The organism is Candidatus Pantoea gossypiicola, from assembly GCF_008632075.1.
Lineage (GTDB): Bacteria > Pseudomonadota > Gammaproteobacteria > Enterobacterales > Enterobacteriaceae > Pantoea > Pantoea gossypiicola.
Genome location: NZ_VWVM01000014.1, coordinates 57,672 through 114,339 on the forward strand (window position 1 = coordinate 57,672; position 56,668 = coordinate 114,339).

The following is a 56,668-nucleotide window of genomic DNA, read 5'->3' on the forward strand; positions in this document are numbered from 1 at the left end:
CTCTGGCAGTTCCAGCGGAAAGAACAGACCCTGCTGCGATCCCAGACCCTGTTTCACCGCCTGGGCGAAGCTGACCTGCTCGTTGTGATCCTTAAGATTGTAGAGTTTCATGCGTTATCCCAATTGTCGTGCGCCAGCCGTGTCGAGACGGCAGATATGGACGAAGCCTTCATCATTCTGCAGATAGTGCTGGCTCAGCCAGTCAGCCATCCGCTGTGCCGTTTCCATTTGATTGCAAACGGCGAAAAGTGTCGGACCAGAGCCGGAGATACCGCACGCCAGTGCGCCAATCTCTTTCGCGGCCTGCCGCGCCTCGGCGAAGCCTGGCAGCAGCCGGGTCCGGTAAGGTTCGGCAATCACATCCTGCATAAGTTTAGCGGCCAGCTGCGGCTGACGCGTATGACAGGCGTGAATGAAGCCGGCCAGCAGCCGGCCATGTTTGATACAGTCTTCTTTGCGGTATTGCGCCGGTAAAATGGCGCGCGCTTCGGCAGTCGACACTTTAATGCCTGGGTAGGCCATCACCCACAGCCAGTCGTCAAAGCCTGGCACCGCCTGGCTGATGATGTCATTCTCCTGAAGCATCAGCTGAATGCCGCCGAGGAAGCAGGGCGCGACATTATCATAATGTACGCTGCCGGAGATTCGCCCTTCCAGCTCACCCATCAGCGTCAGTAGCGTGCTGTCACTGAGTGGCTTGCCGCAGAATTCGTTCATTGCCATCAGACCTGCCACCACCGAGCAGGCGCTGGAGCCCAGACCGGAGCCGATAGGCATATTCTTCTCCAGGGTCATCGCCACCGGGATCTCTTTGCCAATCGCCTCGCAGAAACGCTGCCAGCACTGATAAACGATATTCTCTTTAGGATCGGCGGGCAGCTTACTGACAAAACGTCCGGCGTTGGTCAGTGAAAATTGTTCTGCCGCTTCAACGGAGACGCAGTCACCCAGCAGGGAGCCATCTACCGGCGAAACCGCCGCGCCCAGCACATCGAAGCCGACGCTGACGTTACCAATCGAGGCCGGTGCGTAAATTTTTACCATGATTAAACTCCCAACTTCCATGACAGCGTGCGCAGCAGGTCGGCAAAAACACCGGCCGCTGTGACATCATTTCCTGCACCGTATCCACGCAGCACCAGCGGAATTGGCTGATAGTAGCGGCTGTAAAACGCCAGCGCATTTTCGCCGTTTTTTACTTTATAGAGCGGATCGTTGCCGTCAACGGCGTCGATCTTCACTTTGCAGACACCGCCCTCTTCAATCACGCCCACGTAGCGCAGCACTTTGCCCTCATTCTGTGCCTGTGCGACGCGGTCGGCAAAGGCGTTATCCAGCTCAGGCAGACGCTGCATAAACTGCTCCACGTCCTGAATGTCGACCAGGCTGGCGGGCAACAGCGGCTCAATCTCAATATCACTCAGCTCCAGCTGATGGCCTGCTTCGCGTGCCAGGATCAGCAACTTACGCGCCACATCAGTGCCAGCGAGATCGTCACGCGGATCGGGCTCGGTGAAGCCCATCTCACGCGCCATGTTAGTGGCTTGCGACAGCGAGATCCCTTCGTCCAGCTTGCCGAAGATGAACGACAGCGATCCCGAAAGGATACCGGAGAAGCGCAGCAGTTCATCACCCGCGTTCATCAGGTTCTGCAGGTTTTCGATGACCGGCAGTCCGGCACCGACGTTGGTATCATAAAGAAATTTACGTCGTGATTTGGCGGCGGCGGCGCGCATCTGCTGATAGTAATTCCAGGAGGAGGTATTCGCCTTTTTGTTCGGCGTTACCACGTGGAAGCCTTCGCTGAGGAAATCCGCGTACTGATCGGCAACGGCCTGGCTGGAGGTACAATCCACAATCACCGGGTTAAGCAGGTGATACTCTTTCACCAGACGGGTCAGGCGTCCGAGATTGAACGGCTCTTTCGCTTCGGCGAGTGCCGCCTGCCAGTTGCTTAAATCGATGCCGTGGACATTCGTTAACAGCGCATGCGAGTTGGCGATGCCGCAGACCCGCAGGTCGATATGCTTCTGCTTCAGCCACGCCTGCTGGCGATGTAACTGATCCAGCAGCGCACCGCCGACGCCGCCGACGCCCACCACAAAAACTTCGATAACCTGATCGGTGGCGAACAGCATCTGATGCACCACGCGCACCCCGGTGATCACTTCGTCATTATTCACCACCACCGAAATGGAGCGCTCAGAGGAGCCCTGCGCAATCGCCACGATATTGATATTCGCACGTGCCAGCGCCGAGAAGAATTTTGCTGAGATGCCACGCAGGGTACGCATGCCATCCCCCACCACCGAAATCACCGCGAGGTTTTCAATGATACCCAGCGGATCCAGCAGGCCATCTTTCAGCTCAAGATAGAACTCTTCTTCCAGCACGTGACGCGCCCGCGCCAGCTCGCTCTGCGGCACGCAGAAGCTGATGCTGTATTCAGACGAGGATTGGGTGATCAGCACCACGGAAATGCCAGTGCGCGACATCGCCGCAAAGACTCTGGCCGCCATTCCGACCATCCCTTTCATGCCGGGACCGGAGACGTTAACCATCGCCATGTTATTCAGGTTGGTGATGCCTTTCACCGGATTTTCATCCTGCTCGCCTTCTGCCCCAATCAGGGTGCCGGGCGCCTGCGGATTGGCGGTGTTTTTGATCAGGCACGGGATCTGGAACTGCGCGATGGGCGCAATGGTGCGGGGATGCAGCACCTTGGCCCCGAAATAGGAGAGCTCCATCGCCTCCTGATAGGACATCGATTTCAGCAGGCGCGCATCCGGCACCTGACGCGGATCGCAGGTATAGACGCCATCCACATCGGTCCAGATTTCGCAGCAGTCGGCGCGCAGACAGGCGGCCAGCACAGCCGCTGAATAATCAGAGCCATTGCGGCCCAGCACCACCAGCTCACCGCGCTCGTTGCCGGCGGTAAAGCCCGCCATCAGGATCATGTTCTGCGGCGGGATTTGGCTCGCTTCAATACGGCGGGTTGATTCAGGGATATCGACAGTGGATTCGAGGTAGTGGCCGACCGCCAGCAATTTCTCAACCGGATCAATCACGCTGACCTCATGACCGCGCGCCTGTAGCAGCGCTTCCATGATTGCAATCGAGAGTTTTTCACCACGACAGATAATCGCTGCGTTGACGCTGTCCGGGCACTGCCCCAGCAGGCTGATGCCGTGCAGTACCTGCTTCAGCTGCGCAAACTCCAGGTCCACGCGGGTTTTCAGTCGATCAAACTCAAAGCCCGGCTGCGCGGCTGCCAGCCCCTGCAGCAGCTCGCTGAAGATGCGTTCGGCGTCGCTGATATTCGGCAAAGCGTCCTGACCACTGATAGTTTTTTCAATCATCGCCACCAGATGGTTAGTGATCTTCGCAGGTGCAGAGAGCACGGTTGCAACCTGTCCTTGTTGCGCATTGCTTTCCAGAATGTCAGCGACGCGAAGAAAACGCTCCGCATTCGCTACCGAGGTCCCGCCGAATTTCAGCACTCGCATAATATTAACTCTCCTGAATTTAAGCCGAAAAAAAAGCCCGCACTGTTTAGGTGCGGGCTTTTTTTCTGTTTTTCCTGTATGCGTCAGCCCGCACCGTTACCTGAGGTAATGGTGGTGGTAATAATTGTGGTGTTCAGGCTGATTTTACGCATTTAGATTTATTTTCTGTCTGTTTTTGTCTGTCCGTCTTGCTTCCAGAAGTAAAGCAAAGCGCACATTAAGTCAACCCGATTTGTCTGGCGGATAGATTTCCACCACTGCGCACAGCCTCCGGTCAAACCGCAAAACACTGTTCGATCGTTTGCAATGCAGAAATTTCCTGCGATCTGTTGCTGTAAAATCAGCTTTTTGCCGAGGATTTATCTGTGAGTTTTTTTTCAATATCGTGCAGCAGACGATGCAGCATCGCGCTGTCACGCTGTTCCAGCAGACCCACTCGCTGATCGATCCAGTCTGAGAGCTTCTCATCATCACTGACGTCGAGTTGCGCCAGCAGCTGATGGAAACGCTGACGCAGCGCCTGCAGCTGCTGCCCGTCGGCAACGGACGCTACCGGCGCTTCGACCTGATTCAGCTTCGATAGCTGATAGCAGTAAACCATCACTGCCTGACCGAGATTCAGTGAGGGATAATCATTTGCCATCGGGATGCCGGTCAGCAGATCGACCTGCTCCAGCTCCTCGTTGGTCAGCCCGCTATCTTCGCGGCCAAACACCAGCGCCATACTGTTGACCCACTGACGCTTTTCCAGCAGTTGCGTTTCAACCTGCTCTGGTGTGGCGTAATAACGGAACTTTGCCCGGCTGCGTGCCGTCGTCGCGACCGAAAAATCGATATCCGCTAATGCCTCGGTCAGGGTAGCAAAGGTCTGAACATTATCGAGGATCTCACCTGCGCCATGGGCTACCCGCCGCGCTGCCGGATCCTGCCAGGCGTCGCTGGCAACGATGCGCAGCTGGCTGAACCCCATGGTTTTCATGGCACGCGCCGCAGCGCCGATATTTTCTGGCCGCGCGGGCGAGACGAGAATCAGGGGAAAAAGCATATTTATTCCATTGGTCCATTTACATAACGCCATATTAACATGGCTGTTAATGATTCAGTTGTCAGAAGGTAATAAGAAAATCGGGTGTTAACAATGTTAAAACCAGTAAAAAGTGATGTCCTGAATATTTTTATCGCCGAAACCCGCCTTATTAAAGAAATCGTTATTAATATATTTAACTTCAAAGAGATAGAATGTGATTACCAACTGGTTTCATTTTGGGTCACAAGCGTAATAAATGTAACGTAAATGATGCTTTTTGTGAGCTAAACAGGCAATCTGCGAGAAGTTTTTCACAAAAGTGTTAACGTGCTACAATTGCATTTGATATAAGTCAACGAAGCGTTGTTTTTATGCTTATCGGTTGTAGTTGGTGCTGTTAGGTTGCTGTTAATACAGTTAGGATATGCGCCATTATCATTAACGCCCGGGGCATGCAATTTTCATCCTGACTGGCTGAGCTAAACCTGTTGTTGACGTTGATAGATGGCTTATCAAAATATGATTTCGTACAACGGTTCAGCGCGGCCCGCCGCTCTCGATGATGGAGAACGCCATACCGCTGTACGCCCTGTTTTCAATTTGTTGGCAAATTTTAGGTAGCTAAACATGCAGACCCCGCACATTCTTATCGTTGAAGACGAACTGGTCACGCGTAATACCCTCAAAAGCATTTTTGAGGCGGAAGGTTATGTGGTGTACGAGGCGACTGATGGTGCTGAAATGCATCAGGTGCTGACCGACAATGACGTTAACCTGGTCATCATGGACATCAACCTGCCCGGCAAAAACGGCCTGTTGCTGGCCCGTGAACTGCGTGAGCAGGCCAATGTCGCCCTGATGTTCCTGACCGGACGTGACAACGAAGTCGATAAAATTCTCGGTCTGGAAATTGGCGCTGACGACTACATCACCAAACCGTTTAACCCGCGTGAGCTGACGATTCGTGCCCGCAACCTGCTGTCGCGCACCATGAACCTGGCGATGCCAGGTGAAGAGCGCCGTCAGGTTGAGAGTTATAAATTTAACGGTTGGGAGCTGGATATCAACAGCCGCTCACTGATCAACCCGAACGGCGAGCACTACAAATTGCCACGCAGTGAGTTCCGCGCCATGCTGCACTTCTGCGAAAACCCAGGCAAAATTCAGACCCGTGCCGACCTGCTGAAAAAAATGACCGGTCGCGACCTTAAGCCGCACGATCGCACCGTTGATGTCACCATCCGTCGTATCCGCAAGCATTTCGAATCTACGCCGGACACGCCTGAGATCATCGCCACCATCCATGGTGAAGGTTATCGCTTCTGTGGTGATCTGCAGGATTAATCAGCTTTAAGATGCAATAAATAAAAAACGCCCCTGCGGGCGTTTTTTTTGCCCTCAATACAGCAGTTTAATCAGTGCCACGGCATAATCGGCACGGCGCTGAGCGCATTTTTCGGTGAGCCGTCGACCACTTTATCGGAGTAGGTCAGATAGACCAGAGCATTGCGCTTTTTGTCGAAGAAGCGTACAACCTGCAACTTCTTAAAGATTAGAGAGGTACGCTGGCGGAAGACCACTTCGCCCTCCGCTTTGCCCTGCGCAATTTTATCACTCAGTTCGACCGGACCGACCTGCTGACAGGAAATCGCGGCATCAGAGGTATCTTCTGCCAGCCCCAGTCCGCCTTTAATACCGCCGGTCTTCGCCCGGCTGATATAACAGGTTACATTTTTAACGTCCGGGTCATCGAATGCTTCAACAATGATTTTGTGGTCAGGCCCGAATATCTTGAACACCGTATCAACAGAGCCAATCTGTTCGGCAAGCAGCGGGCCGGAAAAGGTCAGCGTGGTCAGCGCAGCGATCATAAGACGCGTTATTGTCATGGAGTTACCATTGCAAATGGAATAGATGAGAATGTAATGTACTGTCAATCGAATTAATGACCAAACTAAAACGGGTTAAAGCCCGTACTGATTTAGCACAACCTTCCCCGGAAAACGGCCCACGTCTTTTGAGCAATGAGTGCTAATATTCTTCGAATGCGTTTAGCTGCACCACCAGAGTATGAGGATGTTTTATGGACCAAGCCGGTATCATTCGCGATTTGCTTGTCTGGCTGGAGAGCCATCTGGATCAACCCCTTTCACTGGACAATGTTGCCCAGAAAGCCGGTTACTCTAAATGGCATTTACAAAGGATGTTCAAGGACGTAACCGGTCACGCAATAGGTGCCTATATCCGTGCGCGTCGTCTGTCGAAAGCGGCTGTCGCGTTGCGCCTGACCAGTCGCCCGATTCTGGACATCGCACTGCAGTATCGTTTTGATTCACAGCAAACTTTTACTCGCGCATTCAAAAAGCAGTTTGCTCAGACACCGGCCTGGTATCGTCGCGCTTCCGACTGGAACTCATTCGGTATTCGTCCCCCGATTCGGCTGGACGATGAGACGCAGCCAGAACCCACTTTCGTTACCCTGCCGGAAACGGTATTGGTAGGACAAACCCAGAACTACACCTGTATTCTGGAGCAGATTTCCAGCTATCGCGACGAGATGCGAATTCACTTCTGGAAGCAGTTCCTGCTGGAAACGGACACGGTTCCGCCGGTGCTGTATGGCCTTCATCAGGTGCGTGCCAGCCAGGAGAAAGATGATGAGCAGGAGATTCTCTACACTACGGCGGTGCCTGCTGACAGCGCGGTAAACCTGCACTCCGGCCAGAGTGTTATTCTGGAAGCGGGCGATTACGTGCAGTTCACCTACACCGGCCCGCGCGTCAATCTGCAGGAGTTTATCCTGCTGCTCTACGGCACCTGCATGCCAACGCTGGGACTGACCCGTCGTCAGGGACAGGACATCGAACGCTTTTATACTCATGGTGGTAAAAAGCGTAGCGAGCCACCGACTGAGATCCGGTGCGAATATCTGATCCCTATTCGCCGCCAGCCCGTCGCCAGCTAAGGTGAACGCTGCCGTCATCAGACGGCAGCGTTCACGACATCAGCGTTGCAGCTCGTCGAGCGCAGGCGCATCAAGATGGGAAATATCCCCCGCCGTCTCCACAATCCACCCTTCTGCCAGCCAGGCACTCTGCTGATAATCGACACGAGAGATTGAGCAGTTACGCAGTCGCAGGCGACGTTCCGCATACGCGGGCAGACCGAGAATCGTACTGACCAGCGATCCCAGCGCCATACCGTGACTCACCAGCAGCGGACGGCTTCCGGCAGGCAGTTCGAGGCAGGCATTCAGCGCAGCGTGCATGCGGGTCGCCATCTCCGTCATCGACTCGCCTTCTGGAATACGACCACCTTCGGTGCCGTTGACCAGCGTGGCGCGCCACTGCTCTTCCTCCGCCGTTAAGCCATCCAGCGGACGCTTCTCCAGCACGCCCATATTCAGTTCACGCAGCCGCGGATCCAGCGTCACTGCGCATCCGCACGCGTCCGCAATAATCTCCGCGGTACGGCGCGTACGCCCCAGATCGCTGGCAATCACGTGCGTGATGCCCAGATGTTTGACGCGCTCACCCACCTGATAAGCCTGTTGCTCACCTTTTTCCGTCAGCGGACTGTCGGATTGCCCCTGAATGCGGCGTTCCGCATTCCATACCGTTTCACCGTGACGAACAAGATAGACCTGTAGCATGTTAGTTTCCGTTATACTGCGACAAAAATCGTCTCAGAGCCTGCCCCATCAGGCGTCATTGTTGCAGGCAGTCTGGACACGGAGCGCGCGGAATAACCCGGCGTACACGGAGTACGCGAGGATCGTGGCACTGCTCAGGTTCAGACCAGCCCGTAAAATCGCCTGATGGCCAGGCTCTTAATCACCTGAGGGTTCAATCAATTATGTACCATGTTGTCGCAGCCACAACCAACCCAGCGAAGATTCACGCGATTGCTCAGGCTTTCAGCGACGTTTTCGGCGAGGGATCCTGCCATATTGAAGGGGTCGAGGTCGATAGCGGCGTAGCAGCACAACCGTTAACCCATCTGGAAACGCGAACAGGCGCACGTCAGCGTGTGATGAATGCCCGCCAGGTCCGGCCTGAAGCGGCGTTCTGGGTGGCGATTGAGGCAGGCATCGAAGATGACACCGCATTTGCCTGGATGGTGGTGGAGAACCAGAAGCAGCGCGGTGAATCGCGCTCGGCCAGTTTTACCCTGCCGCCAGTCGTGCTGGCAGGCCTGCGCGAAGGCCGTGAGCTGGGCGAAGAGATGGCGCGCTTAACCGGCATCGATAATATCAAACACCAGGGGGGTGCTATCGGTGCGTTCACCAACGGCCTGCTCAGCCGCTCCAGTGTCTATCATCAGGCACTGATTCTGGCGCTCTGCCCGTTCGTCCATCCGCTCTATCAGCAGTAATCAGACACGTCCCAGATGCGCTTCCAGCCAGCGTTTCAGCTCTGGCGGCGCCTCTTTCAGGCTGTTAGAGCCGCGGGTAATCGTCGCGATGCCGACGCCGAGTTCATTTTTCAGCTCACGCTGGCTCATTTCGCCGTTCATCAACTCTTCGATAATCCGCAGTCGGGTGCCGAATGCTTCCCGCTCATCAGACGTCATCATCAGTTGCATCAGTGGCAAGGCATGACCATCGGCAAAGGCCTGCTGCATCAGCACGACAAAGCGTTGCCAGCTATCTTCTGGGGGATGCGCATCGGTAGAAGGGGAATCAGAATGGGTCATGAAGAGGCTTCCGTACTCACTAAAGAGTACGGAAGCTTAGCACAGCTAGTAACGGCGATTCCACTCAGCATCTGACAGGATCTTGTCAGGCTTACCCATGAAGTGACGATAGTAGGCGTCATACGCCAGCACATTCTTCACGTAGCCGCGCGTTTCAGAGAACGGAATGGTCTCAATAAACGCGACGGCGTCGAGATTACCTGCACTGGTTTTCTGCCAGCTTCGCACCCGGCCCGGACCGGCGTTATAGGCCGCGGAGGCGAAAATCCGGTTCTGGTTAAACTGCTGATAGACATACTCCAGATACTGGGTGCCGATCTGGATATTGGTTTCCGGATCCAGCAGCTGGCTGGTGTTGCTGTAGCCTGGAATGTTGTACATCTTCACGGTATGCGCCGCCGTGGCCGGCATAATCTGCATCAGACCGCTGGCACCGACCGGGGATCGCGCTTTCGGGTTCCAGGCGCTTTCCTGACGCGAAATCGCCATCGCATAGCTCGGCGGGATCTGTTTAACCTCGGTGTTACGCTCATAGACGCTCTGCCACGCCAGCGGGAAACGCTCTTTCAGGCTGTCCCACATTTTGGCGGTGATGGTCGCCTGTACGCTGAGATCCCACCAGTCCTGCTCATTGGCGTAACGCGCCAGCATCTGCTGCTGCGAGTGGCTGCGGCTGGCAATCAGATTGCTCCATTCGCTGCGTGCCAGATTATCCAGCCCCCAGTACATCAGTTCGCGCACGCGGGCCAGCTCTGGTCCCTGCACCGTGGCACTGTCAGGCTTCGGCGCGTCATCGACCTGCAATGGGTAGTCAACGCCGAGCCGCTGGGCGGCCACCATCGGATAGAAGCCACGCGCCTGCATCAGCTTGCGCAGGATCTCTTCCGCTTCCTCTTTGCGATCTTTCTCAAACAGCAGATCAGCCTGCCAGTACTGCCACTCATCTTTCTCTTTGGCTTCCAGCGGCAGACGGGCGATCCAGGTGTTCAGACCGCGTCTGTCGTGCTGAGAAAGCGCCAGACGCACCCGGCGTTCCACCAGCGCGGTCGACTCACTGTTCATCACCACCGCATCGCGCCAGCGCGCCTGCTCAGAGGTGAGATCGCTGCCCATCATGCGCCAGACCACAATCTCTTTCAGCGCCTGCTCATCTTCCGGTCCCATCTTCTGCGCCCGGACCAGTATCGGAATCAGGCTGCGGGCATTTTCCATATCCTGCCGCGCCACGCGCGTAAAGGCGTAAATCGTGGCCTGACGGGTGAAGTCGGTTGGCCCGACGGCGCTGGCAAAGGTGCTGACCGTTAACGGATCCTGTTGCAGGGACTGTATCGCGTCAGACATGGTCTGATAGTCAGCAGGTAACGTCTTCGCCAGATAATTCACCAGGCTGTCGTTGCCCGCTTTCATGGCCAGCCGGATACGTTCCAGGATGGTAATAGGCGAAACCTGACCGGAAGCCTGCCAGACCGAGAAGAGCTTATCGCAGTCGGCGGGCAGCGCCGTGCCGCGTAGCCAGATCTGCTTCGCGCCATCAAACGCGGCCTGCTGCTGACCCGTGGCCCATTTAGCGTAATACCAGTTACAGCGTGCCTGTACCGGCTTGGGTTCGGTTGGGCTGAAGTTCAGCACGCCCTGCCAGTCCTGACGCCAGGCCAGCACGTTGATAAAGCGGGTACTGAGCGAGCGTGCGGGTGGCAACGTCGGATACTGGCGGATAAAGTTCTGCACGGCCAGGGTAGTTTCCTGATCGAGATCCTGTGCCAGCAGGCGATATTGCAGATAAGGATAGAGCGGATAATCCTGGAGCGTCGGCAACAGCTGATCCACGGTCGCCATCTGGTTACTGTCCCAGGCCTGTTTAATTTGTTGATAACGTTGCCGTTGTTGATCCAGCGAATCGGCCCATGCGCTGCTGGCCGAACCGACCAGACAGATCCCTATCATCCAGTTACGCCACTTCACCACGTAAATCTCCTCTGTTGCTGGGCGCTGGCGAGTTGCCAGACAGTCTTTTATGCTAACCGGGCCACCGGACTCTTGCCATGTTCTTCACAAAATTTACGCACCCGGACATTAAACGCACCGTCATCGCACAGCATACGCGCCGTCATTGTGCAAATTATCATCAGAAAATCTTATCACTGAACGCATTAAACTGTTAAATCATCGTCTTAAAAAGTGGCACATCCTTTGCTCTGTTGAATCCCATCTTGTATACCAGCTGGAATTCTTCATATGACTTCAACCCTCGGCCTGACCCTTCCCGCCTGGCAGCAGCGCTATCAACATGCTCCGCAACAGATAACCTCACTGCTGACTGCACACCTGGCAGCACTCGACACCAACGATAATGCCTGGATCTATCTCGCGACACCGGATCAGTTAGCGGATCAGTTAGCGGCACAGATTGCGCCACTGCTGGCGGCCTATGAGCGCGATCCCGGCTCGCTGCCGCTGTTTGGTGTGCCCTTTGCGGTCAAAGACAACGTTGATGTGGCGGGCTGGCCCACCAGCGCCGCCTGCCCTGCCTTTACCTATACCGCCAGCGAAGACGCGGTCGCCGTCGCCCGACTGAAAGCCGCTGGCGCAGTCGTCATCGGCAAAACCAACCTCGATCAGTTCGCGACCGGTCTGGTGGGCACCCGCTCGCCTTATGGTGCGGTCAGTAACACCTTTGATGCTGATTATGTCAGTGGCGGCTCCAGCTCCGGCTCGGCATCCGTGCTGGCGCGCGGGCTGGTCGCCTTTTCACTGGGCACCGATACCGCCGGTTCAGGCCGCGTGCCAGCAGGCTTTAACAATATAGTCGGACTCAAGCCGACCAAAGGCTGGTTCTCTGCGCGCGGCGTGGTGCCCGCCTGTCGCCTCAACGACACCCTTTCGGTGTTTGCGCTGACGGCAGAAGATGCGTTTAGCGTCGCCAGCGTCATGGGAGGTTATGATGCCGGTGACGCCTATTCGCGCGTAAATCCGCGCACCGCCCCGGCCAGCCTGCCGGTTCATCCCCATTTTGCTGTACCTTTGAACCCGGAATTTTTTGATGATGCTGCAGCCAAAGCAGCCTGGGATCAGGCGCTGGAGGCATTGCAGACGGGCGGCGCAACGCTGCACCCCATCGACTTCACCCCGTTCAGCAAGCTGGCTGAACAGCTCTATTACGGTGCCTGGGTCGCCGAACGCACGGCGGCGGTGGGCGGGATGCTCGATCGTCCGGCGGAGATGGACCCGGTGGTGCATGAGATCGTCGCCAGCGGCCTGAAATACAGCGCGGTTGATGCTTATAAGGCGGAGTATCTGCGGGCGGAGCTGACGCGCCAGATACACCAGACGCTGGCACAGTTTGATGCGCTGGTGGTGCCCACCTCGCCCACCATCCATACCCTTGAGGAGATGAAGCAGGAGCCGATTCTCTACAACTCGCATTTCGGCACCTATACCAACTTCACCAATCTTGCCGACCTCTCTGCGCTGGCGCTGCCCGGCCCGTTCCGCAACGACGATCTCCCGGCGGGTATCACGCTGATTGCACCTGCCTGGCACGATCGGGCGCTGGCGGAATTTGGTCTTCGCTGGCAGCAGCAGCTCGCTCTGCCGCTGGGCGCGACCGGCCAGCCCTTCCCGGCCCGGCGCACTTCTCTACCCGTTTCGCCCGACCACGTCCGGCTGGCGGTCGTGGGCGCGCATCTGACCGGCATGCCGCTTAATTTCCAGCTCACTGAACGCAAGGCCGTCTGGGTCGAAGAAACGCAGACCGCGCCACACTATCGCCTCTTCGCCCTGCTGGAAGGCGCGATCAAAAAGCCCGGCCTGATGCGTGACGAACAGGGCGCTGCGATCACCGTTGAACTGTGGGATATCCCGGTCGCGCGTTTTGGCGAGTTTGTGGCGGAGATCCCCGCCCCACTGGGTATCGGCAACCTGACGCTGACCGATGGCCGGGTGGTAAAAGGCTTTATCTGCGAAGGCTCGGCGCTGAAGAGCGCGCTGGAGATTACTGAAACGGGCGGCTGGCGCAACTGGCTGGCATCACAGGGGAGTCACTGATCATGTTCACCACCGTACTGATTGCCAACCGCGGCGAAATTGCCTGTCGCGCCATCCGAACCCTGAAACGCCTCGGCGTGAAAAGCGTCGCGATCTACTCCGACGCTGACCGCAACGCGCAGCACGTTAAGCAGGCCGATATCGCTATCGCGCTGGGTGGCGACAAAGCCAGCGACAGCTATCTGCGTATCGACAAAATTCTGGCAGCGGCGCGGCAAAGTGGCGCGCAGGCGATCTGGCCGGGCTACGGTTTTCTATCTGAAAGCCAGTCGTTTGCTGACGCCTGCGACGCGGCGGGCATCGCCTTTGTTGGCCCTACCGCGCAGCAGATTGGTGAGTTCGGCCTGAAACACCGCGCCCGTGAGCTGGCAGCCAGTGCAGGTGTCCCAATGACACCTGGTACACCGCTGCTCGCCTCGCTGGAAGAGGCGTTACAGGCCGCCGATAACATTGGCTATCCGGTAATGCTGAAAAGCACGGCGGGCGGCGGCGGTATTGGCCTGACGCGCTGCGCCGACGCCGGTGCGCTCGCCAGCGCCTGGGAGAGCGTGCGCCGTCTGGGCGAGCAGTTCTTCAGTGATGCAGGCGTGTTTCTGGAGCGCTGTATCGATCGCGCCCGCCACGTTGAAGTGCAGATTTTTGGTGACGGCACCGGTACCGTGGTGGCGCTGGGCGAACGCGACTGCTCCCTGCAGCGCCGCAATCAGAAGGTGGTGGAAGAGACGCCTGCACCCGGGCTGTCGCAGGCGACGCGTGACGCCCTGCTCGCCTCAGCGGTACGGCTCGGTGAGCTGGTCAACTACCGCAGCGCAGGCACCGTGGAGTATATCTACGACGTTGACCAGCAGGCCTTTTACTTTCTTGAAGTGAACACCCGTCTGCAGGTGGAGCATCCGGTTACCGAATGTGTCACCGGACTCGATCTGGTGGAGTGCATGCTGCAGGTGGCGGCGGGCGATGCGGTGGACTGGTCACGTCTGCAGGAGTCGCCACAGGGATCGGCCATTGAGGTGCGGCTCTACGCAGAAGATCCGCTGAAGAACTTTCAGCCCAGCCCCGGCCTGCTCACTGGCGTCACCTTTCCTGACGGCGTTCGGGTCGACAGCGGCATCGAAACCGGCAGTGAGGTCTCCAGCTTCTACGATCCGATTATCGCCAAGCTGATTGTCCATGCCGACACCCGCGATGCGGCGCTGGAAAAGCTGCATCAGGCGCTGGATGCCACGCAGTTGCATGGCATTGCAACCAACCTCGACTATCTGCGCCAGATTACCAGCAGCGACGCGTTTCGCAGTGGCAACGTCTGGACGCGCTATCTCGACAGCGTCGTCCCTGCCGCCTCCGTGGTGGAAGTGCTGCAACCCGGCACCTTCAGTTCGGTTCAGGACTATCCGGGCCGCCTCGGCTACTGGGATATCGGCGTGCCGCCTTCCGGCCCGATGGATGATTTCGCGTTCCGGCTCGCGAACCGCATCGTTGGTAACCATGAATCAGCCGCAGGCCTGGAATTTACTCTGCAGGGACCGACGCTGCGCTTCCACTGTGATGCTATTCTGGCGCTGACCGGCGCAGACTGCGACGCGCAGCTTGATGGTGAACCGGTCAGCTACTGGCAGCCGCTGGCCGTGAAAGCGGGACAGACGCTGACGATGGGACGCGCGCGGCAGGGCTGCCGCAGCTATCTGGCGGTACGCAACGGCTTCGACGTGCCGGAGTATCTGGGCAGCCGCAGCACCTTTTCACTGGGACAGTTTGGCGGTCACGCCGGACGTACCCTGCGCGTGGCCGATATGCTGGCGATCTCACGGCCTGAACGGGCAGCCTGCACCACGCCTGCTCCGGTCAGCGACCCGCAGCCGCTCGATGCGGCGCTGATTCCCCACTACGGCACCGAATGGTGCATCGGCGTGCTCTACGGCCCGCACGGCGCACCAGACTTCTTCACCCAGGCCGCCATCGATGAGTTCTTTGCCAGTGACTGGCAGGTGCACTACAACTCCAATCGCCTCGGCGTGCGGCTGGTTGGTCCGAAACCGACCTGGACCCGCGCCAACGGCGGCGAAGCGGGCCTGCACCCCTCCAACGTTCATGACTGTGAATATGCGATCGGCGCGGTCAATTTCACCGGCGACTTCCCGGTGATCCTGACGCACGACGGCCCGAGCCTGGGCGGCTTTGTCTGTCCGGTGACCATCGCTAAAGCCGAGCTGTGGAAAGTGGGCCAGGTTAAACCTGGCGACACCATCCGTTTCCACCCGATTACGGCAGACGATGCGCTGGCGCGGGAAAAAGCGCAGATGCATCTGATTGAAACCCTGCGGCCTGAACATCCACCGACCTTTGCCGTGCCGTCGCTGGCCGAAACCGCCTACGGCTCCGCCACGATTCTGGCCGCCATCGAAGCCACCGGCAGTACGCCAAAGGTGGTCTATCGCCAGGCGGGCGACAAATATGTGCTGATTGAGTATGGCGACAACGTGCTGGATCTGGCGCTGCGCCTGCGCGTACACCTGCTGATGAATGCACTGACGGCGCAGGCGGAGCCAGGCGTCGAGGAGCTGTCGCCAGGTGTGCGCTCACTGCAGGTGCGCTACGACAGCCGCATCATTCATCAGTCCGCCCTGATGTCGCTGCTGCTGAGGCTTGAAGCGACGCTGGGCGATGTCAGCACGCTGAAAGTCCCGTCGCGCGTGGTGTGGATGCCGATGGCATTTGAAGACAGCGCCACGCTGGGAGCCGTCAGCCGCTATCAGGAGACGGTGCGCGCCAGCGCCCCCTGGCTGCCTAACAACGTGGACTTTATCCAGCGCATTAACGGCCTGAGCAGCCGCGATGAGGTGCGTGACACTCTGTTCGACGCCAGCTATCTGGTACTGGGCCTGGGCGATGTCTACCTCGGCGCGCCCTGCGCCGTGCCGATCGATCCTCGCCATCGCCTGCTGAGTTCTAAATACAGTCCGGCACGCACCTTTACCGCCGAAGGCACCGTCGGCATCGGCGGCATGTACATGTGCATCTACGGCATGGATTCACCCGGCGGCTATCAGCTGGTGGGCCGCACGCTGCCCATCTGGAACACCTTCCTGAAAAACCCGCAGTTTGCGCCCGATGCGCCGTGGCTGCTGCGCTTCTTCGATCAGGTGCGCTTCTATCCTGTGAGTGAAACCGAACTGAACCAGTTGCGCGACGATTTCCGCGAAGGCCGTGCCAGCCTGCGTATTGAAGAGACGCAGTTTGATTTTGCTGCCCACCAGCAGTTCCTCGCCGACCACGCCGCTGAGATTGCCGCGTTCCGCCAGCGCCAGTCCACCGCCTTTGAACAGGAAGTTCAGCTCTGGGCGCAGGAAGAACAGAGCGCACCAGAGGCGGATGAGGCACAAGCCAGCGTCAGCGACAAGGATGATGCCGGGCTGGCGGTGCAGGCGGACCTCAATGGCAACATCTGGAAAGTTCTGGTCCAGCCGGGCGACGCGGTCAGCGCGGGACAGACGCTGATTATCGTCGAGGCGATGAAGATGGAACTGGCGATTGTCGCGCCGCAAGCCGGTCGGATAACGCGCATTGTCTGCCAGGCGGGCCGTCCGGTCAGTCCTGGCGATAACCTGCTGTGGCTGGAATAAGGAGCGGCAATGACAACGCAACCTCAATCTCCCAAAGCGCGCCCGGAAGCGCTGGCTGAACGGGTCTATCAGGCGCTGAAGGCCGATATTTTCGCTTTTCGCCTGATGCCGGGTGACCGCTTCAGCGAAAGCGAAATCGCCGGGCGGATGGCGGTCAGCCGCACGCCGGTGCGCCAGGCGCTGTTCCGGCTGGAGCGCGAAGGCTTTGTTGAAGTCTGGTTCCGCAGCGGCTGGCAGATCAAAAACTTCGATTTTGCCTGGTTCGAATCGCTGTATGACCTGCGCACCGTACTGGAATGCGAGGCGGTAAAACGCCTCTGCGCTCTGCCCGCGCCGCAGTGTGCCGCGCTGTTAAGCGAACTAAACCAGTTCTGGTGTGAGGCAGAGGCGCTCACCGAGGGTCTGGTGGTGTCGCAGCACGATGAGGCGTTTCACATGACGCTGGTCGCGGCAGCGGGCAATCCGGAGATGGCGCGCATTCACGCCGAACTCACAGAGAAAATCCGCATTATTCGCCGGCTCGACTTCACCCGCGATGACCGCGTCTGGGCCACTTATCAGGAGCATGCAGAGATTTTACAGGCGATTTTTCAGCAACAGACCACCGAGGCGCAACGCATCCTGACCGAACACATCGCCGTCAGTAAGGCAGAGGTCAGGAAGATCACCCTGCACCGCCTCCAGCAGGCACGGCTCCAGCTTACCGAATAACATGACAACAACTCAGGGGTTTAAATGATGAAAAGACGTTCGTTGATCAAGGCTTTCGCGCTCTCCGCCACCGTTGTCAGTCTGGGTTTCGCCTGGAGTGCGCAGGCGGCTGACACCATCAAAGTGGGGATCATGCACTCGCTCTCCGGCACCATGGCGATTTCTGAAACGCCGCTGAAAGATGTGGCGCTGATGACCATTGATGAGATCAACGCCAAAGGCGGCGTGCTGGGGAAAAAGCTGGAGCCGGTGGTGGTCGATCCCGCCTCAAACTGGCCGCTGTTTGCCGAGAAAGCGCGGCAGTTGCTGACCCAGGATAAAGCGGCAGTGGTGTTTGGCTGCTGGACCTCGGTGTCACGCAAATCGGTGCTGCCGGTGTTTGAAGAGCTGAACGGCCTGCTGTTCTATCCGGTGCAGTATGAAGGGGAAGAGATGTCACCCAACGTCTTCTACACCGGCGCTGCGCCTAACCAGCAGGCGATTCCGGCGGTGGAATACCTGATGAGCGAAGATGGCGGCAGCGCGAAACGCTTCTTCCTGCTGGGCACCGACTACGTCTATCCGCGCACCACCAACAAAATCCTGCGCGCCTTCCTCCACAGCAAAGGCGTGGCGGACAAAGATATCGAAGAGGTCTACACGCCGTTTGGTTACAGCGACTACCAGACCATTGTCTCCAACATCAAAAAATTCGCGGCAGGCGGTAAAACCGCGGTGGTCTCGACCATCAACGGCGACTCCAACGTACCGTTCTACAAAGAGCTGGCGAATCAGGGCATCAAAGCCACTGAAATTCCGGTGGTCGCCTTCTCAGTGGGCGAAGAGGAACTGCGCGGCATCGACACCAAACCACTGGTGGGTCAGTTAGCCGCCTGGAACTATTTCGAGTCGATCGATAATCCGACCAACGCGAAGTTCGTCGCCGATTACCGCGCCTACGCCAAAGCACATAACCTGCCGAATGCGGCTACCGTCGTCACCAACGACCCGATGGAAGCGACTTATGTTGGCATCCATATGTGGGCGCAGGCGGTGGAAAAAGCGGGCACAACCGATGTGGACAAAGTGCGGGCAGCGATGGCCGGTCAGACCTTTAAAGCGCCGGATGGCTTTACCCTGACCATGGATCAGACCAACCATCATCTGCATAAGCCGGTCATGATTGGCGAAGTGGAAGAGAACGGCCAGTTCAGCGTGGTGTGGCAGACCGATAAGCCGGTGCGCGCGCAGCCGTGGAGCCCGTACATTGCCGGTAACGACAAAAAGCCCGATCACCCGGTGAAGACCGCGCAGTAAGCGCGCGTTGCTGATGAGAAAGCGTCACCCGCTGTGACGCAGCAGCACGGTAGCGGTTATCCGGCTGCCGTGCTGACCTCCCCAAACGAGGCTCCTTTTATGAATCTATGTCGCTGCTTTTTCAGCCTGCTGCTGCTGCTGCCGCTGTTTGCCAGCGCCGGACCGGCGGCTGACTTTGCCGCCGCCAGCCGCAGCCAGCAGGCCACGCTGTTGCAACAGTGGGCCGCCGCGCCGGACAGCCATCGCCTGCCGCTGCTGGAAGCGCTGAAGGCCGAAACCGTGGTCATCGACCAGAACAAACAGCCGTTCAGCCAGCAGGGTTCGACGCTGCAGCCGCTGGACGCCGTATCGCAACCTGCGGGTAACCTGAAAAAGCTGTTTATGAACAATCGTCTGCGCGTGCTGGTGAACAACGCGCTGGCTGCCCACCAGCTGGTGAGCAGTGATGCTGCCCTGCGTCTGCGCGCGGCGCAGCAGTTGCAGAATGAGGGTACCGCCGACCAGTTGCCGCTGCTGGAACAGCGTCTGGCCGCCGAGCAGGATAGCCGGGTACATGCCGCATTAGCGCTGGCGCTGGCGAACCTGCAACTGGCGGATGGCGAACCGATGGTGCGCCTGCGGGCCGTAAAACTGCTGGGTGAGTCCAGCGATCCCAATACGCAGGCCAGCCTGCAACGCCTGACGCAGCCCGCGAATGAGCCGGACGCCACGGTGCGGGCAGCGGCGGCGGAGAGCCTGCAACAGATTCAGAAGCGGCTGATGTGGGGCGATCTGCTGGGACAGGCATTTAGCGGCCTGTCGCTGGGCTCCATCCTGCTGCTGGCCGCGCTGGGCCTGGCGATCACCTATGGCCTGCTTGGGGTGATCAACATGGCGCACGGTGAAATGCTGATGCTCGGCGCGTACGCCACCTGGTGGGTTCAGAGCCTGTTTCAGCAGTTTGCGCCGGACTATTTAGCCTGGTATCCGCTGCTGGCACTGCCTGTCGCCTTTATGGTCACTGCCGCCATCGGTATGGCGCTGGAGCGCACGGTGATCCGCCATCTCTATGGCCGTCCACTGGAGACGCTCCTTGCCACCTGGGGGATCAGCCTGATGCTGATCCAGCTGGTGCGGGTGCTGTTCGGAGCGCAGAACCTGGAGGTGGCGAACCCGTCGTGGCTCTCCGGCGGCTTACAGCTGCTGCCTAATCTGGTGCTGCCGTGGAACCGCATTGCGGTGATCCTGTTTGTGGTGTTTGTGCTGGCGCTGACCTGGCTGCTGCTGAACCGGACGCGTCTTGGCATGAACGTGCGCGCCGTGACTCAGAACCGCGCCATGGCGGAGTGCTGCGGCGTGCCGACCGGCCGCGTCGATATGCTGGCGTTCGGACTCGGCTCCGGCATTGCCGGGCTGGGCGGCGTGGCGCTGTCACAGCTCGGAAACGTCGGACCGGAGCTGGGTCAGGGCTACATCATCGACTCGTTCCTGGTCGTGGTGCTGGGTGGCGTCGGCCAGCTAGCGGGCACCGTGGTTGCCGCGTTCAGCCTGGGGATTCTGAACAAAGTGCTGGAGCCGCAGATCGGCGCGGTGCTGGGTAAGATCCTGATTCTGGTGATTATCGTGCTGTTTATTCAAAAACGTCCGCAGGGACTGTTTGCGGTTAAAGGAAGGGTGACAGACTGATGACGCAACCCATCACGCTTCGCATGGCGCGCACCGCGCCGCGCCTGACGATCGGCATCGGCCTGGCGATCACCCTGGCGTTACTGGTGATGCCGTTTCTGGCGCTGCTGCCCGCCACGCATCCGCTGGCGATCTCTACCTATACCCTGACGCTGGTCGGCAAAATCCTCTGCTATGCGGTGGTCGCGGTGGCGCTGGATTTGGTGTGGGGCTACGCCGGACTGCTCTCGCTGGGCCACGGCCTGTTCTTTGCGCTGGGCGGATATGCCATGGGTATGTACCTGATGCGCCAGGCCGCCGGTGAGGGCTTGCCCGCCTTTATGTCCTTTCTCTCCTGGCGTGAGCTACCCTGGTTCTGGGCCGGCACCGACTATTTCGCCTGGGCGCTCTGCCTGAGCATGCTGGTGCCGGGCCTGCTGGCGCTGGTGTTTGGCTTCTTCGCTTTTCGCTCGACGATCAAAGGTGTCTACTTCTCCATCATGACCCAGGCGCTGACCTACGCCGGAATGCTACTGTTCTTCCGCAATGAAACCGGTTTTGGCGGCAACAACGGCTTTACCGGCTTTACCACCCTGCTCGGCTTTTCGGTGACCGCGACCGGCACCCGCATCGGGCTGTTTATCGCCACCGTGCTGCTGCTGCTGCTGAGTCTGATGATCGGCTTCGCCCTGGCGCGCAGCAGGTTTGGCCGGGTGCTGACTGCGGTACGCGATGCCGAAAACCGCCTGATGTTCTGTGGTTACGATCCACGCGGCTTCAAGCTATTTGTCTGGACGCTCTCTGCCGTGCTGTGCGGCCTGGCCGGGGCGCTCTATGTGCCGCAGGTCGGCATTATCAATCCGGGCGAGATGTCACCGGCTAACTCGATAGAAGCGGCGATCTGGGTGGCGCTGGGCGGACGCGGCACGTTGATTGGCCCGCTGCTTGGAGCGGCAATTGTTAACGGCGCACGCAGCTTCTTCACCGTCGCCTTCCCCGAATACTGGCTCTTTTTCCTGGGCCTGATGTTTATCCTGGTCACGCTGTTTCTGCCGCACGGCGTGATTGGCCTGCTGCGCCGGAGAAAAAAATGAGTAATGCCCTGTTTACCCAACCCCAGCTGGCGGATCGCCACCGGGCGCAGCGCGATCCGGTGCTGCAACTGGAGAAGATCAGCGTGTCATTTGAGGGCTTCCGGGCGCTGACCGACCTTTCGCTGCAGATCGGCGTCGGTGAACTGCGCTGTGTGATCGGCCCCAACGGCGCGGGTAAAACCACGCTGATGGATGTGATCACTGGCAAAACCCGGCCCGATTCTGGACGCGTGATCTACGACCAGGACAGCGATCTGACCCGTCTCTCACCCGTCGAGATCGCCCGCGCCGGGATTGGCCGTAAGTTCCAGAAGCCCACGGTGTTTGAGGCGTTAACCGTGTTCGAGAATCTGGAGATCGCGCTCAAAGCCGATAAATCGGTCTGGGCCAGCCTGCGCGCCCGCCTTAATAGCTAACAGCGTGACCGGATTGATGAAGTACTGAAACTGCTGCGGCTGGGCGGCGAACGCCAGCGCCGCGCGGGCCTGCTGTCGCACGGACAGAAGCAGTTTCTGGAAATTGGCATGCTGCTGGTACAGGAGCCGCATCTGCTGCTGCTGGATGAACCGGCGGCGGGCATGACCGACGCAGAGACGGACTACACCGCCGAGCTGTTCCGCAGCCTGGCGGGCAAACATTCCCTGATGGTGGTGGAGCATGACATGGGCTTTGTCGAGACCATCGCTGACCATGTCACGGTGCTGCATCAGGGGCAGGTGCTGGCCGAGGGTTCACTGCGCGAAGTGCAGGCTAATGAGCAGGTTATCGACGTTTATCTGGGGCGCTGAGATGTTACAGGTTACTGAACTGAATCAATATTATGGCGGCAGTCATATTCTGCGCGGTCTGTCATTTGAGGTGAAGATTGGCGAAATTACCTGTCTGCTGGGGCGCAATGGCGTGGGGAAAACCACGCTGCTGAAGTGCCTGATGGGGCTGATTCCGGCGAAGTCGGGCGAGATCCAGTGGCAACAGCAGCGGATGAACGGCCGCAAGCCGCACCAGCGGGTGCAGGCGGGCATCGCCTGGGTGCCGCAGGGGCGGGAAATCTTTCCGCGTCTGACGGTGGAAGAGAATCTGCTGATGGGCCTGTCGCGCTTTCCGGCAGCAGCGGCGCGTGAAGTGCCGGAGGAGATCTATCAGCTCTTTCCAGTGCTGCTGGCGATGAAGTCACGCCGGGGCGGCGATCTCTCTGGCGGCCAGCAGCAGCAGCTGGCGATCGGCCGGGCGCTGGCCTGTCGGCCCCAGCTGTTGATCCTTGATGAGCCGACCGAAGGGATCCAGCCCTCGGTGATCAAAGAGATCGGCGCGGTGATCCGCCAGCTGGCGCAGCGGGGCGATATGGCGATCCTGCTGGTGGAGCAGTTTTATGACTTCGCGGCGGAGCTGGCGGACAGCTATCTGGTCATGTCGCGCGGGGAGATCGTGCAGCGTGGCCGCGGCGACACCATGGAAGCCGAGGGTGTGCGCGGCCTGGTAGCGATTTAAACCCGGCTCAGAGCAGGCCGGTTTCAACGGAGAAGTGGCGCTGTTCGCAAGGACGATCAGCGTGCTCCCTCTGGCCAGCGAGTGGCGGGCAGAATACAGGTCGTCCCCTGTTGAACCTGATGGAGCAGCAGCCAGAAGATGGCCTGTTGAAACTGCCCTGTCGGGCTGCGCGTAACCCTGCAAAACATTCAGCTCAGCCGGGGCCGATCGGCCTGAATGCACATGGCGGAGGTTTGCGGCCCTTACCGATTGCGGGTAAGATTGATTGCCAGCCTGGCGGATGAGACGCAACTCATTAAAATCTGTGAGGTTTGTAGCGTATCGACGTCGATTCTGGCGTCCCTTCTCCGCACTGCAGGACAGGTAACAGAGATGACCATGGAAACCCGGCGCGACGAACGCATTCACAAGCTGACGCAGGCGCTTAAACGCACCGACAAACTGCATCTGAAAGATGCGGCCCAGCTGCTGGGCGTCTCAGAGATGACGGTTCGCCGCGATTTAACCGAGCCGGGTTCCAGCGTGGTCCTGCTGGGTGGCTACATCGTCAGCGATCCGAAAAGTCATGCCGGCCACTATTTTGTCAGCGATCAGCATGGTCAGAATGCTGCCAGAAAGCAGCGGCTGGCGCAGACGGCGGCCAGCCTGATCAGCGAGAACGATACGGTCTTCTTTGACTGCGGTACGACCCTGCCCTATATCGTTGATGCCATTCCTGACACGCTGTCATTTACCGCCATCTGCTGTGCCATGAACACCTTTCTGACCCTGAAAGAGAAACCGGCCTGTAATGTGATTCTCAGCGGCGGTGAATTTCATGCCGACAATGCGCTGTTTACGCCGATTGGCGTGCACACCATTCTGGACGATCTCTGTCCGACGCTGGCCTTTATCTCTGCGGCGGGCATCGACAAAGAGCAGGGGGCGACCTGCTACAACACCAATGAGCTGATGATGAAACATCACGCCATGCTGCGCGCCCGAAAGTCGGTGCTGGTAGCGGACAGCAGTAAATATGGCAAAGTGCTGCCCGCCCGCATCGCCGAGCTGCAGCGCTTTGATCTGCTGGTGAGCGACAGCGCGCCCGATCAGGCATTACAAAACTGGCTGGCACAGCAGGGGATACCGCTGCGCCTGCCCTGAGGCCTGCCCCGGCACTATCGTCAGCGAATGAGCGCGGAAATCAGTTAGTTATCCCGCACGTCGTCCGGCATCCCTTCTGCCCCACGAATATTCGCCGCTCCCCGGCTGGGATTAAACGGTGAAAAAGGCTAAACTTCGACATCATTCCAACGACCAACAGACCCAGAGGCTCAAACCAACGTGGCTCAATTCGTCTATAGCATGCATCGCGTCGGCAAAGTCGTTCCGCCGAAGCGTCATATCCTGAAAAACATCTCGCTCAGCTTCTTCCCTGGCGCAAAAATCGGCGTACTCGGCCTGAACGGTGCGGGTAAATCTACCCTGCTGCGCATCATGGCCGGCATTGATAAAGACATCGAAGGGGAAGCGCGTCCGCAGCCAGGCATCAAGATTGGCTACCTGCCGCAGGAACCGCAGCTTAACCTTGAACACACCGTGCGTGAGTCGGTTGAAGAAGCGCTGTCAGAAGTGGTTGGCGCACTGAAACGTCTCGACGAAGTCTATGCGCTCTATGCCGAAGAGGGTGCAGACTTCGACAAGCTGGCCGCTGAGCAGGGTCGTCTGGAAGAGATCATCCAGGCACACGACGGTCACAACCTGAATACTCAGCTGGAGCGTGCTGCCGATGCGCTGCGCCTGCCGGACTGGGACGCGAAAATCGCCACCCTTTCCGGTGGTGAACGTCGCCGCGTCGCCCTGTGCCGCCTGCTGCTGGAAAAACCAGACATGCTGCTGCTGGATGAACCAACGAACCACCTGGACGCCGAATCTGTCGCCTGGCTGGAGCGCTTCCTGCATGACTTCGAGGGTACCGTCGTCGCGATTACGCATGACCGTTACTTCCTGGATAACGTGGCAGGCTGGATTCTGGAACTTGACCGCGGTGAAGGTATCCCGTGGGAAGGCAACTACTCCTCCTGGCTGGAGCAGAAAGATGCGCGTCTGGCGCAGGAAGCCTCTTCTGAAGCCGCTCGTCGTAAGTCGATTGAGAAAGAGCTGGAGTGGGTTCGCAAAGGACCAAAAGGCCAGCAGTCGAAAGGCAAAGCCCGTCTGGCACGCTTTGAAGAGCTGAATAATACCGACTACCAGAAGCGTAACGAAACCAACGAACTGTTCATTCCGCCAGGTGCCCGTCTGGGTGACAAAGTGCTGGAAGTCAGCAATCTGCGTAAGTCCTATGGCGACCGTGTGCTGATTGACAATCTCTCATTCTCTGTGCCAAAAGGCGCGATTGTCGGGATTATCGGTCCGAACGGCGCGGGTAAATCCACGCTGTTCCGTATGATGTCAGGTCAGGAACAGCCTGATTCCGGCAGCATTGTGCTGGGCGAGACCGTTAAGCTGGCCTCCGTCGATCAGTTCCGCGACAGCATGGACAATTCCAAAACCGTGTGGGAAGAAGTCTCCGGCGGTCAGGACATCATGCGTATCGGAAACACCGAAATGCCAAGCCGTGCCTATGTCGGCCGCTTTAACTTCAAAGGCGTCGATCAGGGCAAACGCGTGGGCGAACTTTCCGGTGGTGAGCGTGGTCGTCTGCACCTCGCGAAGCTGCTGCAGGTTGGCGGCAACATGCTGCTGCTCGATGAACCAACCAACGACCTGGACATCGAAACCCTGCGCGCGCTGGAAAACGCCCTGCTCGAGTTCCCGGGCTGTGCGATGGTTATCTCGCATGACCGCTGGTTCCTGGACCGTATCGCGACGCACATTCTGGATTATCAGGATGAAGGCAACATCGAATTCTTCGAAGGTAACTTTACCGAATATGAAGAGTACAAGAAGCGTACCCTCGGCGCTGACGCGCTGGAGCCGAAGCGCATCAAGTACAAACGTATGACGAAGTAATCGACTCTGGGGGAGGCTCAGGCCTCCTCCTGTTTCACCTGTTACTTTTAAGGTCTGAGCGCAATGAAGAAAAAAGCCGATCGTCCATTGGCTAAAAAAGCGGAAGCAATTTATGAAGCGAATAAAGTCGCGAACTTTGCCGCTAGTTCACTGCTTGAGGGGATACATATTTCAGCCGATGTGGAATTATCAACCCTGAAACAGGTTCGACGCCGCTATAAGCAGTGACAGGAGCTGAACGTGAATCGTTATCTTGTCTGGCGAGATCACTACTGTTACCCCGATTCCGATGTTCTGATTAATCGTTACGATATTCGCGACCAGACTCTGCTCGATCAGGCTGAGCGTGATGTTACCGCGCTGACCATTCACACCATTAAGCTCTCTCATCCCCCTTTCACCCTTCAGTCGCTGTGCCACATCCATTACTGCCTGTTTAACGAGCTGTATAGCTGGGCAGGACAGATACGCGATATATCAATCAGCAAAGGGCAGACCCGATTTTGCCAGCCGGCTTTTATTGCGCGTGAAGCGGAGAGATTATTTGCAAAACTGGCGAAGGAGAGGTTGCTGGAACAACAGGACCATCAAGCCTTCTGTCATCAGATTGCCTGGTATTATTGCGAGCTCAATATCCTGCATCCCTTCCGGGAAGGAAACGGTCGGGCATTACGCATTCTGTTCGAACATATTATTCTTCATGCGGGCTATCAGGTGAGCTGGAAAGGCCTGAGCGCCAGCGACTGGTTAGCGGCAAATATTGCAGGTTATCAGTCTGGCCCGCAAAAGATGGCGGCACTGTTTCTGCGCCATATCGTGCCAATCAGCGATAAAACTCCCTGAACACCGGTGACTGCAGCGCAAACTCAATAAAGCGCGCCAGCGCAGGTGAATTCAGTTTACGACCCGGATAGACCAGCCACAGCTCATTCCCCTCCACTTCCCACTCCGGCAGCACCGGCACCAGCCGGGGATCCGCCATCGCGCCATCGGTCAGAAAATGTGGCAGCAGCGTAATGCCCGCATCGCCCAGCGCCGATTCGCGCGCATAGAGTAAATTGTCGGTGAGATGACCCGGCGGCAGCAGCCAGCGGTAGAACTCATCGTCACGCTGCAATACCCATTCATTCCAGGCGCGATGCGCAATACAGCGGTGAGCCGACAGCTGCTGTGGATGTAGCAATGGTGGATGCTGATTAAGATAGTGCTGTGACGCAACCAGCAGTCGCGGGCAGTTGCCTATCCGCCGGCCAATCAGCGAGGACTCCTGCGGCTGTCCGGTGCGCAGCGCCACATCAAAGCCCTCCTGCACCAGATCGCGCATCTCATCAGAGATCGAAACATCCAGCGTCACATCAGGATAAAGACGTAAAAACGCTGCATTACAGCGCGCCAGCAACGTGGCACCAATGCCTGCCGGGCTGGTGATGCGCAGGCGCCCGCTGGGGTTTTCCCGCAGGCTGGCGATAGCCTGATCGGCGCGCTCACTGGCCTGCATCATCTCCTGACAGTGCAGCAGATAGCGCTCACCGGCAAAGGTCAGGTTGAGCTGTCGGGTAGTGCGGTTCAGCAGCCGGATTCCCAGCCGCTGCTCCAGCTGGCTGATGCGCTGACTGACGCTCGATTTGGGCAGACCTGCACGTTCAGCCGCGCCGGTAAAGCTACCGCATTCCGCTACCTGCGCAAACAACGCCATATCCTGCCACTGACGAAACGCCATTGTTCACCTCAGACGAACACTCTATGAAATATTGTCCATCTTATCACCGCTAAAACCAGGTTCTACACTTAAAGCCTGTTCCGAATCATTACAGCAGCCTGCCACGGACAGCGTGGCTCAGCCCCTGAAAGTGTGAGCACTCTTCAGGGCCAGAATAGTAACCACACAATTCAGGCTCCAGGCCTGACTAAACAGGAAAACGTTATGTCTATTCGCGCTATCGCAGTTAATCCGGAAAATCCTGAAAACTTCACTGAAATTTTCCCTGAAACCCCAACGCCAGGTGAGTATGACCTGCGCGTTGAAGTCAAAGCCGCATCAGTCAACCCAGTCGATACTAAGGTTCACAAAGGGGCGAAAAAGAACGGCTTACAGCAGCCACGCATTCTCGGCTGGGATGCCAGCGGCGTCGTGCTGGAAGTGGGCAGCAAAGTCAGCAACTTTAAGCCTGGCGATGAAGTCTTCTATGCTGGCGACCTGACCCGCCCTGGCAGTAACAGCACTGAGCAACTGGTGGACTCACGTATCACCGGTCACAAGCCAGAGAGCCTGGACTGGGCGCAGTCGGCGGCGATCCCGCTGACGGCCCTGACCGCCTGGGAAGGCCTGTTTGAACGACTGAATCTTGAGAGCGCAACTGACGATCAGACTCTGCTGATCGTCGGCGGTGCAGGCGGTGTCGGATCGCTGGCGATCCCGCTGGCGAAGCTGCGCAGCAAGGTGAAGATCATTGCGACGGCCTCGCGTGAAGATTCCGCGCAGTGGTGCAGCGATCGCGGTGCCGATCTGGTGATCAACTACAAAGATATGATCGGTGAGCTGGAGAAACAGGGCATCAAGCAGGTCGATTATATCTTCTGCCTCAATGACACTGACGGTCACTGGGAAACTATGGCAAAACTGATCGCTCCGCAGGGTCATATCTGCACCATCGTGGAAAACGAACATCCCCTGTCGATGGACCAGTTGAAGCTGAAGAGTGCGGCACTGCACTTCGAGCTGATGTATACCCGCAGCATGTTCAATACACCGGATATGGCGCGTCAGGGCGAGATTCTGGATGCGGTATCAGCGTTGCTGGACGAAGGGAAGCTGCAGACCACGCTGAGCGAAACGCTGCACGGCCTGAGCGTTGAGACCTTAACCGCCGCCCATCAGCGTGTGCTGGAAGGCCACATGCGCGGCAAAGTGGTGATGGTCTATTAATGCCCTGACCCGGCTACCGCATAGCAGCCGGGTCATAGCTTGCGTTACTGGGCGTTTTTCTCGCCCAGCATCGCTTTTACCAGCTCAATGCAGCGCAGGAAACGGGTGTCATAATCATCTTCCTGCACATGCAGGAATTCGATGTTATTTTCCCGCAGCATCGTGACCAGCATCGACTGAAACTCCCGCCGATCTACCGAACTGCCCAGGCTGCGCAATCCATCCGCAACCCAGGGCACGTTGTTCTCCAGCAGAATCACCAGATCAAAGCGATATTCATCGATCAACGCCTGCACAAAGGGATGTTCACGCCCTTCATATTTGAGACAAAACGCCTGCGTGGTCACAAAGTCGGTGTCGATAAACGCCACTTTATTAGCATATTTGACGGCGAAATCGATGTACTGCGCCTGGCCCAGCGCGATCTTGTCGTAATCGGAATATTGCAGCGCCATTTCGTCACCACCCAGATGGGAAAAGACATAATCGCGGCCATATTCCCAGGCGCTGGTGGTGTTAAAGATGTTGGCGAGTTTATTCACCAGCGTCGATTTACCGCTCGACTCTCCGCCGAGGATCGCCACGGTACGCACAAAGAACGGTTTCACTTCCGTGGGAATGTAATCCCAGAAGCGGAACGGATCCTGACGAATCTGCGCGCCGCTGATACTCATAAAGGATCGGTTAGGATCGACCAGCACGGTCTGAATGCCCAGGTGCTGCTGGTACATCTCCGCATCGGGCGCTTCGCTGGTGTAGATACAGTCCGGCGCAATGCCGTGCTCGCTGAGAAACGCGCTGACGCCTTGACTCCACACATCCCAGCCGTGCGGATAGGGTTCGATCCCCTCTTCATCAAAGGCGTGAATGCGAATATTTTTCTGATACTTAAAGGTCTGCAGCAGCCAGCGCAGGCGATCGCTGACCGTCGGCTGCTGTGACATTGCGCTGTTCTCAAACAGCTCACGGTCGCGCGGCTCGTCATAACCCATAATGATATGCAGCTCATCCACCTGGCTACAGGCGCGCTGAATCAGATAGATATGGCCGGTATGCAACGGATAAAATTTACCAAATACCACGCCCACCGTTTTATCGCGGCGCGGAAACTCCAGTCCGAGAAAACGGTGCAGCGCCTCCAGCTTTTGCGCGCTGGGGCTTTTAATTTTGGCATTGAGCAACTGGCTCAGATAGCCTTTGGTCATGCCGCTGGCATCAGCAACCTGTTGCAGCGTATGACCCTGCTGGCGAATGGCCGTTTTCAGATAATCAAACGACGACATGTCATGCCTCCTGCATCAATGCGGTTAAGGTGGGAGCGGCCAGCCCGCGACGCAGGCTGGCCGCAGGCGCGTTACAGATCGTCCAGAATCGCCAGCGCATCGGCCAGCTTCTTCGCGCTGAAAACCTGCATCCCGGCAATCGGTTTTTTCGGTGCATTCCCCGCCGGTACAATGGCGCGTTTGAAACCATGCTTCGCCGCTTCAGAGATGCGCTCCTGACCGCTGGGCACCGGACGGATCTCACCGGCCAGCCCCACTTCGCCGAAGATCACCAGATCCTGCGGCAGCGGACGATCGCGCAAGCTCGACACCATCGACAGCATCAGCGCCAGGTCCGCACTGGTTTCGGTGACTTTAACGCCACCAACCACGTTGACGAACACATCCTGGTCCGCCATCTGCAATCCGCCGTGGCGGTGTAAAACGGCGAGCAGAATCGCCAGACGGTTCTGTTCCAGACCCACTGCCACGCGACGAGGATTGCCCATCATTGAGTGATCGACCAGCGCCTGAATCTCTACCAGCAGCGGACGCGTTCCCTCCCACAGCACCATAATCGAACTGCCCGAGGTAACCTCTTCGCCACGCGACAGGAAGATAGCGGACGGGTTGCTGACTTCACGCATGCCCTGCTCGGTCATGGCAAACACACCCAGCTCATTCACTGCGCCGAAGCGGTTTTTATGGCTGCGCAGCGTGCGAAAGCGGGAATCGGCATCGCCATCCAGCAGCACTGAGCAGTCAATACAGTGCTCCAGCACCTTCGGTCCGGCCAGCGAGCCATCTTTGGTGACGTGGCCGACCATGATGATCGCCACGCCGCGCGTTTTGGCGAAACGCGTCAGGTAAGCGGCGGTTTCACGCACCTGAGCCACGCTGCCCGGTGATGACTGGATCTCCGCCATGTGCATGACCTGGATCGAGTCGATCACCATCAGTTGCGGCTGCTCCTGTTCGGCGATCAGGCAGATCTGCTCAATGCTGGTTTCCGACAGCATATTCACATTTTCGGTGGGTAATCCCAGACGATGGGCGCGCATTGCTACCTGTTGCAGTGACTCTTCTCCGGTGACGTAAAGGGTTTTCATCCCTTCTGACAAGCGGCACATCACCTGCAGCAGCAGCGTGGATTTGCCCGCGCCCGGACTGCCGCCAATCAGAATGGCACTGCCCGGCACGACGCCGCCGCCCAGTACCCGGTCAAACTCTTTAAAGCTGGTCGAGAAACGCGGTAACGCCTCCAGGCTGATTTCAGAGAGCTTCTGCACCCGGCTGGTGCCAGCGCTGCCGGCATAACCACTCAGGCGCTCGTTACGTGCAGCGGCGGGCGAGGCGGCGATGCGCACCTCGGTGATGGTGTTCCAGGCATGACAGGCGCTGCATTGCCCCTGCCAGCGTGGGTAATCTGCGCCACATTCATTACAGACAAATGCGCGTTTTGCCGCTTTGGCCAAATCAATACCTCTGTTAACGCTCTTCGTGGATCAGGCTGCCGCTGAGGATGCAGAACACACCCATTAAATCGGCATGACGAATGGTGACCGCAGTCTGCTCATTCACTTTAGGTTTAGCATGGAACGCAATGCCCAGCGCTGAGGCTTTGATCATCAGCAGGTCATTGGCCCCGTCGCCGATTGCCACCGTCTGTTCCGGCGCGATGTCAAAACGCTGCGCCAGCTTCTTCAGGGTATCGGCTTTGTATTGTGCGTCGACAATCGGACCCAGCACGTTGCCGGTCAGTTTGCCGTCGCGAATTTCGAGTTCATTGGCCACCACCGCCGACAGATGCAGCCTGTCGCGCAGGTATTCGGCGTAGTAGGTAAAGCCGCCGGACGCGATGGCAACCTGCCAGCCCAGTGCCTGCAATTTCTGCGTCAGCGTCGTTAAGCCGGGCATCAGCGGCAGCGCATCGCGCACCTGTTTGAGAATATTGGCGTCTGCGCCCTGCAGCGTGGCAACGCGCTGACGCAGGCTGGCGGTGAAGTCGAGTTCGCCGCGCATTGCGCGCTCCGTCACTTCCGCTACCTGCTCGCCGCAGCCCGCCAGTTTAGCGATTTCGTCGATGCATTCGATCTGAATCGCGGTCGAGTCCATATCCATGACCAGCAGGCCTGGCGTTTTGAGATGCGGGATTTTGCCCAGCGGCGCTACGTCCAGCCCGGCGTCGTGCGCCAGCTTGCTGGCAAATGGCGTCAGCGATCCCGCCAGGCGAATCACCTGATACTCATCGACGTTCCAGGCGCTGACGATCACCATCGCCGCACCCAGCTGGTGCTGGTAATCGGTCAGCCGTTGCTTATCCAGCCCGCGGCCATACAGCAGCCAGCCGGTACGGCCAGCGCGATAATCCAGCGGCATCACTTCATCACCGCTAAGAGAAAGGGGCAAACCCGGCCAGAGGGAGACATCGGCGGGAAGATCGCACCAGGTTAAACGATTTGGCATCAGAGCTCCTGTAGGGACAACAAAACCACGCAAGAGGCTACCTTGTCTGCGCCGCTTCTGGCAACATAATCTCCAGGCTTTCTGTTGTGATATGACCCGGATGATTAATGGCTAAAACCGCACTGAAATTTCGCTTACACCGTACCGTGATCGTTCTTATCTCGATGGCGCTGCTGGTCGTGCTGATGCAGGGTGCTTCCTGGTTCAGTCTCGGCCATCAGACGGCGCGTTCTGAGCAGGTCGAGGAGCTGGCGCATACGCTGACCAGCCAGGTGGCGTTCAGCCTTAAGCCGTTGATGGACAACAGTGAAAATAACCGGAATCAGATTGAAGCCATTCTTAATCAGATGACGGCGAACAGCCGTATTCTGGATGCATCCGTGTATGACGGAGACGGCAGCCTGGTGGCGCACAGCGGTGAAAACATCAATGTCCGCGACCGGCTGGCGCTCGATGGCAAGCGCGCGGGCAGCTATTTCAACCACCAGATTGTGCAGCCGCTGGCCGGAACCGATGGCCCGCTGGGCTTTTTGCGCGTAACGCTGGATACCCATGTGCTGGTCACCGACTCACATCAGGTCGATAACACCACCAATATTCTGCGTCTGATGATGCTGCTGGCGCTGGCCATCGGCATTATTCTCTCCCGTACTCTGCTGCGCCACCGCCGTACCCGCTGGCAGCAGTCACCGTTCCTGCTCACCGCCAGCACGCCGGTACAGGAGGATCGGGATGAAGATGACCCGAAGAAAGATTAATGTCCGGCTCTGTTGAAAGGATAAAACGAGAAAGGCCCGCTGTGCGGGCCTTTTTTATGGGAACGTTGCGGATTTGCGAGACAGCTTCCCTTAGCCGATCAGCAGCGCTTCCAGCTCACTCAGCGATTTGACCTGCCAGGTCGGTTTGATATGTTCCGGCAACGGCCGGGTGCCATGATCGAGCCAGCAGGTTTTCAGGCCAGCATTCATGCCGCCCAGAATGTCTGACTCTGGGGTATCCCCCACCATCAGCACCCGCTGACGATCCGGATTGCCCATCCGTTCCAGCGCATAATCAAAGATCTCTGCCGCCGGTTTTGGCACGCCGACCTGCTCAGAGATCACCAGCGCCGAAAAGTAATCACGGAAACCGGTGCGCTCAAGACGCGTCTGCTGCAGCGCGGTAAAGCCGTTGGTAATGATCCCCATCTTTACCTTGCCATGCAGTTGATTCATCAGGCTAACCGCACCTGGCAGCGGCGTGCAGATCTCCCCCATTGCGGAGAGAAAGCCGCTGTTAAGGATCTCTGGCGCCACGCTGAGCTTTTCACTCCAGTGGTTAAAACGCTGAGTCTGCAACTGTAACGCTGAGATAGTGCCGTTCTGATAATCGACCCACAGCGGTTTGTTGATCGCCTGATAATCGCTGTAATCCTGGTCGGTGAACTGCACGTCATATCCGGCGAACAGGCGCTGCAAACCGGCATAGGCGTCGAAATGAAAAAGGGTATCGTCCGCATCAAACAGGATGCAATCCCAGTTATCGATCATTAAAGCTCCTTAACACCACTACGGCGTCAGGGCCATGAGAAGGGCATCTTCACGGCCGCTGGCGGTGGGATAATAGTTGGGACGACGACTGACCTGATTGAATCCAAGCTGCTCATAGAGCGCAATGGCGGGCAGGTTCGAGGCCCGCACTTCCAGCCACAGCGTCAGCACGTCGCGTTTGATCAGTTCATCGATCAGATGCTGCAGCAACTGGCGACCCAACCCCCGGCGCTGAAAGGCGGGATCGACCGCGATGTTAAACAGCGAGGCTTCGTCCAGCACCACCTGAGTAATGGCAAAAGCGGCCATTTTGCCGTCGACATCGAGACGTAAATTGATAAAGCGCTCGCCCTGATTGCTGGCAAACGTCTTTTCACTCCAGGGAAACGCGTGACTACGACACTCAATGGCGTAGGCCTGCGCCAGATCGTCAGGGGTGAGTAAAGAGATGGCTGTCATGGTTACACATCTGTTGCCAGAGCGCGCGTCTGGCGACGCCGCTACTGATCAGTTCATTGAAAGAGGCGCTGGTTAAAGTCACGCCATTAAAAGTCTGTTCGCTCTCCACCCCGAGTAACCAGCCCGCGCAGTTCAGCGTCTCTGGCAGCATTTGCAGCTGATCCGGCGTCACGGTCATTACCTGTGCGGGTTGCAGTTTGAGAGCATGCAGCACGTCGCGCATCAGCGGTTCATGCAGACCGGGCGGTGCGTCAGCGACAATAATTAACTGCGTATCCGGTGCCAGCGTGACGGCAATTTCGCCCTGAAGCACGCGCGGGCGGCGCAGCTGGTACTGTGTAATTCCCATTTGCTGTAAAAGCCAGTCGCGCCTGGACGTCATGGTGTTACCTGTTCTGCTGCCTGAATGCGACGCTATGCTAGCAAACCCATCGAACATGCGCCAACAAACCACTATAATCCCCGCTCAGATCTTACAGGAGCCCTACATGTCTGCTTTAACCCCGGCCAGCGAAGTCATTCTGCGCCACAGTGATGAATTTACCGCCCGCCATGTTTTATTTGCTGGCGATCTGCAGGATGACCTGCCCGCTCAGCTGGAAACCGCTTCGTCGCGCGTTCACACCCAGCAATATCATCACTGGCAAAACCTGAGCCGCCGTATGGGCGAGCAGGCGCGTTACGGCATGGTTGCGCAGGCAGAAGATGTGCAGGGCTGCGATACCCTGGTCTACTTCTGGACCAAGAATAAGCCGGAAGTGCAGTTCCAGCTACAGAACCTGCTCTCTATGCTGCCGGTCGGCTGTGACGTGTTCGTGGTCGGTGAAAACCGCAGCGGCGTGCGCAGTGCCGAAGGCATGGTGGAGTCGTGGGTGAAACTGGAGAAAATCGACAGCGCGCGTCGCTGTGGTCTCTACCATGGTCGCCTGGACAAACAGCCTGAGTTTGATGCCAGCAGCTTTGGTCATCAGTATCAGCTGGATGGTCTGACAATCCATACCCTGCCTGGCGTTTTCAGCCGTGACGGCCTGGACAGCGGCAGTGCCCTGCTGCTCTCGACCTTTACTGCGCATACCAAAGGTAAAGTGCTGGATATGGGCTGTGGCGCAGGCGTGATTGCCGCCTCTCTGCCGGCCCGTTCGCCTAAAGTGCGTTTGTGGCTGTGTGACGTGCACGCGGCTGCCATCGAAGCGAGTAAATTGACGCTGGCCGCCAATGGCATCGAAGGCGAAGTCTTCGCCAGCAACGTCTTCTCTGACGTAACGGGTCGTTTCGACATGATTATCTCGAACCCGCCGTTCCATGAAGGTACCCAGACCAGCCTCGATGCTGCCCAGGCGCTGATCCGTGGCGCAGTGAAACACCTGAACACCGGTGGCGAACTGCGTATCGTCGCAAACACCTTCCTGCCCTACCCACAGGTGCTGGATGAAGCCTTTGGCAGCCACGAAGTTATCGCGCAGACCGGCCGTTTCAAAGTTTATCGTGCCGTCTACGGTCGCGGAGCCAAAACCCGCTAAGCGCTTTTCCCGCCGTCAACCGCGTTGCCGGGCTGAAAACGTTGCTTTTTACAGCGATCGTTTCAGCCCGACGAAATAGTTGTTGACGCAAAGAGTAAAATCTCTAGAATGCGCCTCCGTGGTTGTAACATTCTCAGGGTGTTACGGGTATGCGAAGGTGGCGGAATTGGTAGACGCGCTAGCTTCAGGTGTTAGTGTCCTAACGGACGTGAGGGTTCAAGTCCCTCTCTTCGCACCAAAATCACATGTTTCATATCGCGAGCACTGCGCGAAGGTGGCGGAATTGGTAGACGCGCTAGCTTCAGGTGTTAGTGTCTTAACGGACGTGAGGGTTCAAGTCCCTCTCTTCGCACCATTGCGGTGATATGAACGGACAACTCGATGCGAAGGTGGCGGAATTGGTAGACGCGCTAGCTTCAGGTGTTAGTGTCTTAACGGACGTGAGGGTTCAAGTCCCTCTCTTCGCACCAACGTTGTCATCCTCTGTTTTTTCCTGCAATGCCTTTCTGCTTCCCTTGCAGTATCGTTTTATCCCCTGCTCACTTTAGTTTTTCAGCCCGGTTTCGCTCATCCAGTCGCTTGACGCTGTACCACGATTTTCAGCCGCTCCGCCCTGATTAAATCAGATGAAAATTCACAGAGATAGCCGCCAGTCCGCCTGCTAACGCCAGACAGGATGGCAGTAGCAGATAGTGACGCAGACGCGGGCTGAACAGCATTACGACCGTCAGCAGCAGGGCAACCGTCATCACCATCCGCCACTGACTGAAGCTCGGTTCCCATAAGGCGAACAGCGGCAGTGCGATGCAGGGCAGCAATACGCCCCACGCGCTATCCAGTTTTTTACCCAGTGCCCAGCTGACTCCCCACAGGCTGCAGGCCGCAATAATTGCTATCCCCATGACGCAAACCTCAAATGATAAGCATTCCCATTATCATATGACAGTTTTAACAGCCTTGCAGCCTGTTTTTCTCACGTCCGGCAACGAAGATGACAGACTAGTTGGAAAATGCTAGATTGCGGCCGATAACACTTTTAATAACAGCAACAGCAATAATTTGCTCACTCTCTGGCAGAATCTTTCTTTGCCGGCTTGCGCTTTGGTATTTCAGGGCCGTCACGAGTATTTATAATGAAATTACAATCATATGAAGAACTGAAACAGAGTAAATACCGGCTTTCAGTGATGCTTTTTCTCTTTTTAAATATCGCCGTTTCACTATTTTATCTGCTGCCCGTAATGAGCAATGAGACCAATGACGCGACTCTGCCGGTAATTTGTGTCGCGGCTTTTAGCGGCATCATGTTAATTACCTATTTAATATGGCCCAGACTAAAACTTCCCCTGTTAAATCCTGTGGCACTTCTGCTGGGCATGCTCTGGGCCTGGCACATTAATTATCGCTTTCATCAGGTGTTCTATTTTGATGGTGGCTTTCTTATTATCAGTTTGATCAGTGTGTTATTTATCAGTGCCATCGCCCTGAGCGATTATCTGGGTGCATTTTGTCTGCACGTCGCGCCGCCGGTGTTCACCGTATTACTGCTCGACGATGGACAGCATCTGCCGCTGATCCTGCTGACCATCACCCTGCCCCTGATCGGTTTCTCCCTGCAGCATCTGATGCGCCGCCGTGCCGACAACTTTACCCTGCGCCTGATGCATCAGCTCTATGAAGAGAAAGAGACATTCAGCGATCTCAGCATGCTCGATCCGCTGACCGGACTCTACAACCGCCGCGGCCTGAAGAACCGGCTCGATAATATTCTGGAAAACCATGCCGGCAGCCACTACGTGCTGCTGCTCGATATCGATCACTTCAAGGCTTACAACGATAACTATGGACATGCGATGGGCGATCAGGCGCTGGCGCGGGTCTCTGTCGCGATTCGTGATGCAGTGCGTTCGCGCGATGTCGTCACCCGCTACGGCGGCGAAGAGTTTCTGGTTCTGATGACCAATGTGAACAGTTCCATCGCCATGAAGCTGGCAGAGCGAATCCGCCAGTATGTGCTGGATTTAGAAATCCCTCACCTTTTCAATGAGACCGTTTCAACCCACGTTACCATCAGTGCGGGTATCGCACCCATTTATGATAATGAGTTCGATCTGGCGGTCGCCAATGCGGACAGCGCGTTATATGTGGCTAAAAATCAGGGTCGCAATACCATTCTTGCCTGGGATGATTTGCCCCGACAGCAGCCTCAGACTTCCAGCGAACATGCCTGAGTAAACATAACGCGGTCGTTACTGACCGGAACAGTGGCGAGCGATGTGCTGCTCTGTCCGGCCTGATGACCGCTCTCAATCCCCGCCGTTTTCCCGCCAGCAGCGACGATTTTTTACACGACTTGTAGAGTTAATCAATAACGATTATCATTTGCTTTCTTATCTACACTTTCTGCGAGTCGTCATGGCAACTGCTTCAGCTCAGGAACAGCGTTTTCGCGCTCAGTCGATGATCTTCCGGCAGAATGACCGCCCGCTGGCGGAAAGTCTGCATGAGCGGCTGCAGCAACAGCGCAGTTATTTGCTTGAATCGACGAAATTCAGCCAGTCAGCTCCGCGCGACACGCTGCTGCTTGCCGCCTGGTCGGAATCAGAGACCTTTGCCCCGCTCATCCAGCGCTATAGTGATTATCTTTATCGCGATCATCCTGATGCCGTTCGTGAAGCGAAACCGGTGCTGTCACTCTGGGCACAGTGGTATTTTGGCCTGCTGCTGCCACCGCTCATCATGGCGTTGTTGCAGGAGTCACGTGCGCTGGACTGCTCGCCTGAGCATATTCGCGTCGGGTTTCATGAGAATGGCCATCCGGCCACATTCTGGATCGATGTGCAGGAAGATGAAGAAGCGCGCTATCTTAATTCCCTGCAGCGCATTGATCGGCTGATTCAGCAGCATCTGATCCCGGTGGTCAATGGGATTACACAGCATGGTGATATCAACGCCCGACTCATCTGGAACAACATGGGCTACTCATTCCAGTGGTTCCTGGGTGAGCTGAAAAGCCAGATCGATGAGTCGCTAATCCTGCAACTGGAGCAGGCGTTGTTCTTCAACCAGCGGCTGCTGGATGGCAGCGAAAACCCCCTTTACCGCACCATGATCCCGCGTAACGGCGAACTGGTCCGTCGCAGCTGTTGCCAGCGTTATCGCATCCCTGATGTCGAACAATGCGGCAACTGCACCCTGAACGGCAGCTAAACAGACTTAATTGCAACGAATTCTCCGTTTATCTCGTTTACAGGCACTGAGGCTTGTGGCAATTTTTACGCCTTCGATCAGCCTGGAGAGAAAGATGAGTCTGGAGTCCGTGCGCCAGTTCTTTGCCGAACACGCCCCTGAAATTGAAATTATTGAACTGGCAGAAAGCACTGCAACGGTCGGGATGGCTGCACGCGCCCATGGCGTGACGCCAGGAGAGATAGCCAAGACCCTGTCACTGAAAGTCAAAAACGACGTGGTGCTGATTGTGACACGTGGCGATGCCCGGCTGGATAATCGTAAGCTGAAAGCAGCGCTGGGCGCGAAAGCGCGGATGCTGAGCGTCGACGAGGTGATTAACTGGACCGGCCACCCGGTGGGCGGCGTCTGTCCGTTCGGTCTGGAGAATCCGCTGACCGTCTACTGTGATGTTTCACTGCGTAGCTTCGATGAAGTCCTGCCCGCCGCTGGCGCTATCCACAGCGCCGTCCGCATCTCGCCACAGCAGATGGCTGAACTGACTAACGCCCGCTGGATCGACGTGTGCGAATCCATTTAACGCTTTGTATTTTCTCATAAAATACGCATCCTCTGACTGCGCCCGAATGCTGCTGGTAACCTGACAGATTTTGTCAGCCGGTGATAATCCCCGCCCCATCATGACAGCCGATCATGCGCAATAAGCGGGCGCAGTTCATCACCCATGACTTCAGGATGTCAGGCGCTTAAATGCCTGTTCGATGATCGACAACAACAGCGTGTTATCGACGCTATGCAGCACATGCACCGATGCGCCGCAGTGATCAGGCACACCGACGGTGAGCCGAAGCGGCTGACGATAACGCCAGCTTTTGCCACGCGTCGCACCGGGACGCAGTTCGATATCAACCCGGTAATCGATGCCCGAGGCAACTCGCTGATTCAGCAACCAGGCGACCACCAGCGCATCGTGGATCCAGCACCCCGCCAGCTGACGGGTTTCCATTGAATAGTCGATCCACGGTCGCAGTGTGTCGCGCACAAAGTCGGCTAGCGGATGATCGACGGCGGTGAGGCGGGTCAAATCCTGCTGGGTCAGCAGCGTCTGCGTGGTGACATCCATCGGCACCAGTGTTACCGCAGCACCACTGTGCAGCACCTGATGCGCCGCCTCGGGATCCAGACCAAAATTGGTATCTTTGATGTAGTCATCCAGCGAGAAGACGCCGCCCATGATCACAATTTCCGCCACCGATTCAGCCAGGGCGGGATAGCGCTGCATCGCCAGCGCCACATTCGTCAGCGGGCCAATTGCCACCAGCGTAATCTCGCCCGGATTGTCGCAAATCAGTTTGCCGATAGCGTCAGCCGCATCAAACGCATCCGCCGCAATATTGGCTGGCTGACGCACATCCTGCCAGAGTTTTCCCAGCGCAAGCTGATTGACCCGATGATCCAGCGTTTCGCGCCATGGCGCAGGATCTTCCTGTAACGCCTGCATCGCGCCCTGTACGACCGGGATAGATAATCCCAGCCGGACGATCAGATCTTTGGCAACGCGTGCACCCACGTCACATGGCGTGTTACCCGCTACGGTGGTGATTAATTCCAGCGACAGGGCTGGTGACGCTAAGGCCAGCGCAATCGCCAGCCCATCATCGGTGTTGGCACCCGCGATACCATTGCCGGGATCGCAATCAATAATGATTCTTTTCATATTTTTATAAATTAACTCTGACTTTGCGGCTGACAGCCGCAGGATTCACCAATTTCAAGATAATGTGGAAACTCCTTTAATTGCGCTTCGCTCTGCCCCTCTTTCAGCATCTGAATCGCAGAGCGTGCCATCTCACGCAGTGGCTGGCGCACGGTCGTTAATGTCGGAACATGAAACGACGAGTGATTGGTCCCGTTAAAGCAGACCAGTGCCACATCCTGCGGCACGCGAATGTGATGTTCGGAAAAGGCGCGAAGCGCGCCAATCGCCTGACCTTCATTGCTGGTAAACAACGCACGAGGCACACAGCCGCGGGCGATCATGGTTTGTGCCGCCTCGTAGCCGCCCTGTGGGGTGTAGCTGGCGGGAAACATCAGCGACTCATCAATCGGCAGGCCACGATCGTGCATGGCATCGCGCCAGCCCTGAATACGATCCTGTGCGTTAAGCATATCGACCGGGCCGCTGATGATCCCTGCCTGCTGATAACCGTGACTCAACAGATGTGCCGTCACCTGCCACGCGGCCTGACGCTCATTGACCCGCAGCATGTTCACGCCCGGCTGAGGCTCAACCCGCTCCAGCATCACCAGTGGCGTTCCACTGGCTTTAATCAGGTCGATGTAAGGATGGCGATCGACGCTGTTGTAAAACAGTCCATCGACCTGCCGGTTGAGCAGCCCCTGAATTAACTCCAGTTCACGTTTGCGATCGTCACCTGCATCACCCAGCAGCATGACGTGACCGTGGTTCATCGACTCCTGCAACAACACGTGCGCCATTGACGCCACGAAGGGATTACTGATGTTGGGCACCACCAGTCCAAACGTTTTGGTGTTACCGGATGCCAGCGCGCGTGCTGCCGCATTTGGTCGGTAACCGGTCGCTTTAATCGCCTCCAGTACCCGCTGACGGGTCGCCTCAGCGACCGGACGAGGCCCGTTGTTAATAACATAACTGACGACTGCCACTGAGGTGCCTGCCGCTTTCGCAACTTCACTGCGGGTCACTTTTCCCGTTAACGACTTAGGCACATCACGTTCCCCCATAAAAAAAACAGGCCGCTTTACACGGCCTGCTGTTTGTCGCTCTATTCTGGCAGACGGCACCCTCAGGCAAATCTAGATGGCATCTTCAGGCAGATTGAGATTCCGCCCTCGCGTCTCAGGAGCGACAAAAGTGGTAAAGAATCCAATGGCGGCCATTGCCGAGAAGTAGACCGCAATCGGCCACCAGTGACCGGTATAAGAGAGCATAGCAGCGGCAATAAGCGGTGCTGTACCGCCGGATAAAATCGAGCCAAGCTCTTTGGCCACCGCCATTTTAGTGTAGCGATGATGAACGCCGAACATTTCCACGCCCCATGCAGCCTGCACACCAAAGATACCCAGTGACGCCAGTGCCATACCGACCACGATAACCGGGATAACCAGCATCGGTTCACGCGTATCCAGCAGCGTAAAGGCAGGCCAGGCGTAAATCATCAGTAACAGACAGAAGACGCGATACACCACCCGGCGACCAAAACGGTCGGAGAGCCAGCCCGCAAAAGGAATAATCAGGAAGCCCAGCAGTGAGGCAAGGAACACGGCCGTTGTCGGGACGGACTTATCCACCATCAGCACCTTCGCGACGTAGCCGACGATAAAACCCTGCGCCAGATAGGAGGGGCCATTTTCCCCGATACGCAGGCCAACCATGGTCCAGAAGGCTCGTGTGCGCTGGAAGAAAGGCCGCTGATCCACTACCGGCACCGCCAGCACGCCTGCACGTTCAGCTTCCATCTCCGCTTTTCTGCGCTCAAACACCGGCGTTTCACGCAGGTGGCGTCGAATCCACAGCGCAACCAGGGCAATCAAGGCACTGCTGAGGAAGGGAATACGCCAGCCCCACTCCAGCAGGCTCTGCTGGTCCATCTGTACCACCAGCAGCCAGACCAGCGAGGCCAGTAATGTGCCGCTGTTGGAGCCCAGTGCGATCACCGAAGAGACCAGTCCGCGACGCTCTGTCGGCGCATACTCACCCAGCATCACCGTGCCGCCCGATAACTCTGCGCCCGCGCCGAAACCCTGGGTAAAGCGCAGAAGCACCAGACAGGCCGGTGCCCAGACACCAATCGCGGCATAGCTCGGTATTAAGCCGATAAAGGTGGTGGACGCCCCCATCAGAATGATGGTGGAGATCATCACCACCTTGCGGCCTTTGCGGTCGCCGAGCCAGCCGAAAAAAAGCGCGCCGATGGGCCGGGCAATAAACCCGACTGACCAGGTCGCAAAGCTGGAGAGCAGTGCCATCGCGGGAGTCGATTCCGGAAAGAAGACGTCGCCGAAGATGATCCCGGCGGCCAGACCGTAGAGCGCGAAATCCGCGTACTCCATTGCCGTTCCGAGCCAGCATGAGAACGTGGCGCGCCAGAAATCTTTGCGGCCTGAAGACGTGTTAAACCGCTCGTCGGCGGCTGAGGTGGAAGACAGTGATGCCTGCTGCTTAACGGTATTGTGTGCCGTCATAACCCTATCCCTGAATGAGTATGCAGATTGATAAACGCCCGTCCATGGGTCGATTCCCTGATGAAAGCGGAATTCCCCCGGTGGCGACGTTCAGTTGACTAACCATGATGAAAGGTTAAAGGATTCCCTGGTGTTGGAATCTTGCTCTCCGCCCCATTTCGCCGATCTATTTTTCACCGGTCGCTTAAACTGAGCGAATGTAACTTAACAATCAATGGAGCCTACTGTGCATCGGGCACCGTGAGCAATCACTGGGGGCCTAGTGTATCTACGCGCGTAGATAAATCAAGAGATCCCGCCGCAAATTGTTAGTAAAACTTCACTATCACATTGCGTCATCGCACATTTTCAGCGCAAATTCAGCCAGTTAACGCCACCTCATCGCACAATAAAAAATCGCTCCGGACGATAAGTTAGCATTTTCTCTAATCATTAAGCGTTATAAGCCAGGCTAAAATCCTTTCATCGGGTTCTGTTGTCGCACACCCTGATTACGTGCAGATGACACTTCCTCTTTATTCTGAAAAGTCGCTGTAAGCGCAGACAATGCGTTACCCTGAAAAAAAGCCTGACAGAGGTGTTATGACCATTATTCTGATGCGCCACGGTAAACCTGACCACCAGGCAGCGGGTCGTCAGAGCGTGCAGGCACTTGCAGACTGGTGCGAAGCTTACGATCAGTCCGGAGTCAGTGACGGGCCGCCACCGCGCAGTATTGAGATTGCCCATGAGGCCACGATTATTGTCTGCAGTCCCCTTCCCCGCGCACAATCGTCTCTGAACCAGCTTGGCCTGCAGCCTCATGAGATTGATGCGCTCTACAGCGAAGTTGCCGTACCGCTGCTGCGAACGGGTGCCTTTCAGCTGCCGACGCTCTGCTGGCTGGCCTTACTGCGGCTGCTGTGGTTCTGCGGTTATGCGGGTGAAGCGGAGTCGCTGCAACATGCACGCAGCCGCGCATCGGCGGCAGCAGAGAAGCTGATCGGGCACTCACAGGATGGCACGGTGCTGCTGCTGGGTCACGGCATCATGAACAAGATGATTGCGCGCGAATTGCGTAAACGCGGCTGGCAGGCAGAGAAACATGCCAGCAGCCGCCACTGGAGTTCCGCGATCTATCATCGTCCGTTTATCTGACCCATCGGAAAATAGCCCAGCACCTCACAGCCCGTTCCGACACGCGGTGTGGCAATCACATTACGCTGCACCAGATCGATCACGCTCAGCGTGCCATCATCCTGATTAGCAATCAGCAGCTGTTGCCTGTCTGGCGTGAAGCAGCCATCCATCGGCATGTTGCCCACGCTGATATCACCCAGCGGATTCAGCAGGTCGTCAAACAGCGTTACCAGCGGTTCCTGATCGCCAATCGCCACCAGCTGTTCGCCATCGGCGCTGAAGCGAACCACCTGGCAGGGCTGCTGATGACCCGGCAGCGTAATGCGCTGGCGAATACGGTGGCTCTGCCGATCGATCACATAGAGCAACGGCGCATCCGCGGCGCTGGCGACCAGATAAGGGTGTTTTGGTGAAGCGGCGATGCCCGCAATCGGTCCCGGCAGCAGAATCGTATCGATCACCCGTCCCTCTGCTTCACAGAGATCCACGACGGTGATGGTTGCATCCTCTTCGTTATCGGTGAACAGTTTGCGGCCGCTGGGTGACAGCGTCAGGCGATGCGCGTTGTGAGAAGGAATCGGGATGATCTTTTCCACGTTGTCGGTCTGCGGATCGATCACGGCTACAGCGGCACTCTGCTCACAGCAGAGATAGACTTTACCATCGCGGCCCAGCTGCCCACTGTGTGGGGCACGTAACGGCGACAGATCGATAAAGCCGCTGATCTCGCGACGCTGCAAATCAATGATCGCCACTTTGTGACCCGGATGCGGGTTATTGCCATGAACGCCGTCACCATAGATGGGCACATACGCTTTACCCCAGGGTGCCAGCATCAGGAGTTCATGCGGTCGCGGTGGAAAAGCGTTCAGCTCGCGCTCGACCGCGAAGGTTTCCGGGTTAAGAAACAGGACGCGATTGCCCTGCTTATCAACCGCCAGTAAACCATAAGATTCTCTCTGCATGCGCGCTCCTTTCTCAGTAAGTTCTTCTTAAGCGTAGACAATCCTCTTCGGGCTGTACGATTTCGCAAATTGTTGAGCCGGACTTACGCTACACGTTAAGCGCAATATTCACTGATTCTGCGGTCCAGGCCCTGAGAGAACCCAAAGGCTTAGCATACTATTCAGATATTCCTTAGTTATGCCTTCCGCCACAGTTAAATAACTGATTAACCCTGGCGATATTATTATTCCAATAAGGTGACCGGATTATTTCCGGATTATCCTAAAGTCAAAAAAAGACATAGCTAATGTGTAAATAATGTTTTATTAAAAAGGTGCAGTGCAATTAAAAAGCCGTGAGGAAACTATCGCGCGCTCCCGCACTGCGTCGCCACCAGGGAAAACTATTCATTAATTCCCGCACTCATCGGGATGAGCCATTATGCAATGCCGCCCGTTCGCGCCTCAGGCGCAACGGGCAGAGCCTGCACTATAGCGGCAAAATAAAAATAACAGGTGTACCATGACTTCACATCGCCAACGTCCAGCGCATAAAATCTGGCGTAACTGGAAAAGAATATCGTTCAGTAGCCAGATGTTATGGAATAAGAAACAGCAGGGCCTCTGCCAGGCACCGGAATATGATCCGGGACAGGAAGATAATGTCGTATTGATCGCTCAGCAGAAAGATCTGCCCGAGATTCCAAAGATTGTCTGGATGGTCTGGCATAACGATCAGCTACCGGCATCAATGGCGCTGAATATCAGTAAAATCCGGCGGGACAACCCCGATCACCAGGTTTATCTGGTTACGCAGCGCACCCTGTCGCAGTGGCTGCCCGAACTCAGCTTTATCTCTTCCGATCTGACGCTGGCACATAAAAGTGAAATCATCCGGCTTGAGCTGATTCACCGCTATGGCGGTATCGGCATCGACTGCAGCACCCTGTTGTTTGAGAATCTCGCCTGGGTGCATCGCGTTCATAAGGCACGGCCAATGGATCTCATCGGCTACTATCGCGAGCAATCAACGCTGAACCTGCTTGCGCCGGTCATCGAGAGCTGGTTCATTGCCGCACCGCCGCAAAATGCCTTTATTCGCGAATGGCTGAAACAGCTGGCACCGGTTAAAAACGTCGGTATCCGCAACTATTTCCATGAGCTGAAGAAGCGTGATGATTTTCCGCTGATTGTACAAAATGTAGATAATCCGTTACGTCAGCTTCTGTCGCTGGCGCAGCAGGTCGCGATGCGCGAATACCGGCGAGCCAATCTTTATCTGCGTAAAGGGGAAGCCAGCGCCTGGTACTATCAGCGCCTGCATGCCGACAGCAGTACCGCCTTTGCGCAGTCGGTGATGTTTCAGCAGCGGCCAGAGACGCCACCACCGATTATCAAATTAACCGGCAACGAGCGACTGCATCTCGACTTCAATCTGCGGCTGGGTCTGTATAACCGCAGCAGCCTGATTGGCGAGATGATGCACACCCCATCACCTGCGCTGGCATTGCCATCAGCGGTCAAAGCGGGCGCGTAGCCAGTGCGTTAAGAGGGTGACCGCGCGGGGTACCTGCGCCGCCCAGGGTCGGACGATCCACAGGCGGGCGGCAAAGGCCTCAACCGGCAGCCACTCAGGTAACACCTGCTGCAACGAGCCCGCTGCCAGCGCTTCACGGGCGCTGAAGTCGGGAAGCATCGCGATTCCCAGTCCCTGCAGGGCGGCATCGCGTATCGACTCACTGTTATTGGTGGCAAAGCTGCCCTGAATCCTCACCTGCACCTCTTCGCCATCCGCTACGGTAACAAACCGCCAGCGCGGTGATTCAACACCACGCGGATAGTAAAGACAGTTATGCTGCCCCAGATCCTGCGGCGTGTTCGGTATACCCTGTTCATTAAGATAGGCGGGTGAGGCCACCAGCACTGTCTGCGTATCACACAGCGGCAGCGCCACATGGGTTTCCGGCAGCGTGTCACTGTGCCGGATGGCCAGATCAAACCCCTCGCTGCTCAGCGACACAATGCGGTCCGTCACATCCAGCTGCAGACGTACCTGCGGATAGTCACGCAGAAACTCACCAATAATCGGCACCAGCTGCTGCCGGGCAAACGCCACCGGCGCGGTAATACGCACCAGACCACGCACTGGCCCGGCGGTATCACGCACGCTGAAAAAACTCTGTTCGATGCGGGCAAAAGGCTCGCGCAACTCCTCCACCAGCTTCTCACCCGCCGATGTCAGTCGCACGCTGCGCGTGGTGCGCTGTACCAGCAGTACACCGGCTATCTGTTCCAGCTCTTTGATTTTCTGACTCATCGCAGCTTTGCTGACGTCCAGCCGCTCTGCCGCGCGGGTAAAGCTGCCCTGCTCAGCCAGTACGGTCAGCCAGTGAAGATGATCCCACAGCGTATCCGTTTTCATCTCTTTCATAGCAATTGTTCATTATAGTGAATAATCATTTCAGGCTACGCGCTTTTTCCCGCCGGATAAAGAGGTCATCATAGGCTCATTAACCACGATGAGGAATTCACTATGCCACTGCTACAGTTCGATGTTATTCAGGGTCGTTCAGAATCAGAACTGCGTACACTACTGGATGCGGCGCACCGTGCCGTGCTGACAGCCTTTAACGTGCCTGAGCGCGATCGTTATCAGATTGTTCAGGAAAACAAGCGTTATCAGATGGTGTTTCAGGATACCGGCCTGGGATTCAGCCGAAGCGATAATCTGGTGATGGTGCGGGTTTATACCAGCCCGCGCAGCCGTGAACAGAAGCAGCATTTTATGGCGGAGCTGGCGCGTGAGCTGCGTGAGCACTGTGGCGTGCAGGGCAATGATTTAATGATCAGCTTTATCACCAACGACAAAGGTGACTGGAGTTTTGCCGACGGCGAAGCGCAATACCTCACCGGCAAACTCTGAAAACGCCCTGACGCCTGCTCTGCTGACGGTGCGCCAGCCACCGTCACGTCTGCCCCCCTTCTGAACCAATCTGTTCTCCACCGCACAAATCGGGCCGGATATGTTGCAGCCGGATGACAGCCAATATAGATTGTCGAAAAGCCATCCCCCGAAGATGGCCGGTTGCGTGAAGCCTCGTGCAACCCTGTAGAGAGAGGATTTACCGTTGTCCGAATGGGTCTCCGTCGTGCTGTTTCTGGCCGCTATTGCAATCTATTCCTGTAAAGCCGGGCGTAACAAATTCTGGTTTATTCTTGTTCTTATCCTGCTGGTGATTTTCGTTGTGCTGAACGCCACCCTGTATGCCAGCAACTATTTTACCGGGGACGGCATCAACGATGCGGTGCTCTATACCCTGACCAATAGCCTGACCGGCGCGGGTGTCAGTAAATATGTGGTGCCCGCGATTGGGCTGATAATCGTGCTGTTCCTGCTGTTCTGCCTGCTGTCGTGGATTCTGCGTCGGCGTAAGCGTCCGCATCACATGGGCTGGTCGCTGCTGGCGGCCGCCTGCGCGCTCGGCTCGGTGCAGACTACCCCGGCCTTTCGTCAGGTCGCAACGCTCATCGTGTCGCATACCCAGATGGCGGACTCTGACTTCGACAACTTCTATAAAGTGCCGCGTAATCGTATTGAACAGCCGCGTCTCAACGTGGTTTACATCTATGGTGAAAGCTTAGAGCGCACCTATTTCGACCCCATCGCCTTTCCTGGCCTGGCACCTGAGCTGAGCCGGCAGAAAGAGCAGAGTATCGACTTCAGCGAAACCGAACAGTTACCCGGTACCGATTACACCATTGCAGGCATGGTCGCCTCACAGTGTGGCATTCCGCTGTTTGCGCCGTTTGACGGTAATGCGTCGGCGTCGCTCTCCAGCTTCTATCCGCAAAACGTCTGTCTGGGCGACATCCTGAAAAACTCCGGCTACCAGAACTGGTTTATTCAGGGTGCCGATCTGCGTTTTGCCGGTAAAGATGTCTTTCTGAAATCGCACGGTTTCGACCCCGAAAATCTTTATGGTTCGCAGGAGCTGAAAAGCCACGTTGCCGATCCTGCCTACCGCAATAACTGGGGTTATTACGACGATACGGTGCTGGATGAAGTCTTTGATAAGTATCAGGAACTCTCCCAGGCCGGTAAGCCTTTTGCGCTGTTTACACTGACCGTCGATACGCATCACCCGGACGGGTTTATCTCACGCAGTTGCGATCGCAGGAGCTACAGCATTGACGGCAAACCGAATCAGTCTTTCAGTGCGGTCGCCTGCTCGCAGGAACATGTAGCCCGCCTGATTGCGCGCATCAAAGCGTCGCCGTGGTTTAAAAATACCGTGATTGTGGTGAGCTCTGATCATCTGGCAATGAATAATACGGCGCATCCGTGGCTGATCAAACAACCGCGTCGTAATCTGTTCATGGTGATCCGGGGCGATAAACCGCAGGCGGAACTGATGGAGGCGAAGCGCAGCACGCTGGATAATGGCGCGACGCTGCTGGATATTCTCGGCGGCGATAACGCGATTGGCCTGGGCCGCAGCAGCCTTTCTTCTCTTTCACTCTCCACCCAGTTCGACGATATGAAGAGTAAGGTGGCGAGCTGGAAACCCGACATTATTCAGCTCTGGAATTTTCCGAAGAAGATAGACACCTTCACGGTGGATCAGGCGAAGAATACCTTCAGCTTCTCAGGCACCACCTTTAAACTGCCGATTCTGTTCCGCATCAGCGATAAGCATGTTGAGCCGATGCCGGAAGGGGAATATTCGGCCCCACTGCGCTATCAGCTGGCAGATTTCGCCTCAGCCGATAAATTTCTCTGGGTGGATCGCTGTTTCAAAATGGCACGACTCTGGCAGCCTTCGCTGGCCCTCTCAGGCGATCTCTGTGTGGCGACGGGGCAGCTCGGCGGCACGCCAACAGTGACGCATGTCGACAAACCGCAGTGGAAAGGCAAAGTGCAGTTCCCGGACGGCACAATCAGTAATGCACGTTACGAGCAGAACCTGGCGCAGATCCGCATTGAAGATAACAACATTCGCTATAGTGCTGACAGCTTCCGGCTCGACGTGCCTGGCGCGCCAGAAACGGTTAAAAGCTTTAGCGGCATCTCACGGCCAGAGAGCTGGGGGCGCTGGTCAAACGCCAATCTCGCGCCAGAAGTGCGTATCGATTATGTTGATGCGCTCCCGGCTAAGTTTGATCTGGTTATTACCGCACGCGCTTATGGCCCCAACGCACACCGCGCGATCCCGGTTCGGGTCGGCGATCAGCAGCAACTGCTGTCGCTGGGTGAAGAAATATCGACGCATATCCTGCATTTCGACAACCCAAACGCCAGCCATCAGCTGGTCATTGCGCCACCTGAACCGCAGCTGAGTAACACCGGCAATATTACCGGTCAGGATCCGCGCAAACTCGGCATCGGTATGGTTGAAATTAAAATCGTACCACAGCCATAACGCCCGCTTTTTCTCATTCCGCCTCTGCGATAATCCGCAGAGGCACCTCATCCTGTCATCGGCTTTCTGTTGCGGGCCAGCCCGCACTTCGCTGTACGTTACCTGTTGTACTAATTGATATTTTTCGCCATAGCGCGCAAAATATAACCGACTAAGTGGTAATGCGCTTTTTGCCTGTCATGATGCGGTTATCGCTGGAGTACACAGGGAGGTGTCGTGATGACAAGCACAACAATGAGTACCCATAAAGCCTTTAAAGCGCTGCAACAGGCAGGGATCGACGATCAGCAAGCGGAGGCGATGGTGGAGGTGTTTACCGATATGCAGCAAAGGCAGCCAGGCGCACAGGTCGGGAGGCAACTCGGTCAGATTCAGACCAAAGCCAATCATATTGACGTCCGGATCGGCCAGCTTCAGACAAAAGCTGAACAGACCGACGAGCGGCTCGGTAAACTTACGATAAAAGTGGATCTGATTGACGACCGACTTGGCAAACTTACGACCAAAGTCGACAAGATTGACGATCGGCTCGGCAAGCTTACGACGAAAGTCGACCAGATGGACGATCGACTCGGCAAGCTTACGACGAAAGTCGACCAGATTGACGATCAACTCGGCAAGCTTACGACGAAAGTAGATCAGACCGACGAACGGCTCGGGCATCTCACCATAAAAGTTAATCAGATCGACGAACGGCTCGGGCATCTCACCATAAAAGTTAATCAGATCGACGAGCGGCTTGGTCATGTTGAAAGAAAAACCGACAAGCTGGCCATCCGTTTTAATCACCTGGAAATCAAAGTGGATAAGATGGAAGTAATGCTCAGTGAAATGAATTTCCGATTAACGGGCGCTGTCGACAGCCTGAGAAATGAGGTTGTGACCCTGACCACCGATATGCGCTGGATCAAACGGTTATCTATCCTCATGACCACCACCCTGCTGGCGGCGGTCCTGAAAGATATTCTACTGTGATCCCACTGCCCGGTCAGGGTCTGTCGCGCAGTGCTTCAAGCTTCTCGCGCTGCTGACCCTCAGCGGTAAAGTTTTCCTCTGCCAGCCAGCGCTGCAGGCCCTTTTTTACCTGCGGCCATTCGCTGTCGATAATCGAAAACCAGCTGGTGTCACGCGAACGCCCTTTGTAGACGATTGCCTGACGGAATTCACCTTCATACCGGAAGCCCAGCCGTGCCGCAGCCTTACGCGACGGGGCATTACAGCTGTCGCATTTCCATTCATAGCGGCGATAACCCAGCGTCTCAAACGCGTAACGCATCAGCAGAAAATGCGCTTCCGTTGCCATGCGGGTCTGCTTCAGCCTTGGTGAAAAAGCAACGTGTCCGACTTCCACCCCCCCATGTTCAGGCTGAATGCGCATTAACGACAGACTGCCCACCGCCTGCTCCGTGACGATATCGATCACCGCAAAGTGCAGCGGGTCACGACTGCCTTCCATCTGGCTGAAATAATCCTGCCACGCCTGCCGGTCATCAAACGGCCCCATAAACATGTAAGTCCAGTCGCGTCCATCCTCAGCCAGCCCCCAGGCCTCAGACAGTGCATCACCATGCCGTGCTGCACAGAACGGCTCCAGCCGACAGGACTCGCCAGTGAAAACCTGATGCTGGGGCAAAGGACGGGATTGCCAGTCTGGTAAAGAGTGGCCGACCGGCTGTTCGAATTGATTCAGGTGTGGTGACATATCGCCTCCCGGCTGCAGATGATATCTGCAGATTGCCACTATCATGGTGGGTTAAAAAGCACCAAACCTGGAAAATTCAGAGATCCATTGCCTGCAAACGCATCTGTAAAACTATGTATAGCTTACCTGACTGGCCCGGTTAAGCCTGTTATGTCGCGCGGACAAGGCTGGCCGGCGCAGCTATCGACTGGCGGATCATCAGACGGGCATCAAAGCGCGGCATCGGCCCGACGGCTTCGCCGCGTATTTCCGCAATCAGTCGTCGCGCGGCTTCACGGCCCATGTCATAGACCGGTTGCGCCACCACCGTCAGCGGCGGTGTGACAATCTCACTCCACGGAAAATTGTCATACATCACAAAGGAGAGATCGGCAGGGATGCGCAGTCCGCGCTGCATGACTTCCCGCAGCAGCCACATCGCGACTACGCTGTCAGAGGCTACCAGCGCCGTAGGCGGCTGCGGACGCTGCCACAGCTCAGCCACAATACGGGCAATCTCCGCTTCATCCAGCGCGTTCACTTTCACCAGCGTTGGATCAAACTCCACGCCCGCGGCAGCAAAGGCCTGCATCATGCCGCCAACGCGCAGGGCGACTGGCGTCAGGCCAAAATCGTCTGGCGTGCTGTAGTCGGTTGCCAGCGCCATGCTGGTGACATAGGCGATATGACGATGACCTGCCTCCAGCAACCGGGCGGTCGCCTCTTCAGCGACGTCAGTGAATTCGCAGCAGATCGCTTCCACATTAAGGTCAGTCACTGCGCGATCAAATAATTTCAGCGCTCTGCCCTCTTCCAGTACCTGCGTCAGATGGCTGTTGTGCTGGTGCTCTGAACAGCATGGCGCAACGATAATGCCGTCGACACGCTTTTCCAGCATCACCCGCACGGCATCCTGTTCAGCCTGCAGTTTCTCATCGCTGTTACTGAGCAGCAGATGGTAACCCGCCGTGCGTGCCACATCGGCCATCCCGCGCAGCGCAAGGCCAAAGTGCGGATTTTCGATATCACCGACAATCACCCCGATGGTATTGGAACGCCCGGTATTCATGCTGCGGGCCAGAGCATTCGGACGGTAGCCCAGCGCAGAGGCCGCGCTGGTGACCCGCTCCTGCACCTCATCACTGACTGCCCCATAACCGCCCAGCGCACGCGCCGCCTGAGCTTTTGAGACGTTTGCTGCACGTGCCACATCCGCCACGGTCGGCGCTTTCGATTGTCGTTTCTGACTCGTCATAATTATTTTGAATCACAGGTTGATGACAGGAATATTGACGCCGAAAAAAGGCTGTGCTTAAACTCATTGTAACCCCTTGAGACCGGTCTCACAATGCCCACGTCTTAAGGTGCCACCTGCGTTGAGACCGGTCTCAATTATAATTGCTGGCTCAACTGTCTCTGATGTTTAAACCTGCAAAAACGGATGAGCTATGAAATCGCAAACCACTCTGGGCAAACTGCTCGGCACCACGCTCGCACTCTGTTCACTTTCGTTCTGTACGCTGGCTGCCAGCGATAATAATCCTTATGGGCTGATCGAACCGGGTCAGCTACGGGTCGCCAGCGTCGGCGACTCCAAACCTTACACCTTCACGGATGCCAGCGGTCAGTTCACCGGCTTTGACGTTGAGTTCTTCCGGGATGTCGCCCACCGTATCGGGATCGATAAGGTCGATTTTATTGGTCAGGACTTCCCGGCGATCATGCCGGCCGTGGCTAACGGTCAGTATGATGCGGCGGTGGCGGCTATCGGCATCACGCCTGCGCGGGAAAAAACGGTCGATTTTTCGACGGGTTATCTGGCGGGATTTCTCACCGTTCTCACCCGTTCTGACAGCGGCGTAAAGGATGTCGCCAGCCTGGCGAAACACCGGCTCGGCGTCGTTCAGGGCACGCTGCAGGAGAGCTATGCCGTCGAACACTTCCCCCAGACCGATCTGGTGCGCTTCCCGGATAACAATAGCGCTGTCTCCGCGCTCAACAACGGCACGCTCGACGCCATCTTCCTGGACTACGAGGCGGCAAAAAGCTACGCCGAACGCTTTAAGCTGGTCTCTGCCGCCGACATCCCGTCGTTTGATGCACCAGCTGGCATTGCCATCGCCAAAGGCAAACCCGCCTTTAAGGCCGCGCTGGACGGTGCCATCAAAGCTGCGATGCAGGATGGCACCTGGAAACGACTTTACGAGAAGTGGTTCCCCGGATCGCCGATGCCAAAACAGTATCTGCCTGGCGGGCAGTAAAACGCGGACGTTCGCGTCCTGAGTTAACCGGGGGAACCCCCGCCCTGCATGGAGACGGCGATGGACTTGTTCACGATCCTTTCCCGCACGTTCTTTGATTTTCCATCAATGATGGAAGTACTGCCGCAGATGCTGACCACCGGGCTGGTCAATACGGTGATTATCTCGCTGGCGGCCACGCTGCTCGGCACGCTATTCGGACTTCTGCTGGCGTTGATGGGCATCTCACCCTCACGCTGGCTGCGTCTGCCTGCCCGGCTCTATACCGATCTGTTCCGCGGTCTGCCATCAATTCTGACCATTCTGCTGATTGGTCAGGGCCTGGCGCGCTTCAGCTATCAGCTGTTCGGTCCTACACCCTATCCGCTGGGGATCTTCGCCCTCAGCCTGATCGCCAGCGCCTACATGGGCGAGATTTTCCGCGCCGGTATTCAGAGTGTTGAACGCGGCCAGATGGAGGCTTGCCGGGCGCTGGGGATGAGTTATGGTCGGGCAATGCGGCTGGTGGTGATCCCGCAGGGGATCCGCCGCGTGCTGCCCGCCATCGTTAACCAGTTCATCGCCATCATCAAAGACTCATCGCTGGTCTACCTGCTGGGCCTGATGACCCAGCAGCGGGAGCTGTTTCGCGTGGGTCAGGATGCGGCGGTGCTCACCGGCAACCTCTCACCCCTGATGCTGGCCGGGCTGTTCTATCTGATCATCACGGTGCCGCTGACACACATGGTCAACTATGTCGATGTGCGCTATCGCACCGGTCGCCGTCGTCTGACGGCACCGAAAAGCGGCTTAAAAGAGGTGGATGAAGTCAGAGCGCCCGGCGTTTCACTGGTCACGCAACCCCGAATCGGAGGCACCCATGAATAACCTGAACGGCGCGAGCTGGCACGGTGCCAGTCTGGAGCTGCGCGATCTGACGCTGGCCTATGGCCCGATTGAGGTGCTGCGTAACGTCTCGCTGCGGGTCGCGCCTGGCAGCACGACCTGCATTATCGGGCCATCCGGCTCGGGTAAATCGACGCTTTTGCGCGGCATCAACCGGCTGCATGAGCCACAGTCCGGGGATGTCCTGCTGGCTGACCGATCGGTGCTGCACGACAAGCCCGATGCGCTGCGGCTGCGGATTGGCATGGTGTTTCAGCATTTCAATCTCTTCCCCGACCACAGCGCGCTGGAGAACGTGGCGCTGGCCCCGTGGCGGGTTAAAGGCTTGCCTAAAGCGCAGGCGATGGCGATTGCGCGTCAGCGGCTGGAAGAGGTGGGTCTGGGACAGCGCGCCGATCATCGGCCACGCGATCTCTCCGGCGGTCAGCAGCAGCGCGTCGCGATTGCCCGCGCGCTGGCGATGGATCCCGAAGTCATGCTGTTTGACGAGGCAACCTCCGCGCTCGATCCCGAACTGGTGAAAGGTGTCCTGACGCTGATGGCGGATCTCTGCCGTCGCGGCATGACAATGGTTGTAGTGACCCATGAAATGGGTTTTGCACGCAAAGTGGCAGATCAGGTGGTGTTTATGGACGAAGGCGAGATTGTTGAAGCCGGACCG

The 56,668-nt window shown here is 57.0% G+C and carries 52 protein-coding genes, 3 tRNA genes, 1 pseudogene and 1 other annotated feature (2 of these 57 only partly in view); of the genes and pseudogenes, 32 read left to right on the top strand and 24 right to left on the bottom strand.

Annotated elements, in window-relative coordinates; translation table 11 throughout:
* The 5 genes from thrC to F3I20_RS17115 all read right to left on the bottom strand — a co-directional run.
* On the bottom strand, positions 1–111 hold the start of the coding sequence (gene thrC / locus F3I20_RS17095; protein WP_150010905.1) for a threonine synthase. It extends 1,173 nt beyond the left edge of the window; only the first 111 of its 1,284 coding nucleotides appear in the window; the start codon lies at positions 109–111; the stop codon falls past the left edge of the window.
* Positions 112–114: 3 nt separating this feature from the next.
* Positions 115–1,044 (bottom strand): homoserine kinase, encoded by a 930-nt coding sequence (gene thrB / locus F3I20_RS17100; RefSeq protein ID WP_013356712.1) that lies wholly within the window; start codon positions 1,042–1,044, stop codon positions 115–117.
* A gap of 2 nt (positions 1,045–1,046) precedes the next feature.
* Positions 1,047–3,509, bottom strand: a complete 2,463-nt coding sequence (thrA, locus tag F3I20_RS17105; protein ID WP_150037630.1) for a bifunctional aspartate kinase/homoserine dehydrogenase I — start codon at positions 3,507–3,509, stop codon at positions 1,047–1,049.
* 26 nt (positions 3,510–3,535) lie between these two features.
* Positions 3,536–3,654, bottom strand: a sequence feature (Thr leader region).
* Positions 3,593–3,661: a thr operon leader peptide gene (thrL, locus tag F3I20_RS17110; RefSeq protein WP_071822204.1), complete on the bottom strand. Its 69-nt coding sequence runs from the start codon at positions 3,659–3,661 to the stop codon at positions 3,593–3,595. It overlaps the preceding feature by 62 nt.
* A gap of 188 nt (positions 3,662–3,849) precedes the next feature.
* The gene (locus F3I20_RS17115) at positions 3,850–4,554 is read right to left on the bottom strand and encodes a tRNA/rRNA methyltransferase (RefSeq protein WP_150010909.1); all 705 of its coding nucleotides are present in this window, start codon (positions 4,552–4,554) and stop codon (positions 3,850–3,852) included.
* Between the two features lie 609 nt (positions 4,555–5,163).
* Between F3I20_RS17115 and arcA the strand changes: the two genes are divergently transcribed.
* On the top strand, positions 5,164–5,880 hold the full coding sequence (gene arcA, locus F3I20_RS17120) for a two-component system response regulator ArcA (RefSeq protein WP_010253677.1): 717 nt from the start codon (positions 5,164–5,166) through the stop codon (positions 5,878–5,880).
* Positions 5,881–5,951: 71 nt separating this feature from the next.
* On the opposite strand, the gene creA is transcribed toward arcA, so the two are convergent.
* Entirely contained in the window at positions 5,952–6,425 is a 474-nt protein-coding gene (gene creA / locus F3I20_RS17125; protein ID WP_150037629.1) for a protein CreA, read from the bottom strand.
* A gap of 194 nt (positions 6,426–6,619) precedes the next feature.
* Between creA and robA the strand changes: the two genes are divergently transcribed.
* Positions 6,620–7,501 carry an MDR efflux pump AcrAB transcriptional activator RobA gene (gene robA / locus F3I20_RS17130; protein ID WP_150010913.1) on the top strand — a complete coding sequence of 294 codons (882 nt, stop codon included), beginning with the start codon at positions 6,620–6,622 and terminating at the stop codon, positions 7,499–7,501.
* A gap of 39 nt (positions 7,502–7,540) precedes the next feature.
* On the opposite strand, the gene gpmB is transcribed toward robA, so the two are convergent.
* Positions 7,541–8,188 carry a 2,3-diphosphoglycerate-dependent phosphoglycerate mutase GpmB gene (gpmB, locus tag F3I20_RS17135; protein WP_033731471.1) on the bottom strand — a complete coding sequence of 216 codons (648 nt, stop codon included), beginning with the start codon at positions 8,186–8,188 and terminating at the stop codon, positions 7,541–7,543.
* A gap of 203 nt (positions 8,189–8,391) precedes the next feature.
* Here gpmB and yjjX point away from each other — a divergent pair, with 203 nt between their 5' ends.
* Positions 8,392–8,910 carry an inosine/xanthosine triphosphatase gene (gene yjjX, locus F3I20_RS17140; RefSeq protein ID WP_013356706.1) on the top strand — a complete coding sequence of 173 codons (519 nt, stop codon included), beginning with the start codon at positions 8,392–8,394 and terminating at the stop codon, positions 8,908–8,910.
* Here yjjX and trpR read toward each other — a convergent pair whose 3' ends face one another.
* Both trpR and sltY read right to left on the bottom strand, forming a co-directional pair.
* Positions 8,911–9,231, bottom strand: a complete 321-nt coding sequence (gene trpR, locus F3I20_RS17145) for a trp operon repressor (protein WP_150010917.1) — start codon at positions 9,229–9,231, stop codon at positions 8,911–8,913.
* A 45-nt stretch (positions 9,232–9,276) separates the two neighbouring features.
* The gene (gene sltY, locus F3I20_RS17150; protein WP_150010919.1) at positions 9,277–11,196 is read right to left on the bottom strand and encodes a murein transglycosylase; all 1,920 of its coding nucleotides are present in this window, start codon (positions 11,194–11,196) and stop codon (positions 9,277–9,279) included.
* A 270-nt stretch (positions 11,197–11,466) separates the two neighbouring features.
* On the opposite strand from sltY, the gene atzF reads away from it, so the two are divergent.
* The 12 genes and pseudogenes from atzF to F3I20_RS17210 all read left to right on the top strand — a co-directional run bounded on the left by atzF (position 11,467) and on the right by F3I20_RS17210 (position 26,962).
* Entirely contained in the window at positions 11,467–13,275 is a 1,809-nt protein-coding gene (gene atzF, locus F3I20_RS17155; protein WP_150037628.1) for an allophanate hydrolase, read from the top strand.
* 2 nt (positions 13,276–13,277) lie between these two features.
* Positions 13,278–16,895: an urea carboxylase gene (gene uca, locus F3I20_RS17160; protein ID WP_150037627.1), complete on the top strand. Its 3,618-nt coding sequence runs from the start codon at positions 13,278–13,280 to the stop codon at positions 16,893–16,895.
* A 9-nt stretch (positions 16,896–16,904) separates the two neighbouring features.
* Complete coding sequence (locus F3I20_RS17165) at positions 16,905–17,606, top strand: GntR family transcriptional regulator (protein ID WP_150037626.1); 702 nt, start codon at positions 16,905–16,907, stop codon at positions 17,604–17,606.
* 27 nt (positions 17,607–17,633) lie between these two features.
* Positions 17,634–18,902, top strand: a complete 1,269-nt coding sequence (urtA, locus tag F3I20_RS17170) for an urea ABC transporter substrate-binding protein (protein WP_150037676.1) — start codon at positions 17,634–17,636, stop codon at positions 18,900–18,902.
* 99 nt (positions 18,903–19,001) lie between these two features.
* Complete coding sequence (gene urtB / locus F3I20_RS17175; RefSeq protein WP_150037625.1) at positions 19,002–20,567, top strand: urea ABC transporter permease subunit UrtB; 1,566 nt, start codon at positions 19,002–19,004, stop codon at positions 20,565–20,567.
* Positions 20,567–21,640 (top strand): urea ABC transporter permease subunit UrtC, encoded by a 1,074-nt coding sequence (urtC, locus tag F3I20_RS17180; RefSeq protein WP_150010929.1) that lies wholly within the window; start codon positions 20,567–20,569, stop codon positions 21,638–21,640. Before urtB ends, urtC begins: the two co-directional genes overlap by 1 nt.
* Positions 21,637–22,428, top strand: a pseudogene (gene urtD, locus F3I20_RS17185) (urea ABC transporter ATP-binding protein UrtD). The gene urtC and the pseudogene urtD overlap by 4 nt, the downstream one beginning before the upstream one ends.
* A 1-nt stretch (position 22,429) precedes the next feature.
* On the top strand, positions 22,430–23,128 hold the full coding sequence (gene urtE / locus F3I20_RS17190) for an urea ABC transporter ATP-binding subunit UrtE (RefSeq protein ID WP_150037624.1): 699 nt from the start codon (positions 22,430–22,432) through the stop codon (positions 23,126–23,128).
* Positions 23,129–23,506: 378 nt separating this feature from the next.
* On the top strand, positions 23,507–24,271 hold the full coding sequence (deoR, locus tag F3I20_RS17195) for a DNA-binding transcriptional repressor DeoR (RefSeq protein ID WP_150011013.1): 765 nt from the start codon (positions 23,507–23,509) through the stop codon (positions 24,269–24,271).
* Between the two features lie 180 nt (positions 24,272–24,451).
* Complete coding sequence (gene ettA, locus F3I20_RS17200) at positions 24,452–26,119, top strand: energy-dependent translational throttle protein EttA (RefSeq protein WP_150010935.1); 1,668 nt, start codon at positions 24,452–24,454, stop codon at positions 26,117–26,119.
* Positions 26,120–26,182: 63 nt separating this feature from the next.
* A complete protein-coding gene (locus F3I20_RS17205; protein WP_150010937.1) occupies positions 26,183–26,347 on the top strand; it encodes a YhfG family protein in 165 nt (54 codons plus the stop codon).
* A 12-nt stretch (positions 26,348–26,359) separates the two neighbouring features.
* Positions 26,360–26,962, top strand: a complete 603-nt coding sequence (locus tag F3I20_RS17210) for a putative adenosine monophosphate-protein transferase Fic (protein WP_150010939.1) — start codon at positions 26,360–26,362, stop codon at positions 26,960–26,962.
* On the opposite strand, the gene F3I20_RS17215 is transcribed toward F3I20_RS17210, so the two are convergent.
* The gene (locus F3I20_RS17215) at positions 26,943–27,839 is read right to left on the bottom strand and encodes a LysR family transcriptional regulator (RefSeq protein WP_150037623.1); all 897 of its coding nucleotides are present in this window, start codon (positions 27,837–27,839) and stop codon (positions 26,943–26,945) included. The two genes, F3I20_RS17210 and F3I20_RS17215, sit on opposite strands and share 20 nt — an antisense overlap.
* A 204-nt stretch (positions 27,840–28,043) precedes the next feature.
* Here F3I20_RS17215 and F3I20_RS17220 point away from each other — a divergent pair, with 204 nt between their 5' ends.
* The gene (locus F3I20_RS17220) at positions 28,044–29,045 is read left to right on the top strand and encodes a zinc-binding alcohol dehydrogenase family protein (RefSeq protein ID WP_150010943.1); all 1,002 of its coding nucleotides are present in this window, start codon (positions 28,044–28,046) and stop codon (positions 29,043–29,045) included.
* 44 nt (positions 29,046–29,089) lie between these two features.
* Here F3I20_RS17220 and nadR read toward each other — a convergent pair whose 3' ends face one another.
* The 3 genes from nadR to serB all read right to left on the bottom strand — a co-directional run bounded on the left by nadR (position 29,090) and on the right by serB (position 32,773).
* A complete protein-coding gene (gene nadR / locus F3I20_RS17225) occupies positions 29,090–30,328 on the bottom strand; it encodes a multifunctional transcriptional regulator/nicotinamide-nucleotide adenylyltransferase/ribosylnicotinamide kinase NadR (protein WP_150010945.1) in 1,239 nt (412 codons plus the stop codon).
* Between the two features lie 71 nt (positions 30,329–30,399).
* Positions 30,400–31,782 carry a DNA repair protein RadA gene (gene radA / locus F3I20_RS17230; RefSeq protein WP_150010947.1) on the bottom strand — a complete coding sequence of 461 codons (1,383 nt, stop codon included), beginning with the start codon at positions 31,780–31,782 and terminating at the stop codon, positions 30,400–30,402.
* 13 nt (positions 31,783–31,795) lie between these two features.
* A complete protein-coding gene (serB, locus tag F3I20_RS17235; protein ID WP_150010949.1) occupies positions 31,796–32,773 on the bottom strand; it encodes a phosphoserine phosphatase in 978 nt (325 codons plus the stop codon).
* Between the two features lie 107 nt (positions 32,774–32,880).
* Between serB and F3I20_RS17240 the strand changes: the two genes are divergently transcribed.
* Entirely contained in the window at positions 32,881–33,531 is a 651-nt protein-coding gene (locus tag F3I20_RS17240; protein WP_150037622.1) for a YtjB family periplasmic protein, read from the top strand.
* A gap of 90 nt (positions 33,532–33,621) precedes the next feature.
* Here F3I20_RS17240 and yjjG read toward each other — a convergent pair whose 3' ends face one another.
* From yjjG to F3I20_RS17255, 3 genes are read right to left on the bottom strand one after another with little or no spacing between them, the layout of a single operon-like run.
* A complete protein-coding gene (gene yjjG / locus F3I20_RS17245) occupies positions 33,622–34,302 on the bottom strand; it encodes a pyrimidine 5'-nucleotidase (RefSeq protein WP_150037621.1) in 681 nt (226 codons plus the stop codon).
* Positions 34,303–34,320: 18 nt separating this feature from the next.
* Positions 34,321–34,761, bottom strand: a complete 441-nt coding sequence (gene rimI / locus F3I20_RS17250) for a ribosomal protein S18-alanine N-acetyltransferase (protein WP_150037620.1) — start codon at positions 34,759–34,761, stop codon at positions 34,321–34,323.
* Positions 34,733–35,143, bottom strand: coding sequence for a DNA polymerase III subunit psi (locus tag F3I20_RS17255; RefSeq protein WP_150037619.1), 411 nt, complete (start codon positions 35,141–35,143; stop codon positions 34,733–34,735). The genes rimI and F3I20_RS17255 overlap by 29 nt, the downstream gene beginning before the upstream one ends.
* A gap of 106 nt (positions 35,144–35,249) precedes the next feature.
* Here F3I20_RS17255 and rsmC point away from each other — a divergent pair, with 106 nt between their 5' ends.
* The 4 genes from rsmC to F3I20_RS17275 all read left to right on the top strand — a co-directional run bounded on the left by rsmC (position 35,250) and on the right by F3I20_RS17275 (position 36,751).
* Positions 35,250–36,281, top strand: coding sequence for a 16S rRNA (guanine(1207)-N(2))-methyltransferase RsmC (rsmC, locus tag F3I20_RS17260; RefSeq protein ID WP_150037618.1), 1,032 nt, complete (start codon positions 35,250–35,252; stop codon positions 36,279–36,281).
* 151 nt (positions 36,282–36,432) lie between these two features.
* Positions 36,433–36,519: transfer RNA gene (locus tag F3I20_RS17265), tRNA-Leu, on the top strand.
* Positions 36,520–36,549: 30 nt separating this feature from the next.
* Positions 36,550–36,636: transfer RNA gene (locus tag F3I20_RS17270), tRNA-Leu, on the top strand.
* A 28-nt stretch (positions 36,637–36,664) separates the two neighbouring features.
* Positions 36,665–36,751, top strand: a tRNA-Leu gene (locus tag F3I20_RS17275).
* Positions 36,752–36,898: 147 nt separating this feature from the next.
* On the opposite strand, the gene F3I20_RS17280 is transcribed toward F3I20_RS17275, so the two are convergent.
* A complete protein-coding gene (locus F3I20_RS17280; protein WP_150010961.1) occupies positions 36,899–37,183 on the bottom strand; it encodes a DUF1435 domain-containing protein in 285 nt (94 codons plus the stop codon).
* 231 nt (positions 37,184–37,414) lie between these two features.
* Here F3I20_RS17280 and F3I20_RS17285 point away from each other — a divergent pair, with 231 nt between their 5' ends.
* The 3 genes from F3I20_RS17285 (at position 37,415) to F3I20_RS17295 (ending at position 40,050) form a co-directional block, all read left to right on the top strand.
* Positions 37,415–38,512, top strand: coding sequence for a diguanylate cyclase (locus F3I20_RS17285; protein WP_150010963.1), 1,098 nt, complete (start codon positions 37,415–37,417; stop codon positions 38,510–38,512).
* 184 nt (positions 38,513–38,696) lie between these two features.
* Positions 38,697–39,491 carry a siderophore-iron reductase FhuF gene (fhuF, locus tag F3I20_RS17290; protein WP_150010965.1) on the top strand — a complete coding sequence of 265 codons (795 nt, stop codon included), beginning with the start codon at positions 38,697–38,699 and terminating at the stop codon, positions 39,489–39,491.
* A gap of 94 nt (positions 39,492–39,585) precedes the next feature.
* A complete protein-coding gene (locus F3I20_RS17295) occupies positions 39,586–40,050 on the top strand; it encodes a YbaK/EbsC family protein (protein ID WP_150010967.1) in 465 nt (154 codons plus the stop codon).
* Between the two features lie 150 nt (positions 40,051–40,200).
* Here the strand turns inward: F3I20_RS17295 and F3I20_RS17300 are convergent, their stop codons facing one another.
* The 3 genes from F3I20_RS17300 to F3I20_RS17310 form a co-directional block, all read right to left on the bottom strand.
* On the bottom strand, positions 40,201–41,187 hold the full coding sequence (locus F3I20_RS17300) for a nucleoside hydrolase (protein WP_150037617.1): 987 nt from the start codon (positions 41,185–41,187) through the stop codon (positions 40,201–40,203).
* An 11-nt stretch (positions 41,188–41,198) separates the two neighbouring features.
* Entirely contained in the window at positions 41,199–42,221 is a 1,023-nt protein-coding gene (locus F3I20_RS17305) for a LacI family DNA-binding transcriptional regulator (protein ID WP_150010971.1), read from the bottom strand.
* An 87-nt stretch (positions 42,222–42,308) separates the two neighbouring features.
* Positions 42,309–43,697 (bottom strand): MFS transporter, encoded by a 1,389-nt coding sequence (locus F3I20_RS17310; RefSeq protein ID WP_150037616.1) that lies wholly within the window; start codon positions 43,695–43,697, stop codon positions 42,309–42,311.
* A 582-nt stretch (positions 43,698–44,279) separates the two neighbouring features.
* On the opposite strand from F3I20_RS17310, the gene F3I20_RS17315 reads away from it, so the two are divergent.
* On the top strand, positions 44,280–44,834 hold the full coding sequence (locus F3I20_RS17315) for a histidine phosphatase family protein (RefSeq protein ID WP_150010975.1): 555 nt from the start codon (positions 44,280–44,282) through the stop codon (positions 44,832–44,834).
* Here the strand turns inward: F3I20_RS17315 and F3I20_RS17320 are convergent.
* Positions 44,816–45,781, bottom strand: coding sequence for a beta-propeller fold lactonase family protein (locus F3I20_RS17320; protein WP_150010977.1), 966 nt, complete (start codon positions 45,779–45,781; stop codon positions 44,816–44,818). The genes F3I20_RS17315 and F3I20_RS17320 overlap by 19 nt on opposite strands.
* 502 nt (positions 45,782–46,283) lie before the next feature.
* On the opposite strand from F3I20_RS17320, the gene F3I20_RS17325 reads away from it, so the two are divergent.
* A complete protein-coding gene (locus F3I20_RS17325; RefSeq protein WP_150010979.1) occupies positions 46,284–47,297 on the top strand; it encodes a glycosyltransferase family 32 protein in 1,014 nt (337 codons plus the stop codon).
* On the opposite strand, the gene F3I20_RS17330 is transcribed toward F3I20_RS17325, so the two are convergent.
* On the bottom strand, positions 47,274–48,191 hold the full coding sequence (locus F3I20_RS17330) for a LysR substrate-binding domain-containing protein (protein ID WP_150010981.1): 918 nt from the start codon (positions 48,189–48,191) through the stop codon (positions 47,274–47,276). The genes F3I20_RS17325 and F3I20_RS17330 overlap by 24 nt on opposite strands.
* Before the next feature lie 102 nt (positions 48,192–48,293).
* On the opposite strand from F3I20_RS17330, the gene F3I20_RS17335 reads away from it, so the two are divergent.
* The 3 genes from F3I20_RS17335 to F3I20_RS24215 all read left to right on the top strand — a co-directional run bounded on the left by F3I20_RS17335 (position 48,294) and on the right by F3I20_RS24215 (position 52,155).
* The gene (locus tag F3I20_RS17335) at positions 48,294–48,683 is read left to right on the top strand and encodes a tautomerase family protein (protein ID WP_098051578.1); all 390 of its coding nucleotides are present in this window, start codon (positions 48,294–48,296) and stop codon (positions 48,681–48,683) included.
* 205 nt (positions 48,684–48,888) lie between these two features.
* The gene (opgB, locus tag F3I20_RS17340) at positions 48,889–51,180 is read left to right on the top strand and encodes a phosphatidylglycerol--membrane-oligosaccharide glycerophosphotransferase (RefSeq protein WP_150037615.1); all 2,292 of its coding nucleotides are present in this window, start codon (positions 48,889–48,891) and stop codon (positions 51,178–51,180) included.
* A gap of 219 nt (positions 51,181–51,399) precedes the next feature.
* Positions 51,400–52,155, top strand: coding sequence for a coiled-coil domain-containing protein (locus F3I20_RS24215; RefSeq protein WP_223813100.1), 756 nt, complete (start codon positions 51,400–51,402; stop codon positions 52,153–52,155).
* Between the two features lie 13 nt (positions 52,156–52,168).
* Here F3I20_RS24215 and F3I20_RS17350 read toward each other — a convergent pair whose 3' ends face one another.
* Positions 52,169–52,882, bottom strand: coding sequence for a GNAT family N-acetyltransferase (locus F3I20_RS17350; RefSeq protein ID WP_150037614.1), 714 nt, complete (start codon positions 52,880–52,882; stop codon positions 52,169–52,171).
* A 148-nt stretch (positions 52,883–53,030) separates the two neighbouring features.
* A complete protein-coding gene (locus F3I20_RS17355) occupies positions 53,031–54,116 on the bottom strand; it encodes a LacI family DNA-binding transcriptional regulator (RefSeq protein ID WP_150037613.1) in 1,086 nt (361 codons plus the stop codon).
* Positions 54,117–54,309: 193 nt separating this feature from the next.
* Here F3I20_RS17355 and F3I20_RS17360 point away from each other — a divergent pair, with 193 nt between their 5' ends.
* The 3 genes in view from F3I20_RS17360 to F3I20_RS17370 are tightly spaced (at most 60 nt apart) and all read left to right on the top strand, a layout consistent with a single transcriptional unit that may run on beyond the window.
* On the top strand, positions 54,310–55,122 hold the full coding sequence (locus F3I20_RS17360) for an ABC transporter substrate-binding protein (RefSeq protein WP_150010989.1): 813 nt from the start codon (positions 54,310–54,312) through the stop codon (positions 55,120–55,122).
* A 60-nt stretch (positions 55,123–55,182) separates the two neighbouring features.
* Positions 55,183–55,989 (top strand): amino acid ABC transporter permease, encoded by an 807-nt coding sequence (locus F3I20_RS17365; protein ID WP_150037612.1) that lies wholly within the window; start codon positions 55,183–55,185, stop codon positions 55,987–55,989.
* On the top strand, positions 55,982–56,668 hold the 5' portion of the coding sequence (locus F3I20_RS17370; RefSeq protein WP_150010993.1) for an amino acid ABC transporter ATP-binding protein. Its footprint extends 66 nt past the window's final position; the window shows 687 of its 753 coding nt (coding positions 1–687); the start codon lies at positions 55,982–55,984; the stop codon falls past the right edge of the window. The genes F3I20_RS17365 and F3I20_RS17370 overlap by 8 nt, the downstream gene beginning before the upstream one ends.

Bases quoted from the DNA above. Each gene is read 5' to 3' on its own strand.
- deoR (WP_150011013.1), top strand. From the start codon at position 23,507: ATGGAAACCCGGCGCGACGAACGCATTCACAAGCTGACGCAGGCGCTT.
- rimI (WP_150037620.1), bottom strand. From the start codon at position 34,761: ATGACAGCCATCTCTTTACTCACCCCTGACGATCTGGCGCAGGCCTAC.
- urtA (WP_150037676.1), top strand. From the start codon at position 17,634: ATGAAAAGACGTTCGTTGATCAAGGCTTTCGCGCTCTCCGCCACCGTT.
- F3I20_RS17360 (WP_150010989.1), top strand. From the start codon at position 54,310: ATGAAATCGCAAACCACTCTGGGCAAACTGCTCGGCACCACGCTCGCA.
- F3I20_RS17330 (WP_150010981.1), bottom strand. From the start codon at position 48,191: ATGAAAGAGATGAAAACGGATACGCTGTGGGATCATCTTCACTGGCTG.
- F3I20_RS17350 (WP_150037614.1), bottom strand. From the start codon at position 52,882: ATGTCACCACACCTGAATCAATTCGAACAGCCGGTCGGCCACTCTTTA.
- F3I20_RS17335 (WP_098051578.1), top strand. From the start codon at position 48,294: ATGCCACTGCTACAGTTCGATGTTATTCAGGGTCGTTCAGAATCAGAA.
- F3I20_RS17320 (WP_150010977.1), bottom strand. From the start codon at position 45,781: ATGCAGAGAGAATCTTATGGTTTACTGGCGGTTGATAAGCAGGGCAAT.
- F3I20_RS17285 (WP_150010963.1), top strand. From the start codon at position 37,415: ATGAAATTACAATCATATGAAGAACTGAAACAGAGTAAATACCGGCTT.
- F3I20_RS24215 (WP_223813100.1), top strand. From the start codon at position 51,400: ATGACAAGCACAACAATGAGTACCCATAAAGCCTTTAAAGCGCTGCAA.
- F3I20_RS17240 (WP_150037622.1), top strand. From the start codon at position 32,881: ATGGCTAAAACCGCACTGAAATTTCGCTTACACCGTACCGTGATCGTT.
- atzF (WP_150037628.1), top strand. From the start codon at position 11,467: ATGACTTCAACCCTCGGCCTGACCCTTCCCGCCTGGCAGCAGCGCTAT.
- arcA (WP_010253677.1), top strand. From the start codon at position 5,164: ATGCAGACCCCGCACATTCTTATCGTTGAAGACGAACTGGTCACGCGT.
- rsmC (WP_150037618.1), top strand. From the start codon at position 35,250: ATGTCTGCTTTAACCCCGGCCAGCGAAGTCATTCTGCGCCACAGTGAT.
- F3I20_RS17215 (WP_150037623.1), bottom strand. From the start codon at position 27,839: ATGGCGTTTCGTCAGTGGCAGGATATGGCGTTGTTTGCGCAGGTAGCG.
- urtE (WP_150037624.1), top strand. From the start codon at position 22,430: ATGTTACAGGTTACTGAACTGAATCAATATTATGGCGGCAGTCATATT.
- F3I20_RS17165 (WP_150037626.1), top strand. From the start codon at position 16,905: ATGACAACGCAACCTCAATCTCCCAAAGCGCGCCCGGAAGCGCTGGCT.
- robA (WP_150010913.1), top strand. From the start codon at position 6,620: ATGGACCAAGCCGGTATCATTCGCGATTTGCTTGTCTGGCTGGAGAGC.
- F3I20_RS17255 (WP_150037619.1), bottom strand. From the start codon at position 35,143: ATGACGTCCAGGCGCGACTGGCTTTTACAGCAAATGGGAATTACACAG.
- F3I20_RS17365 (WP_150037612.1), top strand. From the start codon at position 55,183: ATGGACTTGTTCACGATCCTTTCCCGCACGTTCTTTGATTTTCCATCA.
- F3I20_RS17315 (WP_150010975.1), top strand. From the start codon at position 44,280: ATGACCATTATTCTGATGCGCCACGGTAAACCTGACCACCAGGCAGCG.
- F3I20_RS17355 (WP_150037613.1), bottom strand. From the start codon at position 54,116: ATGACGAGTCAGAAACGACAATCGAAAGCGCCGACCGTGGCGGATGTG.
- F3I20_RS17115 (WP_150010909.1), bottom strand. From the start codon at position 4,554: ATGCTTTTTCCCCTGATTCTCGTCTCGCCCGCGCGGCCAGAAAATATC.
- urtB (WP_150037625.1), top strand. From the start codon at position 19,002: ATGAATCTATGTCGCTGCTTTTTCAGCCTGCTGCTGCTGCTGCCGCTG.
- urtC (WP_150010929.1), top strand. From the start codon at position 20,567: ATGACGCAACCCATCACGCTTCGCATGGCGCGCACCGCGCCGCGCCTG.
- nadR (WP_150010945.1), bottom strand. From the start codon at position 30,328: ATGTCGTCGTTTGATTATCTGAAAACGGCCATTCGCCAGCAGGGTCAT.
- creA (WP_150037629.1), bottom strand. From the start codon at position 6,425: ATGACAATAACGCGTCTTATGATCGCTGCGCTGACCACGCTGACCTTT.
- F3I20_RS17280 (WP_150010961.1), bottom strand. From the start codon at position 37,183: ATGGGGATAGCAATTATTGCGGCCTGCAGCCTGTGGGGAGTCAGCTGG.
- F3I20_RS17310 (WP_150037616.1), bottom strand. From the start codon at position 43,697: ATGACGGCACACAATACCGTTAAGCAGCAGGCATCACTGTCTTCCACC.
- thrA (WP_150037630.1), bottom strand. From the start codon at position 3,509: ATGCGAGTGCTGAAATTCGGCGGGACCTCGGTAGCGAATGCGGAGCGT.
- yjjG (WP_150037621.1), bottom strand. From the start codon at position 34,302: ATGATCGATAACTGGGATTGCATCCTGTTTGATGCGGACGATACCCTT.
- fhuF (WP_150010965.1), top strand. From the start codon at position 38,697: ATGGCAACTGCTTCAGCTCAGGAACAGCGTTTTCGCGCTCAGTCGATG.
- gpmB (WP_033731471.1), bottom strand. From the start codon at position 8,188: ATGCTACAGGTCTATCTTGTTCGTCACGGTGAAACGGTATGGAATGCG.
- uca (WP_150037627.1), top strand. From the start codon at position 13,278: ATGTTCACCACCGTACTGATTGCCAACCGCGGCGAAATTGCCTGTCGC.
- yjjX (WP_013356706.1), top strand. From the start codon at position 8,392: ATGTACCATGTTGTCGCAGCCACAACCAACCCAGCGAAGATTCACGCG.
- serB (WP_150010949.1), bottom strand. From the start codon at position 32,773: ATGCCAAATCGTTTAACCTGGTGCGATCTTCCCGCCGATGTCTCCCTC.
- F3I20_RS17325 (WP_150010979.1), top strand. From the start codon at position 46,284: ATGACTTCACATCGCCAACGTCCAGCGCATAAAATCTGGCGTAACTGG.
- trpR (WP_150010917.1), bottom strand. From the start codon at position 9,231: ATGACCCATTCTGATTCCCCTTCTACCGATGCGCATCCCCCAGAAGAT.
- F3I20_RS17295 (WP_150010967.1), top strand. From the start codon at position 39,586: ATGAGTCTGGAGTCCGTGCGCCAGTTCTTTGCCGAACACGCCCCTGAA.
- F3I20_RS17300 (WP_150037617.1), bottom strand. From the start codon at position 41,187: ATGAAAAGAATCATTATTGATTGCGATCCCGGCAATGGTATCGCGGGT.
- F3I20_RS17220 (WP_150010943.1), top strand. From the start codon at position 28,044: ATGTCTATTCGCGCTATCGCAGTTAATCCGGAAAATCCTGAAAACTTC.
- F3I20_RS17205 (WP_150010937.1), top strand. From the start codon at position 26,183: ATGAAGAAAAAAGCCGATCGTCCATTGGCTAAAAAAGCGGAAGCAATT.
- thrB (WP_013356712.1), bottom strand. From the start codon at position 1,044: ATGGTAAAAATTTACGCACCGGCCTCGATTGGTAACGTCAGCGTCGGC.